Below are 57,671 nucleotides of genomic sequence, written 5' to 3' on the forward strand. Positions count from 1 at the left end.
GTTAATGTTGCTGGGCTTTCAAAATAACTATTCATTCTAGACGATTCATCTTTATCGCCTTTCCATACAGTAAAAGAAATATTATATTTTCCATCAGCTAGTTTTGTAGCAGCCTTTGCATCTTGTAAACCTAGTGTTGCGATAAATGTAAATAAAACAGCAAATACGGCAATAATCATTTTAAATTGTTTAAACATATATTCATCACCCTTCAAAAGATTTATTTACTCAATTTCACTTTACGAATTAAGAAAGCACCTGAAATAAGAATTAACACTGCAAACAATCCAATACGTGCTTCATCGCCTGTTTTTGGGTTATCTGTTTTTTCAGCTTTTCCATTTTCATTTTTTGTTTCTTTATTCACTTCTTTAGCTGTTTCCTTACTCTCTACTTTTGTTTTCTCTTCTTTTACTTGTGTATCTGTTTTCGCTTGATCATTATTTTTTGTTGTAGCAGCTACGCCATTATCGCCACCTACAGCTTTTACATTTGCATCAAAAGCAAAACGAATTGTGTAGTGGTGGTCATAGTTTGCACTTGGTACAACAACATGAATTTTTACAGCTGCCGGTTTGGATAAATCATCTACTTTAAACTCTACTGTTCTTTTATCTGCCGATTCATCTTTATTAACAACTTTCGCATCAACAAAATTTCCGTTCTCTGGTGCTTTAAATTCTGTAATCCAAGCACTATGATTCATCGGAACTTGTACTCTCATCTCACCGTTTTTCACTATTAATTTTGCCGGCTTTTCAAAATAGTCATTTGCCATTGAAGCTGAATCATTTTCCGCTTTTTGAATTACGTAATTAATATCGTAAGTACCATCAGCTAGTTTTGCTGAAGCATTCCCGTATGGCATTACAAGAAAAGCTAGCATACATACGAACGTTATAATAAAAGCGGGTAATACAGAAACCTTTTTCATTTTTTTTGTTTCCTCCTTGGTTATCTTTCATTTCACTTTTTCCGAAAATGATAATTATTCTCAATTCATAAGAAAAAAATAATCTCTTCTACCTATTATTTAATTAGCATTCTTTTATGTAATATAAGCATTATTGATTATCATTCTCATTTAATATTAAAAATAATATCTCACCCTATTCCTTATACGAAGGCATAGAAACTGAGAAAAAATTATAAAACGTATTTATTGATTATCATTCTCAATGTAAGTCAAAAAAAATAAACTTTCTCTTCTCCTCTTCTTTCACCTCTTCCCATAACAACACTATAGTTATAGAAACCCCGTTTCCCTCACTTCCCTTCCAATATTTCCACAACTAAGTCAATCTTAGCCTACTCATAAATTTTTTGTCAACTATATTACGTATAAAATTTTTAATATCTAAATTTCTCTATATGCGGCTTTTTTTACAAAAAAAGAGACTTTCTATTATAGAAAGCCTCTTTTCTCTATTTTTCTACAGCAATTTCCTGCTTTTGAAACTTAGAAACTATATAACCAAATCCTATACCGATTATACCTGGAACTAACCAACCAATTCCTACACTATATAATGGAATCTTATCTAAAATAGGTGCTAGCGCTGCAATTTGAAGGTTTGCATTGTGTAACCCATCAAAGAAACTTATTGCAAATGCTCCTACAATCCCGCCCACATACATCGCTAATGGAAGACGAACGTAGTTTTCAACAAGTGATAATACGATAAGTACGATTCCAATTGGATAAATTGCGATTAAGATTGGTAATGCTAATGCATTTAACTGAGTTAACCCAAGGTTTGCTACCATAAATGCTAATACACAGAAAATGAAAACGACTTTTTGATAAGAAAGCTTTGGTAATAAGGAAGAGAAGTAATCACCACAAGCTGCAACAATACCTACAGAAGTTGTTAAACATGCTGCTGTAATTGCGATCCCTAGTAATAAAGTTCCGTAGCTACCAAATAAATGATTCACGACATTTGTTAAAATAATTCCTCCGTTTGCGCCCATTCCAAGTGACACACTAGAAGCTCCAAGATAAGCAAGTGCTAAATACACAAGTAGTAGACCAAGCGCTGCAATAAATCCTGCAAAGATTGTTACTTTTGCAATACTGTTTTTATTTGTAATGCCTTTTTCTTTTAACGCATGAATTACAACATTTCCGAATACCAGTGCCGCAAGTCCATCTAAAGTTAAATATCCATCAATAAATCCTTTAAAGAGAGGAGCACTATACGCTTCTGTCGGTGCACCAAATTCTCCAATTGGTGTAATAAGTGCTTTACCTACGATAATTGCAATAACAGCTAATAATATTGGAGTTAGCACTTTACCAATACGACCCACTAATTTCGAAGGATTTAAAGCTAAATAGAAAGTGACTGCAAAGAAAATAAGTGTAAAGATAACAAGTGGATATGACTGACCAGCTATCTCACTTGGTAAAAACGGTGCAATACTCATCTCATAAGCTACTGTTCCTGTACGCGGCACACTTACGAATACGCCTAAACATAAATAAATTGCAGTGATAAAAACAAGTGCGAATATAGGATGTACACGTCCTGCTAGCTCATTAATATCTCCCTTTAAAGCTATAACAATTACTCCTAATAAAGGTAGTCCAACGCCTGTTACGATAAAACCAAACAACGCAATCCATACGTCTGTTCCAGCGCCTTGTCCTAATGCTGGTGGAAAAATCATATTACCCGCACCAAAAAACAGTGCAAATAACATTAAACTTATTGCAAACATCTCTGAAAACTTTAAAGATGATTTCATTTCTACTAACCTCCTAAAATAATAAATTAACAAAATATTCTGAATTAAAATCCGTCATATATCCTCTTTCAAGCATACTTCCCCGTAAAAGAACGCAAAAAACACCCGTCCCTAATAAAGGGACGAGTGTTGAAATCGTGGTTCCACCCTTATTCTAATAAAATGAATTTATAACGAAATAAGCTCATTTTATAGCTCGTGTAAATTGATAACGGTTTTATCCGCCAAGAATTACAATGCATCATGTATGCAGTTCACTCTTGAAGTTTAGAGGTGGTAAGCTTGTCTTTTCGTATTAGGAAGCTCACAGCCTAAGGCTTCCCTCTCTGAGAATCGTAAAATACAACTCATGTCCTCATCATTACTTTTATAAAATATCTTGTCGAAACTTGTTGTTTTTTATTATATGGGCTATTTTTTAAAAAATCAATAGTTTTATTTTTTCTGACAAAAAAATATAGGGAGAAAATTTTTCCTCCCTATAACTGCCCTATTAAAATTTCTAACTCTTCAGCTGTAACGCTCCGCCACTTTCCAACTTCAAGCTCATTTAGCTCTATATTCATAATGCGTACTCGCTTTAGCTTTATTACAGTAAATCCGAAAGCACGACTCATTCTACGAATTTGCCTGTTCATTCCTTGCGTTAAAACGATACGAAATGTTGATTGATCGACTCTTGTCACTTTGCACGGCTTCGTCATTCCATCTTTAATCTTTACACCGCGGGACATCTCATCAATAAACCAGTCCGTAAAAGGTTTATCGACTGTGACAACATATTCTTTCTCGTGCTCATGATCACCGTGTAAAATTTGATTCGCAATGCCGCCGTCATTCGTTAATAAAATAAGTCCTTCTGATGCTTTATCTAATCGCCCAACTGGAAAGATTCGCTCTGGGTAATTGATATAATCAATAATATTATCTTCAATATGATCGGCTGCTGTACAAGTAATTCCGACTGGTTTATGAAATGCGATATACACTTTTTCTTTCTCTTCTTTTACAATAACTTGCCCATCAATCGTTACCCTATCACCATCGCTTACGAGTGCACCGTGCGTACATATTTCGCCGTTAATAGCCACGCGTCCAGCTTTAATAAGGCGATCTGTTTCACGTCTGGAGCATGATTTTGCTTCGCTTATGTATTGGTTGATTTTCATGTTCTATTCCTTTTCACATATATTAAAAGCGTCAATCTATGGCAATATCATTTTGCCACGATTGACGCTTTTTCACCTCGCAAAAACAACTAAATAAATAACCCCAATCACCAAAAATATTCCACAACAAGCTAACAATACTTTTGCAAGTTTGTCCATAAACATATAATGGTTTCCCCTTTGTTTCGTTGTTTTCTATTTTAATTCGACAACTGTTACGCCTAGGCCTCCCTCGCCCATGTCACCGTAACGGAAGGTTTTTACACCGCGATGCTTCTTCAAGTAATCTTGTACACCTTGGCGAAGTGCTCCTGTCCCTTTACCGTGAATAATTGATACGCGAGGATAGCTTGCAAGCTGGGCATCGTCTAAGTATTTCTCAACGCGCGCCATTGCATTTTCAAATCGTTCACCACGAAGGTCAAGTTCTAATGAAACATGATAGTCTCTACCTTTTACCGTTGCAACTGCTTTTTTCTCTGTTTGCTTCGGTGTGTTAATGTATTCCATATTAGATTCTTTCACTTTCATCTTCAGAATACCGATTTGTACGCTCCACTCTGTATCGCTTACTTTTTCAAGTAGTTGACCTTTTTGACCGAACGTTAATACTTTCACTTCATCACCTGCACGTAACTGTTGTTTCGGTGCAGTGTTTTTCACATTTACTTTTTGTTTCTTAACAAGCTCTGGCGCTGCGCCTTCTAGACGACTCTTCGCTTCAATTAGCTCGTGGTCTTTCACATTTGCAAGCTGTGCTTTACGCAATTGACGAAGTTCTTGAATAATGCCTTCTGCTTCTTTCTTTGCAGCTTCGACTTTTTCTTCTCCTTCTTTTTGCGCTTTTAATAATCGTTCGTCGCGATCTTCGTTAAATTCAATAATTTGACGTTGTAATTCACGATGCAGTTTTTCAGATTGTTTGCGAAGCGCTTCTGCTTCGTTCCAGTCACGCTCTGCGTTCTTCTGGCTTTCTTCTAACTTCGCAATCATATTTTCAATTTTATTCGTATCTGTACTAATGTGATTGCGTGCTTGCTCAATAACGCGATCAGATAATCCAAGACGTTTCGAAATTTCAAAGGCATTACTACGTCCTGGTACACCGATTAATAATTTATAAGTTGGACTTAATGTATTTACATCAAACTCAACACTCGCATTAATAACTTGCTCACGGTTATATCCGTATGCTTTTAATTCTGGATAATGCGTCGTTGCAACAACGCGAGCACCGCGATTACATACTTCATCTAAAATTGAAATGGCAAGTGCAGCCCCTTCTTGCGGGTCTGTTCCAGCACCTAATTCATCGAATAAAACTAAGCTTTCAAAATCAGCTTTTTCTAAAATATCAACGATGTTCACCATATGTGAGGAGAACGTACTTAAACTCTGTTCAATCGATTGCTCATCACCGATATCAGCAAAGATATTTTTGAATACACAAATCTCTGACTCATCCATTACTGGAATGTGAAGGCCAGATTGCGCCATTAACACACAAATACCAACTGTTTTCAGCGTAACTGTTTTACCACCTGTATTCGGTCCTGTAATAACAATTGTCGTGAAATCTTTACCTAACATAATGTTATTTGGCACGATTATTTCTGGATCGATAAGCGGATGGCGAGCTTGTCTTAAGTCCATGTAACGCTCGTTATTTACAATCGGCTTTGTCGCTTTAATTCGCTTCGCATAAAAAGCTTTCGCAAAGATGAAATCAAGATTTGCAACTACTTCTACGTTTGATAAAACGATATCCGCTTCTACTGCCACTTCTTCTGTTAACATTAATAAGATGCGTTCGATTTCTTGTTTTTCTTTCACACGTGCTTCTTGCAGTGCATTATTTAATTCTACAATGACTTGTGGCTCAATAAATAACGTTTGTCCAGAAGCCGATTGATCGTGAACAATACCACCATATACGCCGCGATATTCTTGTTTTACTGGGATTACGTAACGTTCGTTACGAATCGTTACAATCGAATCAGACAGCATCTTTTGCGCGTTTGAAGAGCGCGTCATATTTTCTAACTTTTCACGAATACGACTTTCCGCAGTACGAATTTGAGTACGAATACCACGCAGTTTATCACTTGCGCTATCGACTACTTCACCGCCGTCACCGATGCAATTTGTAATTTTCTTTTCTAAATCATATAAAGATACAATTTGAGCGACGTGAGTTTCTAAAATCGGAAGCTCGACACCGTTATCAGCCATATCTTCAATGAAGCGTTTCATATTACGACTACCATACATCGTATTTGCAATATCAAGTAATTCATTTGGACTTAACATACTCCCAATTTTTGCACGCTTCACATTTGAGCGAATATCCGTAATACCACCTAATGGTGCACTACCTTTTAAACGAATAACTTTCGCTGCTTCATCCGTTGTATCTTGCATTTCTACAATTTCTTCAAAATCAGTGCTCGGCACTAAATGCTTCACTTTGTCACGACCAAGTGAAGATGCTGTATGTTCAAGTAATTGTTCTTTTACTTTATTGTATTCTAATACACGCAACGTTCTTTCTAACATGTTGCAGGTCCCCCTTGTATTACTTATTACGTTTAATATAGTCTAATAAACGTTCAATATCCCACGTGTTAATCACGTTATCTTTTTGAATCCAACCTTTACGTGCTGCTGCTACACCTGTTTCCATATCTTCTAACATTTCAAGCGTATGAGCATCCGTATTAATCGCTACTTTCACACCAGCATCTTGTGCTTGTTTTAATAATTTCGCGCTTAAATCTAGACGGTTCGGATTCGCATTTAATTCTAAAACTGTATTTGTCTCTTTTGCTAGTTCAATTAATAAATCTGTATCTACATCATAACCCTCACGACGCCCGAGAAGACGTCCTGTAGGATGGGCAATCATTGTGACATGTTTATTCTCAAGTGCAGTACGTAGACGCTTCATAATCGTTTCACGGTCTTGTGAGAAGCTAGAGTGAATCGCTCCAATGACATAATCTAATTCTGCTAATACTTCATCATCAAAATCAAGCGAGGCATCTGGTAAAATGTCCATTTCAATTCCGCGTAAAATTGTAATGTCTGGATACTTTTCATTCATACGTTCAATTTCTTTCGCTTGCTCACGAAGACGCTCTTTCGTTAAACCGTTCGCCACTTTTAAGTATTGCGAGTGATCAGTAATCGCCATAAACTTATATCCACGAGCACGGCACGCTTGTACCATTTCTTCAATAGAAAAAGCACCGTCACTCCAAGTTGTATGCATATGTAAATCACCTTGTATATCGGAAAACTGAATTAAGTTCGGATACTCTTTAATTAATTCAATTTCTTTTCCATCTTCACGCACTTCTGGCGGAATAAATGGCAAACCGAAATGAGCAAAGAAGTCTTCTTCAGTCTCAAATGTTTTCACTTCACCTGTTTCCAAGTTCTCTACACCGTACTCACTAATTTTCTCGCCTTTATCTTTTGCGATTTGACGCATTTTTACGTTATGATCTTTTGATCCTGTGAAATGGTGAAGAGTTGTAATAAACTCTTCTGGTTTTACTAAACGGAAATCAATTGAAATATCATATTCATATTGAAGACGGACAGAAACTTTTGTATCTCCACTTGCTATTACTTCAATCATATTATCAAATTGTAGTAAATGCTCACGTACCGCTGCTGGTTCTGTTGTTGCAATGATAAAATCTAAATCTTTCACTGTTTCACGAACACGGCGCAAACTACCAGCGCGAGAGAAACGAATTACTTCAGCAATATTCGACAATTTCTCCTCTATTTCCCCGGCAATAGGCAATACCATCGCAATTGGTAAACGCTCTGGACGAGAGCCTACTTGATCGATTGCTTCTAATATTTTCTCTTCTGTCTTCTTACCGAAACCTGCTAAAGCTTGTACTTTATTTTCCTCACAAACAGCTTTTAGCGATTCCATATCAACAACACCAAGTTCTTTGTATAACTTAGCTACCTTCTTACCACCAAGACCTGGTAGTTTTAATAACGGCAATAAGCTACTTGGTACTTCTTTTTCAAGTTCTTGTAATACTTCAGATGTTCCCGATTCTATATATTCTTGAATAACTGCTGCTGTTCCTTTTCCGATGCCCGGAATCTTCGTGAAATCTTCAATCTCAGAAAGACTACGATCATCACTTTCTAATGCTGCTGCCGCTTTACGAAATGCAGATATTTTAAATGGATTCGCGCCCTTTAATTCCATAAAAAGCCCGATTGTCTCTAATAATTTGATAACTTGTTTTTTATTTACTTTCATCATTGCCCCGCCTTTCTTTCATAGAAAAAAACTTCTCTTTCCGAAAAAAGAGAAGTTATACTCTGCTACCTGTCTGCCATAGCTCCTTCACCTTTTCAGATAGAATCGGTGTATCGTCTACAATTATTTTGCTAATTGATGATTTTTGTAATGGTGTTTGTACTTGTTCAATCGGAAGAATGTTTCCAATGATAATTAAGACAAACAAAATAATATATACTTCTAAAAATCCGAGGATTGCCCCCGCAAACGCATTTACTTGCTTTAAAACCGGTATTTCTGCAAACATATTTAACAAATTACCAAGTAATGAAAGTGCAATTTTAGTAATAATAAACAATATGATAAACGCAAGCGCTTGATAAAATACTGTCTCAATATTATTTGCATCAATCCATTCTGGAACAGATACGTTTTTATCAAATGGATACGGAATAAATTTCGCAAGTGCTGGCGCTAAATCTTTACAGTACCAGTATGCAACAAGGTATGCGATAATAAAGCTTGTTAACTTTACAAGTTGCAGAATAAACCCTCTGCGTAAGCCGAGGAAAAATCCCATAACAAGCAGTAAAATGATAATAATATCAATCATGTTATTCCATTCCTTTTTTTGTCATACTTTCTTTCAATTTCTCATGTTCTTCTTTTAATTTTATGTAATCGTGTATGACGTTTACCGCCGTCAATACCGCTAGTCTACTCGTGTCAAGCGAAGGATTCTTGGCATTGAGTTCGCGCATTTTATCATCCACAATCGCTGCTACCATGCGGATATGACTTGTACTTTCATCGCCAACAACTGAATATTGCTGACCATAGATTTCTACATTAATTCGACTTTTCTTTCCCTTTTGTTGTGACAACTCACCGGCCTCCAATCACGTACAGAATCCTAAAGTTTATCATACCATGAACCTTCATAATATGGAAACAGAAAGAACAATCCGATATGATAAAAATAACAATATAAAAAAAGGGGCGACCATTATGTCAAATTCTATCGTAATTCAAACAAATTCTACAGTAATTGAAGACATGAAACAACAATATAAACATTCGCTTAGCCCGAAAACTCCGCAAGGCGGGATCTTCATGGCAAAGGTACCATCTTGCACGATTACAGCGTATAAATCTGGAAAAGTAATGTTCCAAGGAGGCCGCGCTGAAGCAGAAGCTTCTCGTTGGCAAACTGTCTCTCAAACACCGAAAACAGCTGTAAAAAAATCTGTCGATTCACACCGTTATGCACCGCCTGCTTCCATCGGTACAATGTCTATCGTAGGGTCAGATGAAGTGGGTACTGGTGATTTCTTCGGGCCGATGACAGTCGTTGCTGTATATGTGGATGCGAAGCAAATTCCACTACTAAAAGAACTTGGTGTAAAAGACTCTAAAAACTTAAATGACGAACAAATTACTGCCATTGCGAAACAACTTCTTCACGTTGTTCCTTACAGCTCTCTCGTTCTTCATAACGAAAAATATAACGAGCTATTTGATAAAGGAAACAACCAAGGTAAGTTAAAAGCTTTACTACACAATAAAGCTATTACAAACTTATTAGCTAAAATGGCACCTACAAAACCTGAAGGCGTCTTAATCGATCAATTCACACAACCTGATACATACTATAAATATTTAGCAAAACAAAAACAGGTACAACGTGAAAATGTTTACTTCGCAACGAAAGGCGAAAGCGTCCATTTAGCAGTAGCCGCCGCCTCCATTTTAGCTCGTTACTCATTCGTAAAACAATTTAACGAACTAAGCAAAAAAGCTGGTATGCCCCTTCCAAAAGGTGCAGGTAAACAAGTTGATATCGCCGCCGCTAAATTAATTCAAAAGCTTGGTAAAGAACGATTACCTGAGTTTGTGAAACTGCATTTCGCTAATACGGAGAAGGCGCTTCGCTTATTAAGATAGTATCGACAAAAACAGGAGCCTACAAACTCCTGTTTTTTGTTTCATGTGTTCTCGATTCAATGTAATTGCATTTACTATTTTCCTCTTCTAACTATATCGCTAAATTAACTCATTTTTAGTAATTCCCCTATAAAAAAGGAGAGCCGCCAAGACTCTCCCTTTTTTATATTAGCTTCGTTTCTGCTTCTTATTTGATGAAGATACTTTATGAGAACCCGTTTCATGTGTTGTTGTCCCTTGTCCTTCCACTTCTGGAGAACCTAGGATTGATCTTGAATGGTCTTTTTTCACTTTTTTACTCATTGCACTCACCCCCAAGGTTACTTTTTACTTAAGGGTAAAAAACTATTCAACATAATAATCTGAACATATACTCGCTACTCTTTTACTCTCGTGTTTGGTTTTCGCTTATGTCCCATAGCCGCTTTGCTGCATCCTTATCCAAGGCAGCTTCAGACATTTCCCCTACTTGTTTATCGGCATAGTAATAACCACTCTGATTAGTAAATCCAGTTGATTCTGCTAGCCATACTAAAGTTTCAGCACCTTTCTCCGGCGTACGGGAGAAAGGTTTCATTGCTGCCATAGTTAAGCGAGCAGCTAGACCATTATCCTGGTTAAAATTTGTATTCACTAGCCCCGGGTCAAAGCTATAAGCACTAACACCCGTTCCCTCCAATCGCTGTGCCAATTCAGAGGTGAATAAAATGTTAGCTAGTTTTGTTTGTGCATAACGCATTGTAGGACCGCCCATGAACTTCTTAATACCGCGATACAGTTGTTCTGCATCTAGATCATCGAAATCAATTCCCTTTTTAGCCATTTTATGACCGTGAGATGCAGTGGTAATGACGCGAGCAGGAGCACTTTCTTTTAAACGCTCCAACAACAAATCTGTAAGTAAGAATGGACCTAAATGGTTTACCGCCCAGGTCATCTCCAAACCGTCCTCTGTAATTTGTCTTGTTTGAAATAAAGCACCCGCATTATTTACTAATATATCAATTCTCGGACATCTTTCTAAAATATCGGTAGCTACCTGGCGTATAGATTGTTGGGAAGACATATCAGCGAAAAATATATCTACCACTGCATTCCCATCCGTTATATTTTCAAGTTGAGTCATAACATCATTCGCTTTTGCTTCATTACGTGCAATGATTCCTAGCTTAGCACCGCTTTTTGCAAACATCTTAGCTGCCGCTAATCCAATACCACTTGTTGCACCAGTGATTACTATATACTTGTCACGCAATGTCCACTTTGTATGACTTGGAATTTCCCCCATTGTATAAAAACCCCTTCCCTATATAAATGTCGCATTCGTTTTACTTATATATGAAGTGGGAATTGAACTATGAACAACATCTTTTCTAGTCGTGAAATACTTTATAAAGTTCAGGTTGCAATTACAACCTTTCTCAATAAAAAAAGCGAGAGCAGTTGCTCTCGCTTTTTTTATATCTTAAAACTCAGAAGAACCTGGAGTTCTTGGGAATGGAATTACGTCACGGATGTTAGCCATGCCAGTGATGTACATTAGGAAGCGCTCGAAACCTAGACCGAATCCAGCGTGTTTTGTACCGCCGTATTTTCTAAGTTCTAAGTACCACCAGTAGTCCTCTTCGTTCATACCTAATTCTTTAATTCTGTCTACTAAAACGTCCATTCTTTCTTCACGTTGACTTCCGCCGATTAATTCGCCGATGCCAGGAACTAGAAGGTCAGTAGCAGCTACTGTTTTACCGTCTTCATTCAAACGCATGTAGAATGCTTTAATGTCTTTCGGATAGTCAGTTACGAATACAGGGCGTTTGAAGATTTCTTCTGATAAGTATCTTTCGTGCTCTGTTTGTAAGTCAATTCCCCATTCTACTGGGTATTTGAAGTCAGCACCTGATTCTTGAAGTACTTTAATTGCTTCTGTATAAGTGATGCGACCGAAGTCTGAGTTAATTACGTTGTTCATGCGCTCAAGAACTGTTTTATCAACGAAGCTGTTGAAGAATTCCATTTCTTCTGGTGCATGCTCTAATACGTATTTCATTGCATATTTCAGCATATCTTCTGTAAGGTTCATTACATCCCCTAGTTCCGCGAATGCAATCTCAGGCTCAACCATCCAGAACTCAGCAGCGTGGCGAGTTGTGTTTGAGTTTTCTGCACGGAATGTAGGTCCGAATGTGTATACATCACGGAATGCTAATGCATAAGCTTCAGCGTTCAGCTGTCCACTTACTGTTAAGTTTGTTTCTTTACCGAAGAAGTCTTTTGACTCATCAACTTTTCCGTCTTCACCTTTTGGTAGGTTATTTAAATCTTGCGTTGTTACGCGGAACATTTCGCCAGCACCTTCTGTATCACTACCAGTGATGATAGGTGTATGAACATGTACGAATCCACGCTCTTGGAAGAATTGGTGAATCGCAAATGCTGCGATAGAACGTACGCGGAACGTTGCAGAGAATGCATTTGTTCTTGGACGTAAGTGAGCGATTGTACGTAAGTATTCAAATGTATGACGTTTCTTTTGAAGTGGGTAATCAGAATCTGATAAGCCCTCGATATCAATTTTTTCTGCTTTAATTTCAAATGGTTGCTTCGCTCCAGGCGTTGCAATTACTTTACCTTCTACTTTAACTGAAGAGCTAAGTGGAAGTTTTGCAATTTCTTTGAAGTTCTCTAATTCTGTATCGAAAACGATTTGAACGCTTTTGAAGAAGCTACCGTCGTTTAATTCGATGAAACCAAATGCTTTTGAATCACGTAAGTTACGAATCCACCCTGATACTTGTACTGTTTGATCTGCATACTTTTCTGTATCTCTATACAGACTTTTTACTAATGTGTTTTCCATAGTGAAATTCTCCTTTGCTCATATATTTAAATACAAAAAAACCTTTCATCCATAAAGGGACGAAAGGTTAAACTTCGCGGTACCACCCAATTTGTCATAAAGACCAACTTTAACTCGTATGTAATACATACTTCCCGGTTTGTAACAGGCCGGATTCCCGTCTAAGTCTACTCTTGAATACAAGATTCAATTTCGGTTAGCAACTCCAAGGTGTTCTTCACATATACCGCCTCATCAGGCTCTCACCGTCCCTGACTCGCTTTGGATTATAGTATATACTACTTTTCCTTATCATCGTCTTTCATTTTGTTAAACTAAAATTAATGTACTACATTCGAGAGAAAGATGCAAGGTGTCGGAAAATATATGAGCGATTTTTGTAATATATCGACTTACCGACAGTGTCCGACAACTAACCCAATAAAAAAATTGCCGGAATATATCCGGCAATTTTCTAATTACTTACGTAACTCCGCACCGAATTTCTCTTCTACCGTTGTTAGTACACGGTTATGTGCTTCTGTTACTTCTTCGTCTGTTAATGTACGTTCTGCATCGAAGTAAGTCATAGAGAATGCAAGTGATTTCTTGCCTTCTTCCATTTTTTCACCTTCGTATAAGTCGAATAGTGTTACGTCTTTCAGAAGTTCTCCGCCAGCTTCAGCAATGACTTGCTTCATTTCACCAGCTTTTGTTTCTTTTGTTACTACAACAGCCATGTCACGTGTCATAGATGGGAAACGTGGAATTGCTGCGTAGTAAGTTTCTTCAGCGTCTGCACCGAATACTTTTACAAGAGATAATTCAAATACGAATGTATTTTTCACATCTAATTGTTTTTCTGCTTCTGGGTGCAATTGACCGATGAAACCAATTACTTCGCCATCTAATACGATGTCAGCTGTACGGCCTGGGTGCATACCTTCACGTTTTGCTGGTGCATATGTGATTTGGTTTGCAACGCCAAGTACGTCGAATAGTCCTTCTAGTACACCTTTCACAACGAAGAAGTCTACTACTTTCTTCTCACCTTGCCATGCATGGTGAAGAGCAAGACCTGTCATAACACCTGCAAGATGTTGTTCTTCTTTCGGAAGTTCTCCTTCTTCTGTCGGTAAGAAGATAGAACCTACTTCGTATAAAGCAACGCTGTCGTTTTTACGAGCGACATTGTATGAAACTGCTTCTAGTAATTGCGGTACTAAGCTTAAACGAAGTTGGCTACGTTCTTCACTCATTGGAAGTGCAAGACCTACAGGCGCCTTTTCATTTGGCTCAACCATATATTGTTTCGCTTTATCAGCGCTTGTTAATGAATATGTGATTGCTTCATATAAACCAGCACCCTCTAAGAAGCGGCGTACTTTACGACGTTTCGTTTGTGCTGATGTTAATTTACCACGAGTCATCGTTCCAGAAGGTAATGTAACTGGAATGTGGTCATAACCATATAGACGGCCCACTTCTTCTACTAAGTCTTCTGAAATTGTAATATCAGGACGACGTGCTGGTACATTCACGTGGAATGTTCCTTCTACTTCTGTGAATGGGAATTTCAAGTTTGTGAACATTGTACCCATTTCACTCGCAGAAATATTTGTACCTAATACACGGTTTACTTTTTCAGCAGTAACAGATACTGTACGCTCTTGTACTTGTAAGTTGTCAGCTTCTACTACACCTTCAAGTGCTTCACCGCCAGCATATTTCGCCATTAAAGCAGCTGCGTGTTGAATTGCTTCAAATGTACGTGTTGGGTCGATTCCTTTTTCGAAACGTGCACTTGATTCACTACGAAGACCTAAGTCTTTTGATGTACGACGTACTGTTTGACCTGCAAAGTATGCAGACTCAATTAGAACGTTTACTGTCTCATTTGTAACTTCAGAATCCGCCCCGCCCATTACACCAGCAACAGCTAAAGCTTTCGTGCCGTTTGTAATTACAAGGTGGTGGCTTTGTAATGTACGCTCTTGATCATCTAACGTTTCAATTTTTTCGCCTTCTTTTGCAAGACGAACAACGATTTCTTTTGAACCTAATTTATCGTAATCGAATGCATGTAACGGTTGACCGTATTCCATTAAAATGTAGTTTGTAATATCAACTACGTTGCTAATTGGACGAATGCCAGCTGCCATAAGACGAGTTTGCATCCACATTGGTGATGGACCAATCTTTACGTTTTTAACCATTTTTGCAATGTATAATGGGTTTTCTTCTTTCGCTTCTACACTTACAGAAATATAATCAGAAGTTTTTTCTGCTGTTTCTTGTAAGTCGATAGCTGGAAGTTTTACTTCGCGGCCATAAATAGCAGCTACTTCGTAAGCAACACCTAACATGTTTAAGCAATCTGCACGGTTTGGTGTTAAGCCAAGCTCAAGTACTTCATCGTGTAAGTTTAAAATTTCAAGTGCATCTGCACCAACTTCAGCGTCACTTGGGAAGATGAAGATACCATCTGCGTATTCTTTTGAAACTAACTTTCCATCAATACCAAGCTCTTGAAGAGCACAAACCATACCGTGAGAAGCTTCACCGCGTAGTTTTGCTTTTTTGATTTTGAAGTTACCAGGAAGTACAGCTCCAACTTTTGCAACTGGTACTTTTAAACCTTTTGCAATGTTAGCAGCTCCACAAATAATTTGAACTGGCTCTTCTTCACCGATATCGATTAAGCATTTGCTTAATTTATCAGCTTCTGGGTGTTTTTCACATTCTAATACGTGACCAACTACAACACCTTTTACACCTTTATTTAATACTTCAACGCCTTCTACTTCAATACCACTTTTCGTGATTTTGTCTGCTAGTTCTTGTGCTGTTACATCTTTAATATCTACATACTCTTGTAACCAACGATATGATACGAACATACTTATCCTCTCCTTCCCTTACGCTCGTTTGAATTGTTGTAAGAAACGTACATCATTTGTATAGAAATGACGAATGTCATCTACTCCGTATTTCAACATTGCGATACGCTCTGCGCCCATACCGAATGCGAAACCTTGATATTCTTTTGAATCATAACCAGCCATTTCAAGTACGTTCGGGTGAACCATACCTGCGCCTAGAATTTCAATCCAGCCAGTTCCTTTACAAGTGCCGCAACCTTTGCCATGACACATCATACAAGAAATATCCATCTCTACAGATGGCTCTGTGAATGGGAAGAAACTTGGACGAAGACGGATTTCACGATCTTCACCGAACATCTTTTTCACGAATACTTGCAGTGTACCTTTTAAGTCACTCATACGAATGTTTTTATCAATTACAAGACCTTCAATTTGCATGAACTGATGTGAATGCGTCGCATCGTCGTCATCACGGCGATACACTTTACCAGGACAAATAATTTTAATTGGGCCTTTTTCTTTATTATTTTCCATCGTACGTGCTTGCACAGAAGATGTATGTGTACGTAGTAACGTTTCTTCTGTGATGTAGAATGTATCTTGCATATCACGCGCTGGGTGATCTTTCGGTAAGTTTAGTGCTTCGAAGTTGTAGTAGTCTTTTTCTACTTCTGTTCCTTCAGCTACTTCATAACCCATACCGATGAATACATCTTCAATTTGCTCAACAACAGCCGTTAACGGATGGTGACAACCTGTTTCAACAGGACGACCTGGCAATGTAACATCAATTGTTTCAGTAGCTAATTTCGCTTCAATTACTGCTTTTTCTAAGTTACTAATTTTGTCGTCTAGACGCGTTTGAATCGCTTCACGTACTTCATTTACTAATGCTCCCATACGTGGACGCTCTTCTGCTGATAATTTTCCCATGCCGCGTAATACTTCTGTAATTGGACCTTTTTTTCCTAAATACGCTACGCGTACGTCGTTTAAGCCTTTCAGCTCTTTCGCTTCTTCAATAAGCTCTAACGCTTTTTGCTTTAGCTCTTTTAAACGTGCTTCCATTTTGGAACCCTCCTAATTTTAAAAATAAAAAAACCTCGCTCCCAAAAAGGGACGAGGTAAATTCGCGGTACCACCCTAAATTGACAGAACATGTCTGCCCACTCATTAGTTATAACGATCAATTCTGACCGGAACGCCTTTACATATACATGGTCCTGGCGTCAACTCCAGAGGTGAATTCACTTTCGTCTACCATAAGAATGCTTTCAGTCTACGACATTCTCTCCCTATATGGCGATTTTGTAAGCTACTCTTCTCTATCAACGTTTTTCGTTATTTAACTTTTAATATAATGTACTTCAACTTATTATAAGAAGTTTTTTATTTGTTCGCAACCGGGCTTTGCAAATAATACGTTAAAATCCCTGCTGCAACCGCAACATTTAATGATTCTGCCCCGCCGTAAATCGGAATATACAAGTTTTGATCCGTTTTTGCAAGAATTTCTTGGCGTACGCCATTTCCTTCATTTCCTACAATTAATGCAAAACTGCCAGCCGGCGTTACTTCACCATACGGAACTCCATTTTCAAGAGCTGTTCCATATACAGGAACGTTATTTTCTTTTAACTTGTCTACCCATTCTTCTAAGTTCCCTTTTACAATTGGTAAGTGGAAAATAGAGCCTTGTGTAGAGCGGAGTACTTTACTATTGTAAACATCAACACAACCTTCTCCAAGCACAACGGCGTGAATACCAGCTGCATCAGCTGTACGAATAATTGTTCCTAAATTACCTGGGTCTTGCAGGCCATCTAATAAAAGGAATTTCCCATCAGTAAGAGCTACTTCTTTCTCATGCTTCTCACAAACAGCAAATACACCTTGCGTCGTTTCTGTTTCACGAAGTATTTTTACAATCGCCTCAGGTACGATGTACATTTCCACATCATTAACTGTCCAATCTTTCGGAAGGTCTGTCTGATCTGAAACGATAAGTTCTGTTACAATTCCTGTCTTCAAAGCTTCCTCGACTAAGTGGAATCCTTCTACAAAAAATAAACCTTTTTTATCGCGTTCTTTTTTCGTTTGCAGCTTTTTCCACTGCTTTACACGCGGATTTTGTACTGAATCAATGTTTTTCATAATATGTATTTCCCTCTCTTCTTGTCTTATCATTATAGCCTATTTTTCATACATATTTACATAAAAAAGAACAAAAACTAACGTCAGTTTCAATTCTGAAGAAGAGGTGAAAGCAATGAGTTTTAATTTACGCGGTGCCGTATTAGCGAATGTATCTGGAAATTCACAAGATCAATTACAAGAAACAATCGTCGATGCAATTCAAAGCGGTGAAGAAAAAATGCTTCCAGGTCTTGGCGTTTTATTTGAAGTCATTTGGAAAAACGCTGATGAAAATGAAAAGCACGAAATGTTAGAAACACTAGAGCAAGGATTAAAAAAATAAGCAATTTGAAAATCACCTTTGCATAAGCTAAGGTGATTTTTTTGCAGAAAAATTTTTTCTTCTCCTAAACATTTCTACTTTACTAACGAACTATGATGGAGTACAATGTTCAAAATACATTTAAACCGATCGATTTTTCTTCATATACACCATAAGATAAAAGGAGTGAATGTTTTATGCACCGTATTACGCTTGAACAAATTTTTAAACACCACATTACACAAAAATACGTAAACCGTTCTGGAATGGTCCACGCGATCGCTGTCGCTTACCATGCGTTTCACCTAGCCAAAAAGCATCACGCCTCAGTCGATGCTGCCACAAAAGCTGGCTTCCTTCATGATATCGGACATCATACGTGGTACACAGGCGGCGAATGGGATTATGACTTATATAAAAAGAATGATATCCATGCAATTAAAGGCGCTGAAAGAGCACATAAATTACTTATTAGATTAGGAGAACATCCAAAACTAGCAAAAGAAATTTCTATTGCAATTCTTCTTCATACAGATTCTTTCTTAGTGGAACAAGAAATTGAAAGAACATCTCTTCAAAATATTATTAAATGGGCAGACGAAGCAGATGAAGAACCGGGCGGAGCGCATCATTATCGAACAATTTCTTATGAAAAAGCACTTAAAGCAATTCAGCAATTAGATCGATTGGTAGAGCGTGAATTGCAAATAGAGCAAGCAAAATTGAATAACAAGACAGAACATAGTTATCAATGAGAAAGAGGCATCACTACAGGGTGATACCTCTTTTATTATTTTATGGAAAATACACCTTTATATGTAATATTTAAATATTACGCCTGAAAACAAAATCCATTATTCCAGCTATGTTATTTCATATTATCAATAATATGTTAGCATTCTTAGGATAAAGAGAGGTATCATGATGATACCTCTCTTTACTCTTTTTATAACAACTTCTTTATACTAATTTTAATTTCTTTAATTGTCTTATTAGCGAGGATAAATGGATTACAAGCACAATGTAAAAGTATACACAACATAGGATTTATTATTTTTATTGCGGGACTACTGGGGGTTATTTTCTGGGTTCTCATGTCTGCAGGTGATTCATTCTATATCTAATTGAATCCTTGTATAAGAAAACAAAAAAGCAGGGAAATTAATTCCCTGCTTTTCTATTTGGTTTATTGCCTGATTGTAAGAAGAACGATAACACCCAAGCGATACCTGCAAGTATCGTTGCGATTAAGAAGGCATCGTTAATACCGTTAATTGCAGATAGTTTTGAAATTTGTCCATATAATAGTTGTGTGCTCATCGCGTCTCCTGCTTGAGCTGATCCAGCTAAGGCCGCTAAGCTTTGACCCATGCCGTGTACTTTATCAACTAAAATTGGGTTTGATGTTGTTAACATGTTGCCGTAATCTGCTACGTGGGCAGTTGTTTGTTGCGTCATAAGTGTAATTAAAATCGCTGTTCCAATTGAACCAGCTACTTGTCTTGACGTATTTTGCGTTGCTGTACCGTGAGAAATTAATTTCATCGGCAGCGCGTTCATACCAGCTGTCATAATTGGCATCATAATGAATGACATACCAATTGAACGTATAATATAATCCGTCATAATAACGCTATACGGCGTATCCATCGATAATTTTGTAAATTCATATGTCGCATACGTCGTAATTGCCAATCCAATTATCGCTAATGGACGAATACCATATTTATCGAATAATTTACCCGCTACTGGTCCCATGATCCCCATAATTAATGATCCTGGAAGAAGTAGTAAACCAGATTCAATTGGCGTAAAGCCACGAATGTTTTGCAGATATACTGGAAGCAATAACATACCTCCGAATAATGCCATCGTAACGATTGCATTAATTACTAAAGTAAAAGTAAATACTGGATATTTAAATACTTGTAAATCAAGCATTTTATTGTCCGTTGTTAACTCTCTCCAAATAAATAACGCTAAACCAATTACACCGATAACAAGTGAAATAATGACTTCTGCACTAGTCCAACTATTATTTCCAGCTTCACTAAATCCGTACAATAAGCTTCCTAGTCCAATACTTGAACTAACCACACCGAATATATCTAATTTCGTTTTAGACACCGGCTGAGCTAGTGTAAAGAATTTTAAAGATAGGAACGTAATAATTAAACCAATAATAAACATCGCATAGAACATTAAGTTCCAGCTATAGTTTTCAATCACCCAACCTGTTACAGTTGGTCCGATAGCTGGTGCTAAAATCATCGCTACACCTAGTAATCCCATCGCCGCTCCGCGTTTATGAGGCGGGAATAACGTCATGAAGATATTCATACCAACCGGCATTAAAATACCCGCACCAACTGCTTGAATTACGCGACCTGTCATCATCATTGTAAAGTTTCCTGAAGTAGCACAAATGATAGATCCTACCGTGAAGAATAACATTGCTGCTACGAATAATTTACGATACGTAAATCGTGAAACTAAAAAGGCACTAATCGGTACTAAAATACCATTTACAAGCATGAAGCCTGTAATTAACCATTGTGCTGTTGAAGTTGATACATTAAATTCATTCATTAACGGAGGTAATGCAACATTAATGATTGTTTGGTTTAAAATAGAAACGAACATGCCTAGAATTAATACAGCTACAACTGCTTTTACGTTCACATTCTCTACAGGCATAGACATTTGTTTTTTCGGCACTTCTTTTTCTTGTTTTACTTCTTCTTGCTTTCCTGTTTCTAACTCAACTACATTAGAAATTTCCGATTCTTGCTTTCGTTCAATTTCTTTCTCTTCTGTTTCAACTTTACTTACTTCTATTTTACTTACGGCTGGGACTTGTTCTTCTCCCATTTTCGTTTTTTTCTTTCGTAAAAGACGATTTACAAGGAAGAAGACGATTATACAAAATAGTGCATATCCTGCAATTACAATTGAGGACATCTCATCTCCCCCTTACTTATGAATACGAACTGTCACATTCATGCCAGGAACAATATTTACTGATTTGCTATGATCTAAAGAAATTTTAACTGGTACTACTTGTGTTACTTTCGTATAGTTCGCTGTTGCGTTGCTTGATGGCAACATAGAGAATGTATTCGCTGTTGTTAAGCCAACTTGTTCTACTTTTCCTGTTAACGTTGTATCTGGGTATGCATCTACATACACATCTACATCTTGACCTTTTTGAACATCATCAACATCTGTTTCTTCAATGTTTGCTGTTACCCATAAATTGTTCATATCAAATGCATAAGCAATCGGGCTACCCGCTCCAACGAAAGCATTTGTTGTCGCGTTTGATTGTACAACTGTTGCATTTTGTGGAATTGTTACATCTACTGTTTGTTCTCCATTAGCTGCCGCTACAGTAACAGTACCTAATTTATCGTTCTCATTATAATTTTTTCCTACTTCAGCTTTCCAGTCAGTTAGTTTACCTGCTACTGGTGAAGCAACCGGAATTACCTTTCCATCAATCTTTGCATTGTCTGTTTTTAAGTAATTTTCCGTTTGATTGTAATAGTAATAACCGCCAATACCGCCGCCAACTAGTACAATTAATGTGATAATGTTGATAATTACCATTCTTCGAAACTGATTCATTGCATTCCTCTCCTTATATCGCATATAATTTTTTTCTAAACTATTTATGTCCTTATTGTTTAGATTGTTTAATTGTTAATTATATTAACCTTTTAACAAAAAAATCACACCATCTGCAGCGTAAATCGAAATTTATCTACCTGCGAGCGGTGCTGATTTCTGAAGGACTATCGTTTATAATTATAAATAATTATTTTGAATCTACAACCGACAATTCACGTATGAAATGTCGTTTAAACAACAATATAATACCAATATGTTGTTTAAGTATAGAAAATTAAACGAGGGGAAATAAAAATGTCTATTAAAAATACAAATGATCCACGTGTAAAACGGACGAGACAACTCATACAGGATGCTTTTGTCGCTTTAGTAGGCGAAAAAGGCTTTGAAAATGTAACTGTGCAACATATCGCAGAACGCGCTCCTGTAAACCGCGCTACATTTTATAGCCATTACCACGATAAATATGACTTACTAGACAAAAGCATTGAAGAAATGTTAGAAAAGCTAACTGAAGTAATTAAACCGAGAAATAGAAATAAAGAAGATTTCCAACTAACATTTGATTCGCCACATCCAAGTTTTTTGGCCTTGTTCGAACATATTGCAGAAAACACTAACTTCTATAACGTCATGCTTGGTGATAAAGCTGCTGGAAACTATACGTATAAGATGATGAAAGCAATTCAAACGCATTTAACATTAAGCCTCTCTATTTCACAACCTAACGATGAAAAACTAATGGTTCCACGCGATATTCTCATTAGTTATGTTACTGGTGCCCACCTAGGAATGATTATGTCATGGCTAAAAAGAGGGATGATATATACCCCGCATTTTATGGCGATGCAATTAACTCGTTTAATTATTTTAGGGGCTCATACTGCTGCAGGATTAGAAAGGCCTTTTTAAAACATAAAAAAGCGAAGGAGAAGCTCCTTCGCTTTTTCTATTAATTAAATGTAATGTTATGTACAGCCTCTTTATCAAGACGTTTAATAACTTCTACAATTAACTTCACTGCATTTTCATAATCATCACGATGTAACATTGCCGCATGAGAATGGATATAGCGCGTTGCAATTGTAATTGCCATAGAAGGAATACCATTTACAGCAATGTGAATCGCACCCGCATCCGTTCCTCCGCCTGCTACTGAATCATATTGATACGGGATTTGTAATTCATCAGCAACATCAACTACGAAATCACGTAAACCTGTATGTCCAATAACAGAAGCATCATATAAAATGATTTGTGGTCCATCGCCCATTTTACTTTGTGCTTCTTTTGACGTTACACCCGGTGTATCTCCAGCGATACCAACATCTACTGCGAACGCGATATCTGGTTTAATATAATTCGCAGATGTTTTTGCGCCACGAAGACCAACTTCTTCTTGTACAGTTCCAACGCCATATACAACGTTTGGATGCTTTTCATCTTTTAATTGTTTTAATACGTCAATTGCAATTGCACAACCGATTCGGTTATCCCATGCTTTTGCAAGTAACATTTTTTCATTCTTCATCACTTGGAATTCAAAGTAAGGTACAACTTGATCTCCTGGTCGTACGCCCCACTCCATCGCTTCTTCTTGGCTAGAAGCACCGATATCGATGAACATGTCTTTAATTTCAACTGGCTTTTTACGAGCTTCTGGAGGTAAAATGTGCGGTGGTTTTGAACCAATTACACCTGTTACATCTCCTTTACGCGTTACAATCGTCACGCGTTGCGCAAGCATAACTTGTGACCACCAGCCACCAACCGTTTGGAAGCGAAGGAAACCTTTGTCATCGATTTGTGTAATCATAAATCCAACTTCATCTAAATGACCTGCAACCATAATTTTCGGGCCGTTTTCTTCCCCTACTTTTTTCGCAACTAAACTCCCTAAATTATCAGTAGAAAGTTCGTCCGCAAACGGCTCAATATATTTCTTCATTACTTCACGTGGTTCACGCTCATTACCAGCAATACCACGTGCATCTGTTAATTCTTTTAGCATTGTCAATGTCGCGTCTAATTTTGTCATTGCCAACACCCTCCTTTTTCTTCAGTCAATTCATTATACAATAATTAAATTGAAATATTCAAAAATTAAATTAGTATCCTTGTGTTTGACGCTGATGATTTACTTCATTTTTATCTAAATATGCTTTTTCAATCTCTTCTTGTTCAAATTCAAGTGCTTGTCCAAGTCGAAGATAGCTCGTAAATAATTCAATATAGTTTGTAATAGATGGTTGATCTGTAAAACGAATTACTTTCGCATATGTGTCTAAGAAAATTTCCACTTGTGTTTTATTCGTCTGTGCACATTTATAGAATAGGAAGTTTTTATCAATACCTAAATCAATTCCGATTGATAAAATAAAATGCAAACCATCTACGTATTCTTCTAATATTACTTCACGTTCTGATGCTGGTTTGTTGCTCCAATATTTAAAACAACGTGTTTCATTTGCAAGTTCTCCAATTTCTACAAGAAGAGCTAACATTTTTTCTTTTAACAATTTTTTCGGTTGTAAGTCATGTTCTTTTGCAATACGGTCATCTAATTCTTTTTGTAATTTAAATAGTTGTAGTAAGTCCATTCTATTGTCCTCCTCCAACATCGCATTTTACGCAACAATGTTGTTTCATCTCAAAGTTCATTATTATGTTTCAGTTCTTATGAATAAGTCAGCTATCTAACTCTTTATAAAATAGCTTGTCCTTAATTTACAAATACGTTTCAGTCATCGCTCTTAAATTGTTCATCTGATGAAAGTTCCATATCATCTTTCCATTATAGCAGTGTCGTTTCAGCTAGGAAAGATACTCTTCTTTCCAAACGAGCAGAATTGAAAAAAGCCAGGAGTATTCTCCTGACTTTATATGTATATTCTTCTATACTGCTATAACTTTTATATTGATTTTGTCATATTGATAACAACATAGCCGTTAATCTTTAGAATTTCTTTCACTTCTAACTTCTATTTGAATACAAATAAAAAACCTTAGAAGAAAATTCTTCTAAGGTTTCAACTAATTAATTAGTTAATGTTGTTTTTTGCAACTGTTGCTAATTCAGCGAAAGCTTTTTCGTCATGAACAGCTAAGTCAGCAAGCATCTTACGGTTAACTTCGATGCCAGCATTTTTAAGACCGTGCATTAAGCGGCTGTAAGAAAGACCATTCATACGAGCTGCTGCGTTGATACGTGTAATCCATAATTTACGGAAGTCACGTTTCTTTTGACGGCGGTCACGGAATGCATACATTAGAGATTTCATAACCTGTTGGTTAGCAACCTTGAATAATGTATTTTTTGAACCGTAGTAACCTTTTGCTAATTTAATTACTTTTTTACGACGTTGACGAGTAACTGTACCACCTTTTACTCTTGGCATAATATTACCTCCTAATTGTTCTATATATCAGCCGAACTTATTTTAAGTTGTCAAGCATTTGACGAATGCGTTTGAAGTCACCAGCGCTTACTACACCAGCTTTACGTAGTTTACGTTTAGCTTTTGTAGATTTGTTAGCGAATAAATGGCTTGTGTAAGCGTGAGAACGTTTCAGTTTACCTGATCCAGTCTTTTTGAAACGCTTTGCAGCGCCGCGATGAGTTTTTTGTTTAGGCATAGGTATTTCCTCCTCTATCTATTACTTATCGTTTTTCGGTGCTAAAACTAAGAACATACTGCGTCCTTCCATTTTAGGCTTAGATTCAACTGTGCTAACTTCAGCACAAGCTTCTGAGAAGCGATCTAAAACACGTTGACCGATTTCTTTATGAGTAATGGCACGTCCTTTAAAGCGAATTGATGCTTTAACCTTGTCGCCTTTCTCTAAAAACTTGATAGCATTACGAAGTTTTGTGTTAAAGTCGTGTTCATCAATTGTTGGACTTAAACGAACTTCTTTCATGCTAATTACTTTTTGATTTTTGCGCTGCTCTTTTTCTTTCTTCTGTTGCTCAAAGCGGAATTTACCGTAGTCCATAATGCGGCATACTGGCGGTTTCGCATTTGGAGCAACTAATACTAAATCAAGATTAAGATTTGCAGCTAAGTCTAAAGCGTCATTACGAGACTTGATTCCAAGTTGATCGCCATTTGCGCCAACTAAACGTACTTCACGTGCACGAATTTGCTCGTTAATCATCATATCCTTGCTAATAGTAAGCCACCTCCAAGGTTTTCTCAGAACATATTTTGTAGTCATAGAACCCGAACAAAAAAAGTGCGGGCATACGACACCCACACTTGTAAAATCTTAAGTAAGAAATACATTTACCTGTTAACTGCGAATGCGTCCATCAGGTGAGAAGCGGGTGCTTCTACTTGTTCCACAAAACAATATTCTATTATCCTTGATGAGTTTATCATAGGACATGACGTCTGTCAAGAAGACGCGATGTGTTTTACTAACAACAAGAAATATTGTAACAAACAACTAACATACTTGCAATACTTTTTTATGATAAGTGTTACATGGTTATTTTTTCTAATTTTTCTCAAGTATATTACATAAAAAAGCCGCGGTATACCGCGGCTTTTTCTTATCGTTTTCCTTCTACTTTAATCATGTCAACAAAAGCATCTAATGCGATTGTTTCTGATTTTTGTTCACCATATTTACGTACGTTTACGCCGTTTTCAGTTACTTCATTGTCACCTACTACAAGCATGTACGGAATTTTTTGCATTTGTGCTTCACGGATTTTGTAACCGATCTTCTCTTCACGAGTGTCTAATTCAACACGGATACCAGCACGACGCAATTCGTCTTGTACTTTCTTCGCATAGTCTAAATGTACTTGCGGAGAAACTGGAATTACTTGTACTTGAACTGGAGCTAACCATGTTGGGAATGCACCTTTGTATTCTTCAATTAAGAAGGCTACAAAACGTTCCATAGTTGATACAACACCACGGTGAATTACAACTGGACGATGTTGTTTACCGTCTTCACCAACGTATGATAATTCAAAGCGTTCTGGAAGCAAGAAGTCTAATTGTACAGTTGAAAGTGTTTCGTCTTTTCCAAGAGCAGTACGAACTTGAACGTCAAGTTTTGGACCGTAGAATGCCGCTTCACCTTCAGCTTCATAGTAATCAAGACCCATTTCATCCATAGCTTCTTTTAACATACCTTGTGCTTTTTCCCACATCTCATCATCCGCATAATACTTTTTAGTATCTGCTGGGTCGCGGTAAGATAGACGGAATGAGTAGTTCTCTAAACCGAAATCTTTGTACACTTCTAGAGTTAAGTTTACAACACGTTTTAACTCTTCTTTAATTTGATCTGGACGAACGAAAATATGCGCATCGTTTAAAGTCATTCCGCGTACACGTTGTAATCCAGATAACGCACCTGACATTTCATAACGGTGCATTGTTCCAAGTTCCGCAATACGGATTGGTAATTCACGGTAGCTGTGAATATCATTTTTATAAACCATCATATGATGAGGACAGTTCATTGGACGAAGAACTAATTCTTCGTTATCCATTTCCATTGATGGGAACATGCCATCACGGTAGTGGTTCCAGTGACCAGAAGTTTCATAAAGCTCTCTGCTTCCTAGTACTGGAGTATATACGTGATCATAGCCTAAGCTTGCTTCTTTATCAACGATATAACGCTCGATAATACGACGAATTGTTGCACCCTTTGGTAACCAAAGTGGTAAACCTTGTCCTACTTTTTGGCTATTAGTAAATAGTTTTAATTCTTTACCTAATTTACGGTGATCGCGCTCTTTCGCTTCTTCAAGCATACGTAAGTGCTCATCTAATTCCGCTTTTTTAACGAATGCAGTACCGTAAATACGTTGTAGCATTTTATTATTGCTATCGCCGCGCCAGTAAGCACCTGCAACGCTTAATAATTTAAACACTTTAATTTTCCCTGTAGATGGAAGGTGAACACCACGACAAAGGTCGAAGAATTCGCCTTGCTCATAGATTGAAATAACTGCATCTTCTGGAAGATCGTTAATTAAATCTAATTTTAACTCATCGCCGATTTCTTCAAAGCGACGAATTGCTTCTGCACGTGGTACTTCATGACGAACGATTTCTAAGTTCTCGTTCACGATTTTTTGCATTTCTTTTTCGATTTTCTTGAAGTCTTCAACTGTAATTGCTTCTTCCATATCAATATCGTAGTAGAAGCCATTTTCAATTACTGGACCAATGCCGAGCTCAACCTTAACATCTTTATATAAACGTTTTAACGCTTGTGCTAAAAGGTGGGCTGTTGAATGGCGTAAAATATATAGGCCATCTTCAGAATCTAATGTAATGATAGAAACTGCACCATCTTCTTCGATTGGTGTAACAAGATCGATCATCTCATCGTTTAATTTTCCAGCTACAGCTTTTTTCTTTAAGCCTGGGCTAATAGAAGCTGCGATTTCTTCAGTTGTTACGCCTTTTGGAAACTCCTTCACAGCTCCATCAGGGAAAGTAATTTTAACTACATCTGCCATCACTGGTCACTCCTCTTTTTCTCAAAATAAAAAACACTCATCCCGTAAAAAGGGACGAGTGTTGAATTCGTGGTTCCACCCTTGTTCCAATTAACATAATTGTTAATTGCTCAAGTTCAACATAACGGTGTTGTCCGTTAGCAATTACTAGAAAAACCGTTCACTGCTAAAGTTTAGAGGTGGTAAGTAATAATCCCGTACTAGGAAGCTCACACCCTAAGGCTTCCCTCTCTGAAAATCGTAGAAAACTACTCATGTCCTCATCATGACATTTCAATATATTTCATTTATGTAGGTAATTATATGCTCAAAAACTTAGAAAATCAAGGGCGTTACCTTTATTTTTTAAATTTTTCACATTGCGCTCAAAATCATGTAATCCATGTAATTGGACCCGTTCTTGGAACACATTTCGCAAAGTAATAATCATATTATGGTCTTGTTCTTTCGTATATAAATAAATCTTTTTAGGCGAAATAGAAAGAAGCGGCGCAATTACTTTCGTATCAATATATACATCATTTTGCTTTAATAATTCCTCATCTATATATTGGACCAACTTCTCCTGTTTTAAACGTCTACCTTTATCATCATAAAAGATAAAGCTTTCATCAAAAATAAGATGCACGCAAGACAAACGTGATTTACGGCTACTTACTTGTTGCCGAAGCGTCTCAATGAACATTTGGTATTCTTGCTCCATCTTATATTCATCAATTGCCACTTCCGCAAGTTTAGCCACCATTTCCCTATATGTACGAAGACGAAAACGGATATATGATGAAAACGAGAATGAGAGCGGATCACAAAGCCAATTATTTAAAGAAGACTTAATATATGACTCAAATGCGTTACGCGTTAAATCCTGAGCTACACCTTTTCTTCTTCCCTTTAAAATCTCATGTGCCATGTGCAATATTTGATGACACTCTTCTTGTTCTTCATAAAAAAACTTTTCTTTTAAAATCGTATAAATCCACTCATTTTGTTTCACATTCACAATGAAATACACCATTACTGGCAATAAGATTTTTTCAATATAATTCGATTCACGTACTGGTATGTGAATCACCACTTTTTGTTCCTGTAAATACACACTCGTTTCCTTATATAACACTTCCGCTCTTTTCAGCAATTGTCTATATACGTGCATAGCATCATTTTTTTCTTCGAAGCAAATTTCAATCACTTTTGTCCCCCCTTTTATCCCCGCTCTAAAGGACTGTATCTATACGTTACAAATCCTATAAGAGTCCGTCCCGCGTGAATTTCACTCTTAGTAGAATCACATTTCCTATCGTTAGAAAATCCACTCAATATGGCTTGCTAATTTTATATATATTAAGGGAGGGAGAAAAAAATGATACAAGCTACTATGAATTTTTATTGTATACTTTACTTATCAATAAAAGGGGGTATCTGAATGTTTGAATATAAATTCGTAAAAGTCGAATTACATTGGGGGTTCACTCGCTCAAAACCAGCTGAAGACTACCAAGAAATTATTCAAGAACATGCTAGAGATGGCTGGAGGTTCGTACAGATTGTTGCCCCTACGTTTGGCAGTTCTGGACAACCTGAATATTTCGACCTCATATTTGAAAAGAAAATATCACTATAATACAAAAGAGCAAGCTTCTCAGCTTGCTCTTTTACTTATGACGACGGTTTTTCCCACCAATCGGAATTGGTTTCGCTAAATATTTAATTCGTTCCATAATACGTGCTGCCTTCATTTCTTCAGCCTCGCCACGCTGCGTATACGTTAAATGGTGTTCCAGTTGTTTAAAATCAAAATTAGACGTAAAGAACGTCGGTAAGTTTTCTAACATACGGAATTGTAAGATTGCACCGAGTACATCGTCACGGACAAAGCTTGACATCGCTTCTGCCCCGATATCATCTAACATTAAAACTTGTACGCGTTTAACCGCATCAATCTTCTCACCAATCGAATTATCTTGAATTGAACTTTTAATTTCACGTAAAAATTCCGGGAAGTATACGAGCATCGAACTTATTTTCTTTCGAGCAAGCTCGTTCGCTATTGCTCCTAACAAATACGTTTTTCCTACACCAAATTTACCGTACAAATATAAACCTTGTGCTTTTTTACCTGGTTCATATGTACTTAAAAATTCATTCGCTGCACCAATCGCATCGATACGTGCATTTAAATCAGAAGGATCTAAGTTTTCCATAGTTGCCTGTAAAATATCCGTTGGCATATATACACTTTGAACAAGTTTTTCATATTTCTTTCTCTCGTCATGCGCTACTTTTCTAACGCAGCGATCGTATTGAATATCAATCATCTTCCCTTGAATAACAAGCTTTGGCTCGTACCCTTGTAGCATATTTTTACATGAGCCTAAATCCGGACAATCCACGCAACCTACACTTTGTCCAATATATTCATATAACTTCACAAGACTGCGCTCAATCATAGAAGTCGTTACTTCACCCTTATGTTCATCTATAAATTCTTTCACACGCGGATGCGCCATTACTTCTGCCTTTAATACTTCATATCTATTTTTAAAGTTTTCATTTTCCATTAATTTTGCAAATGAATTTTGAATATGCTCCATTTTCTCACCTCAAAGAGCGTTCATTCTCTTCTATTAATCACGCTTATATTTTTTTAACACTTCTTCTAGTCGTTTTCGTTCATCTTCTAGCGTACTTGCATCTTTTTCTACACTTACATCTTTCTTCACTGTTTCTTTCTCTTGTTCTTTCGGCTCTTCTTCCTTAAGCCAATCTGGCACCATTTCTTTCCGCACCGTTTTCTTCGCCGTACGGCCTTTTTTCTTCGTCTCAGCCCACTCTTGATATTGACGGTTCTCTTCTTTCGCTAACGCCATCGCGTCCGCTACTGTACCGACCTTTTTACGTGCCCAATGCCCAGCAATCTTCTCGACATACGTTTTCGCAAGTTTCATATCTGAGCGTAGCATAACGTAATAAATAAGTACATTCACAACTCCTGGTGTCAATTTTTGATTAATCATGACATCTTCAACGATCTGCAAGTCCGCTTTCGTTGCCTCTGCACCACCAGAAATCTCTTTCAATAGTTGTTTTGGTGAGATTTCCTCTAGCTGCTTTATTAACATCTCCTCTTGGGATGAAGGCTCTTTCTCTTTCATCGTACGTGCAACATGAGGCTGTACTCTTTCACTTAATACCGGTAATGCTTGACCATTTTCAAATTGATACCAATCGCGCGCTCCTTTTCTAAGCCTTTCCATATCAATTGTTTGCATCTCTGTCACTGCACCAAGAACGATATTTTGCATCGATAACACATCTACACCATACACGTAAGCAAGTGTTATAACGCAGTCTCTCACTTGATCTGTAATCGCCTTTTTAGGAACAAGAGCGGACAATCCATCTACAAATAAAGAGAAATCAAAGAAATCATTCCAAACTTTCGGAGCGTCTCCCTTCTCGTTACTTGGCATAGTTGTCGTTTTTGGAATACGAAGGTCTTCTTGCGCATGCTCAAGTTGTCCTGGATTAAACGAACCAAACACATCATTGAAAGAACGCGTAACATTTTCATAAGAAGCAAAATCAAATTCTTCTTCTAAGAAATATTGCTTTACTTGATTATATTTTGTCCTGCTCAATCGATTGTATAAAAAGATACTTAAAACAATATCATCAAAAAACTGCTTCGGAGATAAAGGTGGTTGCAACTCATATATGAACATTCGAATATCTTTTTCTTTCTTAATATATACCTTCAAAAGCCCAATTGCCTCTAACTTTACTCGTTCCTCATATACTTCAGGAAGTTGCATTTGCATAGTCACCATAAGGGAATGATGCGTATTCTCTTTTCCAAATACACGATCTTGCTCAAGCTCTCCCCATAGTGTCATGTATAAGCTAAAAGCTCTACTACCTATTAACGGCTGATACAACATCGTTAACACTTTTCGGTCGTAATTGTGCAGTAGTCCTTTCGCACTTACTTTATAACGATCAATCGGCAATAGCTCCATCCATGACTGTTTTTCCATTCTTGCTTTTCCTTTCTCTCATCCAATCTATCCTCTACTTCATTCTTTCTATCTTCATTATATAAATTCTTAGTGAAAAAGAGCTATTAGCTTGCGCTTCTAGCTCTCTTATCCTATTACTTACGGTATGTAAAGAGAATAAAATACAACTTCTACTCTCTTTCTTTTTGCAGTATATCTTTTAATTCTTCAATAAATACATTTAAATCTTTAAATTGACGATATACAGAAGCAAAACGTACGTAAGCAACATCATCAATATCGCGAAGTTCTTCCATAACAATTTCACCAATCATATCACTTTTCACTTCTGATATACCTAAATTACGCAGTTCACGTTCCACGCTTTGTGTTACTTCTTCTAATTGTCTTAAAGATACTGGTCTTTTTTCACACGCTTTAATTAAACCGCGTAAAATCTTTTCTTTATTAAACTCTTCTCGTGTGCCTTCTTTTTTTACAACGATAAGAGGTGACTCTTCTACCCTTTCAAAGGTCGTAAAGCGACTTAAGCAGCTTTCACACTCTCTCCTTCTTCGAATAGAGCGCCCCTCGTCTACCGGACGCGAATCTAACACTCTTGTACCATTATGAGAACAGGATGGACAACGCAATTCATTCACTCCTTTACACTATACTCTTTATTTTTCTCTACTCACTTCACCTAAAATATATATACAATATTATATAACTCATTCTAACTCTCTTACCACTTTAAGTTCCAGCGCATCACTTTATCATCTCATCCTTAAAAATAAGATGGTATATAGGGCACTACCTCATTTGCAAGAGTCCAATTTATTCAACTAACGAGTACGTTATATTTTCCCTTTTTTATAAACTAAAAAAGAGGTGCATTATACACCTCTTTACATTTTAAATCAATTATGTTCTTTTTTAAAGAGCTTTTGTTTCTCTCTGCTTAATTTCGAAGCTACCAGTGCCTCGAGGAAGCTCGATGCTCTCACGCGTTTTCGCGTTTAAACCTTCTGCAATATATTCTGCAGCAACATTTGGATCAATACGATCCCCACAAGTATAAACATCAATACTTGCGTAACCGTGCTCCGGAAAGCTATGAATTGTTAAATGTGATTCTGAGATAATTACTACTCCACTTACACCTTGTGGTGCAAATTTATGGAAAGCAACCTCACGCACTTCAGCACCAGCTCTTAGTGCTGCATCCACAAATAATTGTTCAATATACGGCATGTCATTAAGCTTGTCGAAATCGCAATCCCAAAGTTCAGCGATCACGTGACGACCCATCGTATCCATAGTATCCATTCTACAGTTCCCCCTTGTAAATTTATTCTAACTGTTCGAATTGAAAACTAATTTGCAATTTGGCTTGCTCCACTACCACGGGGGAAAGTTAGTCCAGAGAGGTCCTAACCCTTTAAGTAGTGACTACGTACCTCAGCTCTTAAGTTTACGAGTGTTAGTATACTTTGTTTATTTTCATTTTGCAACAACAGTTTTTTCGATTTTCTGTCATATTTTCCTCTTTACTTTTCCCTAAAAAAAATAAACGATTCACAAATGCAGTAATCACAACGTTTCGTGGTATGTCCACTTTTTAAAATATACTTATATAATTTTTTTCCTTTTCAGAAAAAATTAAAAAAAGAGGGCAAATATCGCCTTGCCCTCTCCTCCCTTATTCACTTAAATGTGTTGCACATTTTCTTGTTTCGCTAACTCTTCAACAACTAACGTTACAAGATCTACAACACGACGAGAGTAGCCCCACTCGTTATCATACCAAGCAAGTACTTTCACTTTACGATCACCCATTACCATTGTAGATAAACCATCGATAATAGCTGAGTGTGTATTTGTATTAAAGTCGATAGATACTAAAGGCTCTTCGCTGAATTCTACAATACCTTTTAACGCACCGTTTGCAACAGTTTTGAATGCATCGTTAATAGCTTCAACTGTCACATCGCGTTTTACATCTACTACTAAATCAACAAGAGACACGTTTGGTGTTGGTACACGAAGTGCCATACCATGAAGTTTTCCGTTTAAATGTGGAAGAACTTTTGCTAGCGCTTTCGCAGCACCTGTCGTTGTCGGAATGATTGATTGTCCGCAAGCACGTGCTCTTCTTAAATCTTTATGTGGGTTATCAATATTTTTTTGGTCATTTGTATAAGCGTGAACTGTCGTCATTAAACCGTTTTCAATTCCAAACTGCTCATCTAACACCTTCACAACAGGCGCTAAACAATTTGTTGTACAAGATGCATTTGAAATAACAGTATGTTTTGTAATATCTAATTGGTCTTCGTTCACACCAACTACAATTGTTACATCTTCATTTTTACCAGGCGCTGTTAAAATAACTTTTTTCGCTCCAGCTTCAACGTGAAGAATTGCTTTTTCTTTCGAATTAAATTTACCAGTTGCTTCAATTACAACTTCAACACCTAAATCTGTCCAAGGCAATTCCTTTGGATCGCGGTTGTTTAAAAGGCGAATCATTTTTCCATCAACTAATAAGTGATCTTCAAATGCTTCTACTGTTCCGTCAAACTTGCCATGAACTGTATCATATTTAATTAAGTGTGCTAACGTTTCAGATGGATAGCTTGCATTGATTGCTACAATTTCGAATGCGCTTTCTTTTATTGCTTGACGAAATACCATTCTCCCAATACGTCCAAATCCATTAATTGCCACACGAGTCATAATATGTTATCCCCCTTGAATGCGTTATACTATTTATCTCCAATCCCAATAATAGTATAACACAAAAAGGGGATATGTCACTAAGCATTTTCATTAATTTCACAATTTTTTAGTCAATAATGTTCCACTTTTTTAAAATTACCTGCAATTGTGTTTTCGTTCCCATAATTGTGCCATCATTATTTATCACTTCATCTGCATTTTTCACTTTTTCTTCTAACGGCATTTGAGATTGAATACGAGCTGTTGCTTCTTCTTCTAAAAAGTTATTTCGTTTCATTAAACGTTCTAATTGCGTATGCGGCTTAACCGCTACAACTAAAATGCGGTCAACGAGACTTGTTAATTTGCTTTCAAATAAGAGAGGAATATCTAACACAACCGCTTGCATACCTTCTTTTATGTACATTTCCTTTTGCCTATTCATTTCCTCACGCACTGCAGGATGAACAATTTTATTTAACTGCAATCGTTTTTCTTCATTATAGAAAACGACACTTCCTAGTTTTGGACGATCTAGTTCTCCATCCTCTTGTAACACTTCCGTTCCAAATACTTCTACTATTTTGTTATATGCTGGTTTTCCTCGCTCTACAACTTCTCTTGCGATAATATCTGCATCAATAACTGGTATGCTCAGTTCACGAAACATTTGAGACACTGTACTTTTTCCGCTTGCAATGCCTCCCGTTAATCCAATTACTACTGTCATAATAATCCTCCTCATAATAAAAGGCGCGAAACTAATGTTCCACGCCCATACTTACATTTTCCAAATTCCAATAATGATGAGTAATACTCCAGGCAGGAATGTAAATTTTTGTAACCACTTCATATTTGATAAAACCGTTCCAAGTTTCATTCCAATAAATAAAAACAAAGAACTCATAACTGCAACTAATATCGCCATCATAGCGGGTGCATACCCTAATAAAGATGCACCAATTCCGGCACCAAATGAATCTACAGAAAGAGCTATACCAAGAAGTAATGCTTCTCCTGCAGAAATGGTGCCTGATTTATCAAAATCTGCAACAGTCGGTTTCCGTAAAATTTGAATCACTAGGCCTAGCGAGGCAATCTCTAATTTCCAGACCTTCTCCTCTTGCTTCGGTTCTTCTTTTCTCTCACTTCGAAAAAATTGATATAATACCCAAATCCCTATTCCAATAAGAACAAGCCCACCGATACGCGTTGCGATAACAGGTGAAAATACTTTCGCGATCATATGTCCAATTCCCATTGAAACAAGCATAACAGCCGCTGAACACATTCCGATAATTATAATTGATCTTAGTGGAATTCTTACGCTTCTTAAACCATATGTTAGCCCTACACTACAGCTATCTAAGCTTAATGTAAAAGCTAATAAAATAAGAGATAAATAAAGGTACATCGGTAAGCTCCTCCCTTATACATAGCTCTGCTGTATGTATATGACAAATGCCTATCCGATGTTATCTCTTTTCTATATTCTAGGCTGACAAATTGGGCAGTAATGCGTTCCTCGCCCGCCAACAACTGTTTTTTCTAATATCGTACCACAAGTTACGCACGGCTCTCCTTTTTTCCCATATACATTTAGGAGTTCTTGGAACGAACCAATTTGCCCTTGTGAGTTGATATACGTCCGAATTGTACTTCCGCCACGCTTTACTGCTTCGCCTAGCGTTGTAACGGTAGCCTCATAAATTCGCTCAATTTCTTCTACTGTTAAAGACGAAGCTTCTCGTTCTGGATGGATTTGAGAACGGAATAAAACTTCATCTACATATATATTTCCAAGCCCTACTAAAAGACGCTGGTCCAGTAGCACAACTTTTATTTTACGATTTGTCTTTTGTAATCTTTCTTGTAAATACTGCGGTGTCATTTCAGCATCAAATGGCTCCGGACCTAAGTCAGCAAGAGGCATTTGGTTCATTTCTTCACCTTTCTTAAAGAGATGCATCGTACCAAACTTTCTCACATCTTTATAATGTAATTCCGTTCCATCTGTAAATAAGAAACGGACGTGCGTATGTTTATCAATCGGCTCATCCTCTTGATGTAATAAAAACTTACCTTCCATACGCAAATGTGAAACAATGACATAATTCGTTACATATAAAAGCAAAAACTTTCCTCTTCGCTTTATATTTTCAATCTTCTCGCCTTTTAGCATTTCTTTAAAGATTTCTGCATCATCCGGTCGTTTCACTATTTTTGGATAAGTAACAATAACATCTTCAATCGTTTTTCCTGTTACAAGATTTTCAAGTGTCCGTCTGACGTTTTCAACCTCTGGTAATTCAGGCATTTCATCACTTCCTTATTTTGCGTCGTACCAAGTTGGACCGTAAGAATAATCAACTTTCAGCGGAACTGCAAGTTCAATCGCATGTTCCATTACTTCAGGTACAAGCTGCTCTAATTTTTCGATTTCTTCTTTTGGTGCTTCAAATATTAATTCATCGTGTACTTGCAGAAGAAGACGCGCTTGTAATCCTTCTTCTTCTAAACGATCTGCCATAATAATCATCGCTTTTTTAATAATATCTGCTGCAGTACCTTGAATTGGTGTATTCATCGCTGTACGCTCAGCGAAGCTACGCAAGTTAAAATTACGACTCGTAATTTCTGGAATATAACGGCGACGATTTAATAATGTAGCTACATATCCTTTTTGTTTCGCATCTTTTACGATGTCCTCCATGTATTCTTGTACACCAGGGAAACTTTCTAAATACTTTTCAATAAATTCCGCTGCTGCTTTTCTTGTAATTCCTAAGTTTTGTGAAAGACCATAATCACTAATACCATACACAATTCCGAAGTTAACAGCTTTCGCTTGTCGTCTCATATTTGAAGTTACTTCATCTTTTTCAACGCCAAATACATCCATAGCTGTTTTCGTATGAATATCCATGTCATGTTGGAACGCTTCAACTAGCCCTTTATCATTTGCAATATGAGCTAATACACGCAGTTCGATTTGTGAATAATCAGCCGCATACATAATCCATCCTTCTTCTGATGGAACAAATGCCTGACGAATCTTTCTTCCTTCTTCTAATCGAATCGGGATATTTTGCAAGTTCGGATCCGTTGAACTTAATCGACCTGTTTGCGTTAACACTTGATTAAAGCGAGTATGAATTTTAGATGAATCTTCATGTACAACTTTCAGTAAACCTTCAATGTAAGTTGAATTTAGTTTCCCTAATTGACGATAATGTAAAATATTTGGAATAATTTCATGGTGATTCATAAGCTTATCTAGTACATCAGCTGACGTAGAATAACCTGTTTTCGTCTTTTTAATAACCGGTAAGTTTAAGTTCTCAAACAGAATAACACCAAGCTGCTTCGGTGAATTAATATTAAACTCTGTTCCCGCAAGCTTATAGATTTCCTGTTCCATTTCCTTTAATCTACCCGCAAGTTCTTCTCCCATATTACGAAGACGCTCTGTATCAACTTTTACACCCTTTACTTCCATATCAGCTAATACACGTGCAAGCGGCAATTCTAACTCTGTAAACAGTTCATATTGCTCATTCTTCTTTAACTCTTCAACGAATGTTTGCTTTACATCATATAATACATGCACTTTACGAGCCACATGCTCCGCGACTACCTTTAACTCTGGAACAGCACGTTTCGCACCTTTTCCGTAAACTTCTTCATCTGATTTCACAGCATGCGTTTCTTTCATTTTCGCTACAGTACGGAAATCTTTATCTGTATCAGCCGGGTCAAGTAAATAAGCAGCGATTAATAGATCAAAGTCAATCCCTTGCATATCTATCCCATTCCATTTCAGTGCAACGATTGCACGCTTCGCATCAAATGTATGCTTTCTCATCTCTCCATCTGCAAGCCACTCTTTAAAAGCATCTGACTTAAGAGCAATGTCTGTCTGAATAAAGTAACATCCATTTTCATTTTGAATACCGAAACCTTGAATGTCTGCTTTATGATAGTTATCTTCTTGTACTTCAACGATAAGCGCACTATCTTGCTGAAGCATTTCTTCTGTAACTTCTTCCACAATATCAAATGTAATATCATCTAATTCAGCTGGAGCTGTTTCTTCTGGCGTAACGCCTAATTTATTTAAAAGAGATGTAAATCCTAAACTCTCGAACATTGGAATGACATCACTTGCTTCATATCCTTTATACGCCATATCATCCACATGAACTGTAATCGGCGCATCTGTAATAATAGTTGCAAGATCCTTACTCATAAGAGCTTGTTCTTTATTTTCTTCCAGTTTTTCTTTTAATTTCTTCCCACTTACTTGATCTAGATTTTCATACACTTCTTCAACCGTTCCAAACTGTGTTAACAATTTAATCGCCGTTTTTTCACCAACTCCTGGTACACCCGGAATATTATCTGATTGGTCTCCCATTAAACCTTTCATATCGATAATTTGCTTTGGTGATAAGCTGTATTTTTCAAATAAAGCTTCTTTCGTATATTCATCCACTTCTGTAATCCCTTTTCGCGGAATACATACAAGCGTGTTATCAGAAACAAGTTGAAGTAAATCTTTATCTCCTGAAATAACTTTTACACTCGCCCCTTGCTCACTCGCTTCTTTCGCTAACGTTCCCATGATGTCATCCGCTTCATAATTTTCTAATTCATAACGCGGTACATTGAACGCATCCAGCATCTCACGAATAAACGGGAACTGCTCTGATAATTCAGGTGGAGTCTTTTGACGTCCTCCTTTATACTCACTATACGTTTTATGACGGAACGTTGTTTTGCCTGCATCAAACGCCACTAACATATGAGTTGGCTTTTCTTCCTCTAATATTCTCATTAACATCATTGTAAAACCGTAAATTGCGTTCGTATGTATACCTTTGTCGTTATTTAAAAGCGGTAGTGCAAAGAAAGCACGATACGCGATATTATTACCATCTACTAATACGACCTTTTTTTCCAAAATTGAAACCTCCCCATACAAATTTGAAATGATTTTTTTCACAGAAAAAAACCGTTCCTTTCCTCTCTCTATATTAACATGACTAATAGAGAGAAGAAAAATAACGGCTATTTTCTTTCATATATAAAACAGACTTATATTGGCATAAAGGGAAGTGACGAGAACAGCTTAACTATTCTCGTCCAAAATTACTCCTTGGATGAAGGGGTTTTCATGTATTATATTAACAGAGCTTTATTAATATTTAATTAAGCCATTGTTAATATATTGTAAACATCCTTCATCCTATTTTTCAGTTGCTGATTTCGGTAAAACAACTGTAAACGTTGTCCCTTCTCCAACTTCACTATCTACTGTAATCGTACCTTGATGCGCCTCAACTAAATGCTTTACGATCGACAATCCAAGGCCGGTACCACCAGTATTTCTACTTCTTGCTTTATCCACCCGGTAGAAACGTTCAAAAATACGCGGAATTTCCTCTTTACTAATACCAATTCCAGTATCCGATACTTTTATATAAGCATTATATTTATCTTCCGCTAACTCTACTGAAACAACGCCTCCAGCCGGTGTATATACGATTGCGTTATTAATTAAATTAATAAAGATTTGTTTCAAACGACTTGGATCTCCAATAACAGAGGCACGTTTTAATACATTAACTTGTAAAGAGATTTCTTTTTCTCCTGCTTTATTATCAAGTACCATATGAATATCTTCAAGCAGCTCCTTCATATCAACGGTTCCCATATTTAATTTAAATCCTTGTTGTTCGATCTTCGACAAATCTAATAAATCTTCAATTAATCCTTGCATGCGCTCACTTTCTTTTAAAATAATGTGCAAGAAATGTTCGCAGAATTTTTTATTATCCATCGCTCCGTCTAAGAGTGTTTCTGAAAAACCTTTAATAGAAGTAATCGGTGTCTTTAATTCATGAGAAACATTCGCTAAAAAGTCTTTTCTCATTTGTTCTAATTTCTTTAACTCTGTTATGTCATGGAATACGAGAACAATCCCTTTCCATTCATGGTTTGTCCCGATAATCGGCGCTCCATATACTTCGAAATGCTTTCGTTCAATTCCAAGTGGCAATAACATTTGTTTACGCACTTTCACTTCTGTCATAAAGATTTCTTCTACAAGCTCAATAATTTCTGTATGATGAAACGATTCATAATATAAGCGATCTAAATATTCTTCATCTGTTACGTGGAAAGTTTCCTTATAAGAGCGGTTTACAAGGTTTATATATCCTCGGCTATCAATTAAAATCATTCCGCTTCCCATATTTTCAATTAACGTATGCAGACGATCTTGCTGCATTTCTTGTTCAAGTGTCATCTCTTGTAAATTTCGAGCTAAAATATTAATCGCTTTACTCAGCATTCCAGTTTCATCCGAATGACTTTCGTATGCACGTGCTTTATAATTGCCCTTTGCCAATTCAATTGCAACTTTCGTAACCGATTCAATTGGCCTAATATATTGCCCTGTAATTTTCATACCTAAAAATACAACTACGAGACAAGCAATGACAAATCCGATAATTAATAATCCCCACGTTTTTTGATGTACGTCTCTTAAAGGATCAATTATACTTTTCACCAAAATGTATCCTTGTTTTCCTTCTACATCTTGAACGAACACCGCATGATAAAATTCATTCTTTCGATCCGTTTCTTTCGTAATCACTTTACTTCGTTGTTTTGCCACTTCCGAAGAAAGTTCTTTAATCGTCTCTGGACTAAATGCCAATTCTTGTCCTTTTCTATATTGAACTTTCTTTTTTTCATCCAAAAATACGATAGAAGCTGGTATTTTTTCTTCTAACTTTTCAAATATGTATGGTTTTTTTAAGACATTATCAAAACCTTGCTCTTCTGCTAACGTCGCAACATACTCTGTCTCTTTTACCATTCTCTCTTTAGCATGATCTATATAGTAGTTTTCAAACACAGTTTCTAGTAATAAACCTAGTCCAACTAAAATAAATACAATAAGAGAAACAAATGTAAAAAGAAGCCTGGAACGAAATTTATTCATTCCCTTTTGGCTCCTCTAATTTATATCCTAAACCACGTATCGTTTTAATGTACGTCGGTTTTTTCGTATTTTGTTCAATTTTATCGCGCAAATGGCTAATATGAACATCAACAATTCGTGTATCACCAGCAAAATCGTAATTCCATACAGCACTTAGTAATTGATCACGTGTCAACACGCGACTTTTATTTTTCGCAAGATACACAAGTAGTTCAAATTCTTTTGGTGTTAATTCAAGCTTTCTTCCTTGGAAATAAGCCTCATAAAATTCCGGTAAAATTTTAAGTTCTGCAATTGTGATGCTATCTTCATCTGGCGCTTCTGCAACTTGTTCTTCTTGTTGTAATTTCGTACGACGCAAAATCGCCTTCACACGAGCAACAACTTCTCTTGGACTAAATGGCTTTGTCATATAATCATCCGCCCCAAGTTCAAGGCCTAGCACCTTATCAAACTCATCATCTTTTGCCGTTAACATTAAAATCGGCGTCATAACGCGCTGCAATCGTAATTCTTTACACACTTCCATACCATCCATTTTCGGAAGCATTAAATCTAATATAATTAAATCTGGGCGTTCTGTTGTCGCTTTTTGAAGCGCCATTTCTCCATCCATCGCTGTTATAACTTCAAACCCAGCTTGTTGTAAATTAAATTCGATTAAAGTTAAGATAAATTCCTCATCATCAACTACTAAAATACGATTGTTCATTCTTTTCCTCCAAGTTATAGACTTGAAACCTTCTTCATCCTAGTATTTTCCCCGTTATTCTCATCATACTAGAAAACAAGGTCCCTCTCAATATAATTGTCTATTCATGGAGATCGTTTGTGTAGAATTGAGAAAATAGAAGTAATTACGATTCACCTGCAACTACACAGGATTTTGCCAAACTTTATAGATTGCTCTCTCTTCTTTAAAGCTCACTTCCGTATGAACTATAAAATCTTGATTTTGTGCTAGGAAAAACGAAAGAGCATACGCTATTTTATAATCTGGTGTTTCATATCCATCAAATACTCTCCCGTACATTTCATTCGCAACCCCGTCTACCCACACTTCAGCTTCTCTTACCGTTTCAAAGATCACGTCTTCTCTTTTCCACCTCACCTAAAAAACCACTCCTTTAATTGACTTCAATTACCGATAATTATATTATTAATCTTAATATATAAATTAACAATATAAAGAGGTCTATTATGCGACTAATACTATCCATTCTATCTTTAGCAGTCACATGTATCCTTACTTTTAACGCTCCGAGCTGGGATACGATTAAAACGGGGTGCTCAGAATTTGCTGAAGGGTTCAAAGAAGGGTTCTTCAACTAAAAATAGCGCTAGCATCCTTATTAAAGGTATGCTAGCGCTATTCATATTTTCATCTTTTTAAAAATTATCTAATGCTTTTTCCATAATAGAAACTGATTTAAAAGGTGGCGTTACTGTTAATGAACCTTTCACAACAGTTTCTCCTTTTTCATCATGAGCAGATACAAGCATATCAATTGTATGTTCCTCCTCAGAAACAGCCACAACTTCAAAGTGGATTTGTAACGTTTCATAATGGTGAACATGTTTCACGAATGTAAGGTCCTTTCTCGTAATATGACTTCCTGGACCCGGTAAATATTTCGTAACCGCCGTTGTAATCATTCCCGTTAGCATAATGCTTGGTACAATCGGCTTTTCATACGGAGTTTGGGATGCGTAATCATGCTGAATATATAATGGATTGGCATCATTCGTTAACCCTAAGTACAATAACAAATCTTTATCCTCAATTTTTTCAGTGATAGATAATTTCTCTCCTACTGTAATTTCATCCATTTTACGACCAATTTGAACTTTTTTCTTTAACATGTTACAACCCCCTCCGATTTTTTCACCTTATTATCCTACTAAAAGCGATACCTTATCCGAAATTTACTATGATGAGGGCAATGTATAGTATAAATCTACAGTTTCATTATAGGATATTACAAATGATAGCGTTTTCATATTATTTCAAAAAAACAATTCGGTAAATAGTAGAAAAAGATTCGGAATCCCGAATCTTTTTCACTACTATTCAATTATTAAACAAGAACTTTCATTACATTACGTACAGATTCTACAGAGCGATCTAACGCTTCTTTTTCATCTGCAAGAAGTTCTAATTCAATAATTTTTTCAATTCCGTTACCACCTAGAATTACTGGTACCCCTAAGTAAAGGTCACTATAACCATACTCACCTTCAAGGTACGCAATAGCTGGTAATATACGGCGTTGATCTTTTAAGATTGCTTCTGTCATTTCAACTAAAGAAGCTGCTGGTGCGTAATATGCACTACCGTTTCCTAATAAGCCTACAATCTCACCGCCACCTTTACGTGTACGTTCTACGATTGCTTCTAAACGCTCTTTCGGAATTAACGTTTCTAACGGAATACCGCCTGCATAAGAATAACGCACAAGAGGTACCATGTCGTCACCGTGTCCGCCAAGAACAAATCCTGTAATGTCTTTTACAGAAAGATTTAATTCTTGTGCGATGAATGTACGGAAACGAGCTGTATCTAATACACCCGATTGGCCGATTACACGCTCTTTCGGGAATCCTGCTTCTTTAAATACAGAATATGTCATTGCATCAACTGGATTTGTTAACACAACAATAATTGCATTTGGTGAATGTTTTGCAATGTCGCGCGTAATACTTTTCATAATTTTAGAGTTTGTTGCTACTAAGTCATCACGGCTCATACCAGGCTTACGTGCAATACCTGCTGTAATAACGACAACGTCAGAATCAGCAGTATCTGCGTAATCAGATGTTCCAATAATGTTAGCATCAAAACCTTGTACTGGGCTCGCTTCTAACATATCTAACGCTTTCCCTTTTGTTGGATTTTCCAGTTGTGGAATGTCCACTAATACAACATCTGCAAGTTCTTTTTGTGCTAATAAGAATGCCGTTGTTGCTCCTGTAAATCCTGCACCGATGACTGAAACCTTCTTGCGTTTGATTGTCATAATTTACCCCCCGCTTTAATTATGCGTTTTTGATTATCGCTACATCCATGTTTTTAATAAGTTCATTAGCGAACTCAGAACATTTCACTTCTGTTGCACCTTCCATTAAGCGTGCGAAATCATAAGTTACTACTTTTGAAGCAATTGTTTTCTCAACAGAAGCAGTTACTAATTTCGCAGCTTCGTTCCATCCTAAGTGTTCTAATAATAATACACCTGAAAGAAGAACAGAAGATGGATTTACTTTATCTAAACCTGCATATTTTGGAGCTGTACCGTGTGTAGCTTCAAAGATAGCATGTCCAGTCACATAGTTAATGTTTGCACCAGGTGCAATACCAATTCCACCTACTTGTGCAGCAAGTGCATCAGAGATATAGTCACCATTTAAGTTCATTGTTGCAACAACATCGAACTCACGTGGACGAGTTAAAATTTGTTGTAAGAAGATGTCTGCAATAGAATCTTTTACGATGATTTTTCCAGCCACTTCAGCGTCTGCCATCGCTTTATTCGCTGCATCTTTACCATCTTTTTCAACAATGCGATCATATTCAGCCCAAGTAAATACTTTGTCGCCGAATTCTTGTTCCGCTACTTCGTAACCCCAGTTTTTGAAAGCACCTTCTGTAAATTTCATAATGTTTCCTTTATGAACTAATGTAACAGAAGAGCGTTTTTCGTTAATTGCATATTGAATTGCAGCACGAACAAGACGCTTTGTCCCTTCTTCTGAAATTGGCTTAATACCAATACCAGATGTTTCTGGGAAGCGGATTTTATTAACACCCATTGCTTCTTTTAAGAAAGCAAGAACTTTTTCTGCTTCTGGAGATCCTTGCGCATATTCAATTCCAGCATAAATGTCTTCTGTATTTTCACGGAAAATAACCATATCAGTATCTTCCGGACGTTTTACAGGTGAAGGAACACCTTCAAAATAACGAACTGGACGTAGACATACATATAAATCTAATTCTTGACGAAGTGCTACGTTTAGAGAACGAATACCACCGCCAACTGGAGTTGTAAGTGGACCTTTAATCGCGATTAAATATTCACGAATTAAGTTTAAAGTTTCTTCTGGTAACCACTCGCCTGTTTGGTTGAATGCTTTTTCCCCTGCAAGCACTTCTTTCCAAACGATTTTCTTCTCACCATCATAAGCTTTTTCAACTGCTGCTTCTAGTACGCGAGATGCAGCTGCCCAAATATCAGGACCAATTCCATCTCCCTCGATAAATGGAATAATCGGATTGTTTGGTACATTCATAACACCATTAGTTACAGTAATTTTTTCACCTGTCGTCAATGTGATAACCCCCATGTTTGAAATTTCATATGTATGAAACTGAGGGAATAACCCCTCAGTTCAAACCGTTAGTCAAATTAAAATATTCTAATCATTACATCTTTCCGAAAAAATCAGACTTTTGAAAGCGTATTTTCACTATCAAAATAGTGTTATTCGCTTATCGTTGTGCAATTGGAACATACACTTGATGCGTTGGTCCATTATAATCAGCACGCGGACGAATTAAACGGTTGTTTTCATATTGTTCTAGAATATGAGCTAACCAGCCTGACATACGGCTAATTGCAAAAATAGGTGTAAATAAGTCATGGTCAATTCCTAAACAATGGTATACAGAAGCTGAATAGAAATCAACATTTGGTGGAAGACCTTTTTCTTTTGTTACAATGTCTTCAATTTTGATAGACATATTATACCATTTCTCTTCTCCTAAAAGCACGCATAATCTCTTAGACATTTCACGTAAGTGTTTTGCACGTGGATCACCCTGCTCATACACACGGTGGCCAAAGCCCATGATTTTCACTTTATTTTGAAGAGCATTATGAATATATGACTCTACATTTTCTTCTTCACCAATCTCAGTTAACATCTTCATTACATTTTCATTTGCCCCACCGTGAAGAGGACCTTTTAATGCACCGATTGCTGCTGTAATACCAGAATATACATCTGAAAGTGTAGCTACGCAAACACGTGCAGTAAATGTAGAAGCGTTTAACTCATGATCTGCATGAAGTACAAGCGCCTTATCAAAAGCTTCAATTTCAACTTCATTTGGCTCGCGATCATTTAACATGTACAAGAAGTTTGCAGCTAATGATAAATCCTTTCTTGGCTCAACAATATCTAAACCTTTACGGATTCTCGCGTAAGCAGCAACTAAAGTTCCTACTTGCGCCTGTAATTTAACCGCTTTCAAATAATTGGACTTTTCGTCCATAATTTCAGCGCTCTCATCGTATAATGATAGCATGGAAATTGCAGTTCGTAAAACAGACATCGGATGTGCAATTTTTAAATCTACTTGTTTCAAATATGTTAAAATCTCACCTGGAACTTTATAGTATTCTGATACAATTTCATTAAATTCTGCTAGTTCTTTTTCATTAGGAAGCTTGCGGTGCCATAATAAGTACACTACTTCTTCAAACGTAGCATTCTCAGCTAAATCATCAATATTATACCCAACATAAGTTAATGTATCATCAATAATAGAGCTCACAGATGATGTTGTTGCTACTACCCCTTCTAAACCTCGAATAACAGTCATGACATTCTCTCCTTTTCCTGAAAATTCTCCCAACCTTGCTCCTTATATCTATTTGCTCCCCTTATGAATTATGAACGCCCGTTCACTCTTTAGGCAAGCAAAATGCACGATCATGCAAATTTGTTGCGATGTTCCCCTCTTATTGTCCATTGTTTACATGGAAAGCATGAGCGTGAATGTCTCCCCGAATCCTCACGCTCAAAACAACAAGTTAGTGAGGAAAATACATTCCGAAGAGTTTTATGATAAAAACAACATAAAACAATATCATTATAAAATTGTTTTATGTTGTTTTTATTTTATCTGGTGTAAAGTCTCTGCTGTTATGTAACTTTTCAAAGTTTCTAATCCTATTATAAACAATTATCTGACTTTTGTGAACAGAAAGAATTCAAAAATTTTATATTACTATAAAATTCCTTATTTAAACATTTGTATAATACTCATAACCGCATAGGCAATTCCAGCCCCAATTAACGGACCAACAGCAACCCCATTAAATAGCGCAACCGCTATAATTGTCCCAAAAACAAGCGCAGTTGTAATGTGGGGATCCGTTGTCAACAATTGTACGCCGCCTTTCGCTAACAAAGCGACCGCTACACCTGAAGCTAAAGCAATCCACGCATAATAAGATTTTGCCGCTTCTCCAAGTTGTTTAAAACCTATTTCCCCCGTCGCAATCGGTACGAGCACCGCTATTGTAATGACCGTTACACCTAGGTTAATTCCTTTCGTTTGTAAATAAGGAAAGACCTTATCTCCTAAAAACGTAAACTTCAATAAAAATAACACACCAATAGCCACAGTAAGCGATTGGTTTTTCGCAATAAGTCCTATAATAAGTAGTATGAATAAAAATAACGTTGACTGACTAATCATGTTTGCACTTCCTTTCTGAAAATAATGAACTCATTTCCAAACAAAAATACCTTTAAACCTATCGTTATACATGATATATCGATGCCTATTCAACATGAATCACTTCATTTTTTATGTATTTTAAAATGATAAATTGAGACTTTCACCATAAAAATTTAAGCGTGTATACATTTTAAAAAACAGACGTCTCTTCTTTCTTTTCTAATTAGAAACAGGTAAAATAAAAAGAAGAGAAAATGAAGTTTTTACCATATAGTAGAAGCATCAACACCAAGCTTTCACAGTCACTCACATACTGAAAAAGCAGGAAAAATCCATCATTCCACTATAACATAAAGTGAAACTTTAATCAGTGGGGCACACTCGTTATAAGTTGAACGAATTAGGATAATCCAAATTGGAATGGGAGGTATACATCTTTGAACCGAAACTTACTATATATGATATTGCGACTCATATTTGTCATTGTAGCAACGGTAGCTGGGTTCTATGTATTACTATACATGTCAGGGCTTATCTATCCTTTTATTATCGCTTTTGCATTTGCTTATTTGATTAATCCTGTCGTCAATTTCCTTAATCAAAAACTACAATTTCCTCGCGCACTAGCAGTACTCGTTAGCTTAATTCTCGTATTTGGAGCTATCGTTGGACTTGTTACATATCTTGTGACTGAAGCAATATCTGCCACAACATACTTACTACAACTTGTTACAGTAAAGTTTCCAGATATCGTTACATTCGCTCAGCAATTTGCACTTAATCATATTATGCCTCTCTACGATGATTTAATCTCTAAATTTAATCATCTTGGAGAACCACAGCGCTATACAATTACACAAAACATTCAAAACTTAGGAACAGAAGCGACAACACAAATGAAAGAACTTTTAACCGCCATTATAAGCGGGTTAACGAATTTCATTAGTGCACTGCCAACAACTTTAACTGTCCTTGTATTCATTTTATTAGCCACTTTCTTCATTAGTTACGATTGGCACCGTCTTGCTCAGAAAGCAAGAAAATTGCTACCGAATCGTGTACATGGCTATGGAAAAACTATTTTTGTCGACTTAAGAAAAGCTTTGTTTGGTTTTGTGAAAGCACAACTTACACTCGTATCTATGACAACTGTCATTGTACTAATCGGGCTTTTAATATTACGCGTACCATACGCCATTACTATCGCGATTATTACAGGGGTTGTAGATTTACTACCATATTTAGGAACAGGCGCAGTCTTTGTTCCATGGGTTATATACGTATTTTTCACTGGCGATACCGCATTCGCCATTGGTCTTCTCATTTTATACATCGTCGTGATTGTCCAAAGACAAATTATGGAGCCGAAAGTACTTTCATCTAACATCGGTCTCGATCCATTAGCAACACTCGTCGCTCTATTTGTCGGCTTTAAACTTTTTGGCTTTTTAGGATTAATCATCGGCCCAGTCACCTTAGTACTACTTAATACATTACACAAAGCTAATGTCTTCCATGACTTGTGGAAATATATTAAAGGTTCACCTTCAAAATAATAGTTTCTAATTCATACACAACAAAAAACTTACATGTAATCAGTGGGAAATTCCCACTGATTATTCCTTTTACCTATTTTTCACACTACTCACACGCAACAAGAGCATTACCCAGAAACAGGATAATCCTCTTGTTTTTTTGCATAAAAAAACACATATTCTAGCTAAAAATACATTTTTATTCTATTTTATCTATAATTATTACTTACATTTATTACTTTTTATGTAAATGAATAAATATACAAAATGGCATAAAATAAGGCTTCAACTAACAATCACCACCTTTTATATGAATTCTTTACACCAATCGCTCCTTTATATACAAAAGCAAAACTTTAATTTGGCTGCATTTCGCACCATCTTATTCATCCAAATTAATAGCACTAAAAAATCACACGTTTAATCGAAGCACAACAAGAGTTCAAACGAAAATTATATAGCAAATATAATAAGCGGACGTTTTGTTCATCCCCCCCACATCAAACACTTACGAGCATCCCAGCTTTGAGATAGAAATTCCCCCCCACAAATAGCGCGGTAAAACAAAGCTTCAATCAGCAAGTTCCTCTCCTTTTACAAGACAAAAAATAGCACTTAGATTTCTACAATCTAAGTGCTATTTCTGAATAATAATAGTAGAATTCTTTCTAAATTTCCATTCCATCCACTTCATAACAAGCGGCTTCAATAAAGCTCTCGTAATAGGGATCACGCAGATAAACCCTAGCATATCTGTCACATACCCAGGAAGCACTAAGAGAATACCTCCTACAAATACAAAAATACCATCTAGTACCGCCTCACCTGGCATTTCCCCTCTATTCAACTTAGATTGAATCTCTCCAAGCACTTTAAACCCTTGTCTTTTCGCCAAATACACACCTACAACACCTGTAAATACAATCATAGCGAACGTAGACCATAAACCTATTACATGACTTGATCCAATTAAGACCGTAATCTCAATCGCCGGTATTAAAATAAACAAGAATAGTAACCACTTCATAGTTCTACACCTCTCTCACATCTCACTTTTAACGCCCTCACAATGCCTATATACATCATATGAAATATAGATACCCTTTCATATTAAAACCCATAACAAACAGCTTTTAAAAGCAATTCTAGGCGCTTTAAGCTAATTTTATCTCGTTTTTGTGTAAAAAAAAGAGAAGGACTCCGATCCTTCTCTCCGTATTACTTATAGCACTTCCGCATGTCCATTATAAACAATTCCGCGTGCTGCATCAACTGTTACTTCTTGGCCATTTTTTAAAGTTGCTGTTACGCCGTTTACACCAACGATAACAGGAATACCGATTGATACACCTACAACAGCTGCATGGCTTGTTAAGCCACCTTCTTCTACAACTAAAGCTGCAGCTTTTTCGATTGCAGGAATCATATCTTTATCAGTGCTTGTTGTAACAAGGATATCACCTTCGTTTACGTTCGCTACAGCTTCAGCAGCTGTTTTTGCTACAACTACTTTACCTTTTGCAGCTTTACGACCGATTCCTTGTCCTTTAGCAATTTCTTCACCAACAACGTGGATTTTCATTAAGTTTGTTGTACCAGTTTCAGCAACTGGAACACCAGCAGTAATCACTACAGTATCTCCAAGTCCGATTAGGCCTGCATCCATACCTGTTTGAATTGCTGTATCTAACATTTCGTCAGTTGAAGCTGCGCGCTTCTCAGCCATAAATGCTTGTACACCCCAAACAAGTGCAAGACGACGTCCTACTTGCTCGTCAGATGTTACAGCTACGATTGGAGATTTTGGACGGTATTTAGAGATCATTTTCGCAGTATATCCACTTTCTGTTGGAGCTACGATTGCAGCTACATCAAGAGCAAGTGCTGTATGTGCAACAGATTGGCTAATTGCATCTGTAATTGTTGGAGTGAACTCTTTAATACGTTTTTTGAACATATCTTCATATTGTAATGATTTTTCAACACGTACCGCAATGTTAGCCATCATTGTTACTGCTTCTACTGGGTATTGTCCAGCAGCTGTTTCACCTGAAAGCATGATTGCATCTGTACCATCGAAGATTGCGTTAGCTACGTCACTTGCTTCCGCACGAGTTGGACGTGGGTTACGTTGCATAGAATCTAACATTTGTGTTGCAGTAATAACTGGTTTACCTAACACGTTACATTTTTTAATTAGACGTTTTTGTACTAACGGTACTTCTTCTGGTGGAATTTCTACACCCATGTCACCACGAGCTACCATTAAACCGTCAGAAACTTCTAAGATTGAATCGATGTTGTCGATACCTTCTTGGTTTTCGATTTTTGGTACGATTTGGATGTATTGAGCGTTATGCTCTTCTAATAATTCACGGATTTCTAATACGTCAGACGCTTTACGTACGAATGAAGCTGCAATGAAATCAACTTTTTGCTCGATACCGAAGATGATATCTTTTACGTCTTTTTCAGTGATACCAGGAAGCTTAATGCTTACGTTTGGTACGTTAACACCTTTTTTATTTTTTACAGTTCCGCTGTTAAGAACTTTTGTACGGATGTTTCCATCAGCTTTTTCGATTACTTCTAGTTCGATAAGACCGTCATCGATTAGAATACGAGAACCTGGGTCTACATCGTCATAAAGACCAGCATAAGATACAGAGAACTTCTCTGCAGTACCTAATACTTGCTCAGTAGAAAGAACTACTTCTGCACCTGTTACAAGCTCAGCTTGTCCGTCTACGAAGTCGTGAGTACGGATTTCTGGACCTTTTGTATCAAGTAAGATACCAACTGTTTTACCAGTTTTCTTTGAAGCTTCACGAATGTTTTTAATACGAGCTCCGTGCTCTTCATGGCTACCATGAGAGAAGTTTAAACGAGCAACGTTCATACCTGCTTCGATTAATTGCTCTAATTTTTCAATACTTTCACTAGCAGGACCTATAGTACATACAATTTTAGTTTTACGCATATTGCACCTCCGAAAATTATGAAACCGTTCCCAAATATCTGACATTACGCCGATTAGATGGATAATTCTTTAGATAATTGATACATGTCTTTATCGATTGTATGCTTTTGAGCTAACGCTTCGATAATGTCATGATCAACAAGTTTGTTATCTTGAATACCTACACAACGTCCGCCTTTACCAGCAATTAATAATTCAACTGCTCTTGCGCCAAGACGACTTGCTAATACACGGTCTTGTGCACTTGGTGATCCACCACGTTGTACGTGACCTAATACAGTTACACGAGTATCAAAGTTTGTTGCTTCTTCAATGTGCTTACCGATGTCAATTGCACTTCCAACACCTTCAGCTACAACGATAATACTGTGTTTTTTACCACGTTCACTACCACGCTTCAGACGAGCGATAACATCATCCATGTCATACTCTTCTTCTGGAATTAAGATCGTTTCCGCACCATCAGCTAAACCAGCCCATAATGCGATATCACCAGCGTGACGTCCCATTACTTCGATAACATATGTACGTTCATGAGATGTAGCTGTGTCACGAATTTTATCAATTGCATCAATAACAGTGTTTAAAGCTGTATCGAAACCAATTGTGAAGTCTGTTCCAGGGATATCATTGTCGATTGTACCTGGTACACCAACACATGGGAATCCTTGTTCAGTTAATTTTTTAGCGCCTTGGTAAGAACCATCTCCACCAATAACAACAAGTCCTTCGATACCGTGTTTCTTTAATTGCTCGATACCTTTTAGTCGTACTTCTGGATCTTTAAACTCAGGACATCTTGCTGTATATAATTTTGTACCACCGCGGTGGATAATATCGCCAACAGAACCAAGTTCTAATTTTTCAATGTGACCAGAAATTAATCCAGCGTATCCATGGTAAATACCATATACTTCAATATCATGGAAAATCGCTTTACGAACAACTGCACGAATGGCAGCATTCATACCAGGTGAATCTCCACCACTTGTTAATACACCAATACGTTTCATTTGTACTCACCTCATAAAGATTATTTGCCTTATAATAAAATAACACGAAAAAATATAAAAATACAATGGAGAAGATGTGTCTTTTCATAATAAAAACGTGCATTCGCGAAGTGGAACGCACGCTTTTCTTATTTTATCCAAATGGAAGCGTTTGAAAACGAAACTTGCCCAATTTTCATATATTTTTCATAACGTTTTTCGATTAATTCATCTTTCGAAATTCCGTTTAATTGTTCAAAAGTTTTTCGAATCATTAAGTCTATATTTTCTGACTGTTTCAAAATATTACGGTGAGCTCCGCCTCTTGCTTCTGGAATAATTTCGTCAATTACACCTAATTCTTTCAAATCTGCTGCTGTAATTTTCATTGCCTCTGCAGCTTCCTTTGCTTTTCCTGCATCTTTCCAAAGAATTGCCGCTGCACCCTCTGGTGTAATAACAGAATAAGTGGAATTTTCTAGCATATGAATGTAATCTCCAACTCCAAGGCCTAGCGCACCACCACTACCACCTTCGCCGATAACGATACAAATAACAGGTACCGTTAAACCTGCCATTTCAAATAAATTGCGGGCGATAGCTTCACTTTGACCACGTTCTTCAGCAGCTTTACCAGGATAAGCTCCTTTCGTATCAATAAAACAAATAATAGGACGATTGAACTTTTCCGCCTGCTTCATTAAACGTAATGCTTTTCGATATCCTTCTGGATGAGGCATTCCAAAGTTACGGCGAATATTTTCTTTCGTATCTTTTCCGCGCTGATGCCCAATTACAGTTACAGGCATCCCTTTATATTTCGCAATGCCGCCGACAATCGCTGCATCATCGCCAAATAGACGATCTCCATGACATTCGAAAAAATCAGTAAATAAGTGCTCAATATAATCGAGCGTTGTCGGTCGTTCAGCATGACGAGCAATTTGAACACGGTCCCATACTTTCAGATTGCCGTATATATCTTCCTCTAAATTTTCTAGCTTTTCTTCCAAAATACGAATCTCCTCACTGAAGTCCATCTGGCTGTTTTTCGTATAGTCTTTCAGTTCACGAATCTTATTTCTTAGCTCAACAACCGGTTTTTCAAATTCTAGCTCTGCCATACAGCCATTTCCCCTCCTTGATGAACTTCTAAAATCTTGCGAAGTGATTCTCTCATATCATCACGATGCACCACCGCATCTAATTGACCATGATCTAGTAAGAATTCTGCCGTTTGGAAATCTTCTGGTAGTTTCTCACGCACCGTTTGTTCAATTACACGTCTACCAGCAAATCCGATAAGTGCACCTGGTTCTGCAAGATTATAATCACCAAGTGAAGCGAAACTCGCTGAAACCCCGCCCGTCGTTGGGTGAGTCATAACAGAAATAAATAATCCTCCTGCATTACTATGCTTTTTCAAAGCTACGCTTGTTTTTGCCATTTGCATTAAACTTAATATACCTTCTTGCATACGGGCACCACCCGAAGCAGTAAAGATAATAAATGGAACTTGTAAGTCGTACGCCTTTTCAACCGCACGGGCGATTTTTTCTCCTACTACAGAGCCCATGCTCCCCATTCGAAAACGAGAATCCATTACTGCAACAACAACAAGCATGTCATCAATTGTTCCTTCACCAGTTACAACCGCTTCGTTCAATTCAGTCTTCTTACGATCGCTCTCTAGTTTCTCTTCATAACCTGGAAACTCGAGTGGATTTAACGAAACCATTTCTTTGTCATACTCACGGAATGACCCTTCGTCCAATATACTATCAAGACGTTCCCATGCATTCATAGGATGATGATATCCACAATTCACACATACTTTTAAATTTTTTAGAAGTTCTTTCGTATACATGATTTTTTTACATTCCGGACATTTTGTCATAACGCCATCTGGTACATCTTTTCGTACTTGTTCTGAAGGTATTGCAGCGTACTTTTTCTTTTTCACGAATAAATCTCTTAGCACAATTTGACCCCCTTCGTTGAGAGCTAAGGTTAGCGTAAGAAGAAAATGGGGCTAACACCAAAGTTTGATGTTAGCCTTATCTTCTCAATCTGTCTAATAACCTCACTCTTTACGTTTAACTTTAACCGCTACGCGGTAGAATGTTTGTCATAACGTGTCATGGTCATTTCGACAAATTTTATACATTACGAGTGAAACTGTATATTCTCTACTAATTCATCGTAAATTTTTAGTGCATCATTTTCTTGTTTTTCTTCCAAAGTAGCATAAAGCTTTCTATACATATCGATAGAATCTCTTGAAACTTTACAAGAAAGAGTTGCTACGTAATCATTTACGATCATCCAAATGCGATATAGTAAATAATTATCGACTTGTTCAATAAGTGTTTTAAAGAACGTTTGATGAAGCGTTGGGACTGAGCTTTCATTTCCTTCAAGTACTTGGTGTAATCTACTTAGTACTTTAGAAAACGTTTCTTTCGGTAAATTACATACAATTCGAATCATATCTTTCTCAAGTAATCGTTTCGTTTGTAATAAATCACGAATTGTTTTCTCATCTTGCAATAAGAACGGAGCAATTAATTGTACAAGACCGTTATCATAAAAGTTTCGAATAAACGTCCCTTCACCACGTCTCGTTTCAATCAATCCTACCAGTTCTAAAGCACGCAATGCTTCTCTTACAGAGGAACGTCCTACGTTTAAGCGTGAACTTAACTCACGCTCAGACGGCAAACGATCCCCCGCCACCAAACCATCCTCTTCCATAATGGAACGGATTTTTTTTACAATTTCGAGATATACTTTTGTATTTGATGATGTCAATGGAAATTCCTCGCTTATTCTTTACCAATCAGCGCTAATTGTTTTGTTTTTTCAGCGATCTCATTTGGATCTACTTGACGGCGAGCTACTCCTGTCTCCATTGCTGCTTTTGCAACGTAAGCCGCTACTTGAGGCGCTACACGCGCGTCAAATGGTGCCGGAATGATATAGTCTGCATTTAACTCATCTTCTGCTACAAGCTCAGCAATAGCCTGTACAGCTGCCATCTTCATTTCTTCGTTAATTTGTGTCGCATGTACGTCAAGTGCACCGCGGAAAATACCAGGGAACGCCAGTACATTATTTACTTGGTTCGGGAAGTCAGAACGACCTGTTCCAACAACAGCTGCGCCGCTGCTTTTGCCAATTCTGGCATAATTTCTGGAACTGGATTCGCCATTGCAAAAATAATCGCATCGTCATTCATTGTACGAACCATCTCTTCTGTTAATGCACCTTCTGCAGATACACCAATGAATACGTCCGCACCTTGTACAACATCAGCTAAAGAACCTTCTATACGATTCTTATTTGTATATTTTGCAACTTCATCCTTCACCGGATTCATACCTGTAGGACGACCATCATAGATTGCGCCTTTACGGTCACACATAATAATGTCGCGTACACCATAGCGATATAAAAGTTTAATAATTGCAATACCTGCTGCACCTGCGCCATTTGCGACAACTTTAATGTCAGACATTTTCTTTC

The 57,671-nt window shown here is 37.0% G+C and carries 52 protein-coding genes, 3 pseudogenes and 5 other annotated features (2 of these 60 running past the window's edge); of the genes and pseudogenes, 8 read left to right on the top strand and 47 right to left on the bottom strand.

Annotated features, from left to right (window positions below; genetic code table 11):
* From ACUL40_RS15000 to zapA, 8 genes are all read right to left on the bottom strand, one after another.
* A protein-coding gene (locus tag ACUL40_RS15000) for an NEAT domain-containing protein (protein WP_445422981.1) crosses the window boundary here: on the bottom strand, positions 1 to 197 show its 5' portion. Its footprint begins 262 nt before the window's first position; 197 of the gene's 459 nt are visible here — the first part of the coding sequence; its start codon is at positions 195 to 197; its stop codon lies off the left edge, out of view.
* Positions 198 to 220: 23 nt separating this feature from the next.
* Positions 221 to 934, bottom strand: coding sequence for a heme uptake protein IsdC (gene isdC / locus ACUL40_RS15005; protein ID WP_000757944.1), 714 nt, complete (start codon positions 932 to 934; stop codon positions 221 to 223).
* Between the two features lie 491 nt (positions 935 to 1,425).
* The gene (brnQ6, locus tag ACUL40_RS15010; protein ID WP_000842635.1) at positions 1,426 to 2,751 is read right to left on the bottom strand and encodes a branched-chain amino acid transport system II carrier protein BrnQ6; all 1,326 of its coding nucleotides are present in this window, start codon (positions 2,749 to 2,751) and stop codon (positions 1,426 to 1,428) included.
* 115 nt (positions 2,752 to 2,866) lie between these two features.
* Positions 2,867 to 3,122: a binding site (T-box leader), on the bottom strand.
* A gap of 108 nt (positions 3,123 to 3,230) precedes the next feature.
* Positions 3,231 to 3,920 carry a 23S rRNA pseudouridine(2604) synthase RluF gene (locus ACUL40_RS15015; protein ID WP_000700729.1) on the bottom strand — a complete coding sequence of 230 codons (690 nt, stop codon included), beginning with the start codon at positions 3,918 to 3,920 and terminating at the stop codon, positions 3,231 to 3,233.
* Between the two features lie 195 nt (positions 3,921 to 4,115).
* On the bottom strand, positions 4,116 to 6,476 hold the full coding sequence (locus ACUL40_RS15020) for an endonuclease MutS2 (RefSeq protein ID WP_000893715.1): 2,361 nt from the start codon (positions 6,474 to 6,476) through the stop codon (positions 4,116 to 4,118).
* 19 nt (positions 6,477 to 6,495) lie between these two features.
* The gene (gene polX / locus ACUL40_RS15025; RefSeq protein ID WP_000867532.1) at positions 6,496 to 8,214 is read right to left on the bottom strand and encodes a DNA polymerase/3'-5' exonuclease PolX; all 1,719 of its coding nucleotides are present in this window, start codon (positions 8,212 to 8,214) and stop codon (positions 6,496 to 6,498) included.
* A 55-nt stretch (positions 8,215 to 8,269) separates the two neighbouring features.
* The gene (locus tag ACUL40_RS15030; RefSeq protein WP_000565409.1) at positions 8,270 to 8,809 is read right to left on the bottom strand and encodes a CvpA family protein; all 540 of its coding nucleotides are present in this window, start codon (positions 8,807 to 8,809) and stop codon (positions 8,270 to 8,272) included.
* A gap of 1 nt (position 8,810) precedes the next feature.
* On the bottom strand, positions 8,811 to 9,080 hold the full coding sequence (zapA, locus tag ACUL40_RS15035; protein ID WP_000082701.1) for a cell division protein ZapA: 270 nt from the start codon (positions 9,078 to 9,080) through the stop codon (positions 8,811 to 8,813).
* A gap of 124 nt (positions 9,081 to 9,204) precedes the next feature.
* Here zapA and rnhC point away from each other — a divergent pair, with 124 nt between their 5' ends.
* Complete coding sequence (gene rnhC / locus ACUL40_RS15040; protein ID WP_000071593.1) at positions 9,205 to 10,140, top strand: ribonuclease HIII; 936 nt, start codon at positions 9,205 to 9,207, stop codon at positions 10,138 to 10,140.
* A 168-nt stretch (positions 10,141 to 10,308) separates the two neighbouring features.
* Here the strand turns inward: rnhC and ACUL40_RS15045 are convergent, their stop codons facing one another.
* The 6 genes from ACUL40_RS15045 to ACUL40_RS15070 form a co-directional block, all read right to left on the bottom strand.
* The gene (locus tag ACUL40_RS15045) at positions 10,309 to 10,443 is read right to left on the bottom strand and encodes a YuzL family protein (RefSeq protein WP_000039591.1); all 135 of its coding nucleotides are present in this window, start codon (positions 10,441 to 10,443) and stop codon (positions 10,309 to 10,311) included.
* Between the two features lie 82 nt (positions 10,444 to 10,525).
* Positions 10,526 to 11,428: an SDR family oxidoreductase gene (locus tag ACUL40_RS15050; RefSeq protein WP_000503910.1), complete on the bottom strand. Its 903-nt coding sequence runs from the start codon at positions 11,426 to 11,428 to the stop codon at positions 10,526 to 10,528.
* Between the two features lie 177 nt (positions 11,429 to 11,605).
* Positions 11,606 to 12,997 carry an asparagine--tRNA ligase gene (asnS, locus tag ACUL40_RS15055; protein ID WP_000432177.1) on the bottom strand — a complete coding sequence of 464 codons (1,392 nt, stop codon included), beginning with the start codon at positions 12,995 to 12,997 and terminating at the stop codon, positions 11,606 to 11,608.
* 52 nt (positions 12,998 to 13,049) lie between these two features.
* Positions 13,050 to 13,301 (bottom strand) — a binding site (T-box leader).
* 154 nt (positions 13,302 to 13,455) lie between these two features.
* Positions 13,456 to 15,876, bottom strand: a complete 2,421-nt coding sequence (gene pheT / locus ACUL40_RS15060) for a phenylalanine--tRNA ligase subunit beta (RefSeq protein ID WP_000498186.1) — start codon at positions 15,874 to 15,876, stop codon at positions 13,456 to 13,458.
* An 18-nt stretch (positions 15,877 to 15,894) separates the two neighbouring features.
* Positions 15,895 to 16,929, bottom strand: a complete 1,035-nt coding sequence (gene pheS, locus ACUL40_RS15065) for a phenylalanine--tRNA ligase subunit alpha (RefSeq protein ID WP_000388219.1) — start codon at positions 16,927 to 16,929, stop codon at positions 15,895 to 15,897.
* Positions 16,930 to 16,973: 44 nt separating this feature from the next.
* Positions 16,974 to 17,202 (bottom strand) — a binding site (T-box leader).
* Positions 17,203 to 17,250: 48 nt separating this feature from the next.
* Entirely contained in the window at positions 17,251 to 18,048 is a 798-nt protein-coding gene (locus ACUL40_RS15070) for a TrmH family RNA methyltransferase (RefSeq protein ID WP_002026395.1), read from the bottom strand.
* Positions 18,049 to 18,130: 82 nt separating this feature from the next.
* Between ACUL40_RS15070 and sspI the strand changes: the two genes are divergently transcribed.
* The 4 genes and pseudogenes from sspI to ACUL40_RS15090 all read left to right on the top strand — a co-directional run.
* Positions 18,131 to 18,340: a small acid-soluble spore protein SspI gene (sspI, locus tag ACUL40_RS15075; protein ID WP_000009509.1), complete on the top strand. Its 210-nt coding sequence runs from the start codon at positions 18,131 to 18,133 to the stop codon at positions 18,338 to 18,340.
* A 176-nt stretch (positions 18,341 to 18,516) separates the two neighbouring features.
* Entirely contained in the window at positions 18,517 to 19,074 is a 558-nt protein-coding gene (locus tag ACUL40_RS15080; protein ID WP_000554786.1) for an HD domain-containing protein, read from the top strand.
* Between the two features lie 74 nt (positions 19,075 to 19,148).
* Positions 19,149 to 19,229, top strand: a pseudogene (locus ACUL40_RS15085) (CPBP family intramembrane glutamic endopeptidase); the annotation flags it as partial.
* Between the two features lie 58 nt (positions 19,230 to 19,287).
* Positions 19,288 to 19,443: pseudogene (locus tag ACUL40_RS15090) on the top strand (DNA-binding protein); the annotation flags it as partial.
* A gap of 37 nt (positions 19,444 to 19,480) precedes the next feature.
* Here the strand turns inward: ACUL40_RS15090 and ACUL40_RS15095 are convergent.
* Together ACUL40_RS15095 and ACUL40_RS15100 are read right to left on the bottom strand one after the other, a co-directional pair.
* Positions 19,481 to 21,280: a DHA2 family efflux MFS transporter permease subunit gene (locus ACUL40_RS15095; protein WP_000095295.1), complete on the bottom strand. Its 1,800-nt coding sequence runs from the start codon at positions 21,278 to 21,280 to the stop codon at positions 19,481 to 19,483.
* Between the two features lie 12 nt (positions 21,281 to 21,292).
* Positions 21,293 to 21,946, bottom strand: coding sequence for an HlyD family secretion protein (locus ACUL40_RS15100; RefSeq protein ID WP_001071419.1), 654 nt, complete (start codon positions 21,944 to 21,946; stop codon positions 21,293 to 21,295).
* A 297-nt stretch (positions 21,947 to 22,243) separates the two neighbouring features.
* Between ACUL40_RS15100 and ACUL40_RS15105 the strand changes: the two genes are divergently transcribed.
* The gene (locus ACUL40_RS15105; protein ID WP_000023672.1) at positions 22,244 to 22,861 is read left to right on the top strand and encodes a TetR/AcrR family transcriptional regulator; all 618 of its coding nucleotides are present in this window, start codon (positions 22,244 to 22,246) and stop codon (positions 22,859 to 22,861) included.
* 40 nt (positions 22,862 to 22,901) lie between these two features.
* Here the strand turns inward: ACUL40_RS15105 and ACUL40_RS15110 are convergent, their stop codons facing one another.
* The 7 genes from ACUL40_RS15110 to ytxC form a co-directional block, all read right to left on the bottom strand.
* The gene (locus tag ACUL40_RS15110) at positions 22,902 to 23,987 is read right to left on the bottom strand and encodes a M42 family metallopeptidase (protein WP_000163555.1); all 1,086 of its coding nucleotides are present in this window, start codon (positions 23,985 to 23,987) and stop codon (positions 22,902 to 22,904) included.
* Positions 23,988 to 24,057: 70 nt separating this feature from the next.
* The gene (locus ACUL40_RS15115) at positions 24,058 to 24,549 is read right to left on the bottom strand and encodes a dUTP diphosphatase (protein ID WP_000365050.1); all 492 of its coding nucleotides are present in this window, start codon (positions 24,547 to 24,549) and stop codon (positions 24,058 to 24,060) included.
* A 441-nt stretch (positions 24,550 to 24,990) separates the two neighbouring features.
* Positions 24,991 to 25,347: a 50S ribosomal protein L20 gene (rplT, locus tag ACUL40_RS15120; protein ID WP_001138362.1), complete on the bottom strand. Its 357-nt coding sequence runs from the start codon at positions 25,345 to 25,347 to the stop codon at positions 24,991 to 24,993.
* A 37-nt stretch (positions 25,348 to 25,384) separates the two neighbouring features.
* Positions 25,385 to 25,585 carry a 50S ribosomal protein L35 gene (rpmI, locus tag ACUL40_RS15125; protein ID WP_001125945.1) on the bottom strand — a complete coding sequence of 67 codons (201 nt, stop codon included), beginning with the start codon at positions 25,583 to 25,585 and terminating at the stop codon, positions 25,385 to 25,387.
* Between the two features lie 21 nt (positions 25,586 to 25,606).
* Entirely contained in the window at positions 25,607 to 26,110 is a 504-nt protein-coding gene (gene infC, locus ACUL40_RS15130) for a translation initiation factor IF-3 (RefSeq protein WP_000973215.1), read from the bottom strand.
* 63 nt (positions 26,111 to 26,173) lie between these two features.
* Positions 26,174 to 26,294: a sequence feature (ribosomal protein L20 leader region), on the bottom strand.
* 210 nt (positions 26,295 to 26,504) lie between these two features.
* On the bottom strand, positions 26,505 to 28,442 hold the full coding sequence (gene thrS / locus ACUL40_RS15135; RefSeq protein ID WP_000786083.1) for a threonine--tRNA ligase: 1,938 nt from the start codon (positions 28,440 to 28,442) through the stop codon (positions 26,505 to 26,507).
* 47 nt (positions 28,443 to 28,489) lie between these two features.
* Positions 28,490 to 28,718, bottom strand: a binding site (T-box leader).
* A 31-nt stretch (positions 28,719 to 28,749) separates the two neighbouring features.
* Complete coding sequence (ytxC, locus tag ACUL40_RS15140; RefSeq protein ID WP_000569629.1) at positions 28,750 to 29,631, bottom strand: putative sporulation protein YtxC; 882 nt, start codon at positions 29,629 to 29,631, stop codon at positions 28,750 to 28,752.
* 234 nt (positions 29,632 to 29,865) lie between these two features.
* Between ytxC and ACUL40_RS15145 the strand changes: the two genes are divergently transcribed.
* The gene (locus tag ACUL40_RS15145) at positions 29,866 to 30,063 is read left to right on the top strand and encodes a DUF4177 domain-containing protein (protein ID WP_000464456.1); all 198 of its coding nucleotides are present in this window, start codon (positions 29,866 to 29,868) and stop codon (positions 30,061 to 30,063) included.
* Positions 30,064 to 30,094: 31 nt separating this feature from the next.
* Here ACUL40_RS15145 and dnaI read toward each other — a convergent pair whose 3' ends face one another.
* The 17 genes from dnaI to ACUL40_RS15230 all read right to left on the bottom strand — a co-directional run bounded on the left by dnaI (position 30,095) and on the right by ACUL40_RS15230 (position 48,657).
* Positions 30,095 to 31,033 carry a primosomal protein DnaI gene (gene dnaI, locus ACUL40_RS15150; RefSeq protein ID WP_000400104.1) on the bottom strand — a complete coding sequence of 313 codons (939 nt, stop codon included), beginning with the start codon at positions 31,031 to 31,033 and terminating at the stop codon, positions 30,095 to 30,097.
* Between the two features lie 33 nt (positions 31,034 to 31,066).
* A complete protein-coding gene (locus ACUL40_RS15155) occupies positions 31,067 to 32,476 on the bottom strand; it encodes a replication initiation and membrane attachment family protein (protein WP_065381896.1) in 1,410 nt (469 codons plus the stop codon).
* Between the two features lie 152 nt (positions 32,477 to 32,628).
* A complete protein-coding gene (gene nrdR / locus ACUL40_RS15160) occupies positions 32,629 to 33,090 on the bottom strand; it encodes a transcriptional regulator NrdR (protein WP_001203687.1) in 462 nt (153 codons plus the stop codon).
* 283 nt (positions 33,091 to 33,373) lie between these two features.
* Positions 33,374 to 33,757, bottom strand: a complete 384-nt coding sequence (speD, locus tag ACUL40_RS15165; RefSeq protein ID WP_002003660.1) for an adenosylmethionine decarboxylase — start codon at positions 33,755 to 33,757, stop codon at positions 33,374 to 33,376.
* A gap of 390 nt (positions 33,758 to 34,147) precedes the next feature.
* A complete protein-coding gene (locus ACUL40_RS15170; protein WP_000198974.1) occupies positions 34,148 to 35,176 on the bottom strand; it encodes a glyceraldehyde-3-phosphate dehydrogenase in 1,029 nt (342 codons plus the stop codon).
* Positions 35,177 to 35,285: 109 nt separating this feature from the next.
* Positions 35,286 to 35,888, bottom strand: coding sequence for a dephospho-CoA kinase (coaE, locus tag ACUL40_RS15175; RefSeq protein WP_000219314.1), 603 nt, complete (start codon positions 35,886 to 35,888; stop codon positions 35,286 to 35,288).
* 51 nt (positions 35,889 to 35,939) lie between these two features.
* Positions 35,940 to 36,572: a sporulation membrane protein YtaF gene (gene ytaF, locus ACUL40_RS15180; protein WP_000281747.1), complete on the bottom strand. Its 633-nt coding sequence runs from the start codon at positions 36,570 to 36,572 to the stop codon at positions 35,940 to 35,942.
* 72 nt (positions 36,573 to 36,644) lie between these two features.
* Positions 36,645 to 37,475, bottom strand: coding sequence for a DNA-formamidopyrimidine glycosylase (gene mutM / locus ACUL40_RS15185; RefSeq protein WP_001114478.1), 831 nt, complete (start codon positions 37,473 to 37,475; stop codon positions 36,645 to 36,647).
* A 12-nt stretch (positions 37,476 to 37,487) separates the two neighbouring features.
* Positions 37,488 to 40,121: a DNA polymerase I gene (gene polA, locus ACUL40_RS15190; protein WP_000412825.1), complete on the bottom strand. Its 2,634-nt coding sequence runs from the start codon at positions 40,119 to 40,121 to the stop codon at positions 37,488 to 37,490.
* A gap of 285 nt (positions 40,122 to 40,406) precedes the next feature.
* Positions 40,407 to 42,170, bottom strand: coding sequence for a sensory box histidine kinase PhoR (phoR, locus tag ACUL40_RS15195; protein ID WP_142408093.1), 1,764 nt, complete (start codon positions 42,168 to 42,170; stop codon positions 40,407 to 40,409).
* Complete coding sequence (gene phoP, locus ACUL40_RS15200; RefSeq protein ID WP_001065220.1) at positions 42,163 to 42,882, bottom strand: two-component system response regulator PhoP; 720 nt, start codon at positions 42,880 to 42,882, stop codon at positions 42,163 to 42,165. The genes phoR and phoP overlap by 8 nt, the downstream gene beginning before the upstream one ends.
* Before the next feature lie 162 nt (positions 42,883 to 43,044).
* Positions 43,045 to 43,281, bottom strand: a complete 237-nt coding sequence (locus ACUL40_RS15205; protein WP_016125934.1) for a hypothetical protein — start codon at positions 43,279 to 43,281, stop codon at positions 43,045 to 43,047.
* A gap of 278 nt (positions 43,282 to 43,559) precedes the next feature.
* The gene (locus ACUL40_RS15210) at positions 43,560 to 44,033 is read right to left on the bottom strand and encodes a MaoC family dehydratase (RefSeq protein ID WP_000914180.1); all 474 of its coding nucleotides are present in this window, start codon (positions 44,031 to 44,033) and stop codon (positions 43,560 to 43,562) included.
* 215 nt (positions 44,034 to 44,248) lie between these two features.
* Positions 44,249 to 45,187 (bottom strand): malate dehydrogenase, encoded by a 939-nt coding sequence (gene mdh, locus ACUL40_RS15215; RefSeq protein ID WP_000153230.1) that lies wholly within the window; start codon positions 45,185 to 45,187, stop codon positions 44,249 to 44,251.
* 19 nt (positions 45,188 to 45,206) lie between these two features.
* A complete protein-coding gene (gene icd / locus ACUL40_RS15220) occupies positions 45,207 to 46,499 on the bottom strand; it encodes an NADP-dependent isocitrate dehydrogenase (RefSeq protein ID WP_000206898.1) in 1,293 nt (430 codons plus the stop codon).
* 160 nt (positions 46,500 to 46,659) lie between these two features.
* Positions 46,660 to 47,808, bottom strand: a complete 1,149-nt coding sequence (gene citZ / locus ACUL40_RS15225; protein WP_000503652.1) for a citrate synthase — start codon at positions 47,806 to 47,808, stop codon at positions 46,660 to 46,662.
* A gap of 387 nt (positions 47,809 to 48,195) precedes the next feature.
* On the bottom strand, positions 48,196 to 48,657 hold the full coding sequence (locus ACUL40_RS15230) for a DUF441 domain-containing protein (RefSeq protein WP_000625507.1): 462 nt from the start codon (positions 48,655 to 48,657) through the stop codon (positions 48,196 to 48,198).
* A 419-nt stretch (positions 48,658 to 49,076) separates the two neighbouring features.
* Here ACUL40_RS15230 and ytvI point away from each other — a divergent pair, with 419 nt between their 5' ends.
* Entirely contained in the window at positions 49,077 to 50,195 is a 1,119-nt protein-coding gene (gene ytvI, locus ACUL40_RS15235) for a sporulation integral membrane protein YtvI (RefSeq protein WP_001081388.1), read from the top strand.
* A 616-nt stretch (positions 50,196 to 50,811) separates the two neighbouring features.
* On the opposite strand, the gene ACUL40_RS15240 is transcribed toward ytvI, so the two are convergent.
* From ACUL40_RS15240 to ACUL40_RS15270, 7 genes and pseudogenes are all read right to left on the bottom strand, one after another.
* The gene (locus tag ACUL40_RS15240) at positions 50,812 to 51,201 is read right to left on the bottom strand and encodes an FxsA family protein (protein WP_000871628.1); all 390 of its coding nucleotides are present in this window, start codon (positions 51,199 to 51,201) and stop codon (positions 50,812 to 50,814) included.
* Between the two features lie 195 nt (positions 51,202 to 51,396).
* A complete protein-coding gene (gene pyk, locus ACUL40_RS15245) occupies positions 51,397 to 53,154 on the bottom strand; it encodes a pyruvate kinase (protein WP_001232673.1) in 1,758 nt (585 codons plus the stop codon).
* 53 nt (positions 53,155 to 53,207) lie between these two features.
* Positions 53,208 to 54,167 (bottom strand): 6-phosphofructokinase, encoded by a 960-nt coding sequence (gene pfkA / locus ACUL40_RS15250; protein WP_000821157.1) that lies wholly within the window; start codon positions 54,165 to 54,167, stop codon positions 53,208 to 53,210.
* A 128-nt stretch (positions 54,168 to 54,295) separates the two neighbouring features.
* A complete protein-coding gene (gene accA / locus ACUL40_RS15255) occupies positions 54,296 to 55,270 on the bottom strand; it encodes an acetyl-CoA carboxylase carboxyl transferase subunit alpha (RefSeq protein ID WP_000818804.1) in 975 nt (324 codons plus the stop codon).
* Entirely contained in the window at positions 55,258 to 56,127 is an 870-nt protein-coding gene (gene accD, locus ACUL40_RS15260) for an acetyl-CoA carboxylase, carboxyltransferase subunit beta (RefSeq protein WP_000942856.1), read from the bottom strand. Before accD ends, accA begins: the two co-directional genes overlap by 13 nt.
* 185 nt (positions 56,128 to 56,312) lie before the next feature.
* The gene (locus ACUL40_RS15265) at positions 56,313 to 56,957 is read right to left on the bottom strand and encodes a FadR/GntR family transcriptional regulator (RefSeq protein ID WP_000204448.1); all 645 of its coding nucleotides are present in this window, start codon (positions 56,955 to 56,957) and stop codon (positions 56,313 to 56,315) included.
* Between the two features lie 14 nt (positions 56,958 to 56,971).
* A pseudogene (locus tag ACUL40_RS15270) lies at positions 56,972 to 57,671 on the bottom strand (NAD(P)-dependent malic enzyme); it runs 508 nt beyond the window's last position.

The sequence above is a fragment of the Bacillus sp. KNSH39 genome (genome assembly GCF_052656585.1).

Bases quoted from the DNA above. Each gene is read 5' to 3' on its own strand.
- isdC (WP_000757944.1), bottom strand. From the start codon at position 934: ATGAAAAAGGTTTCTGTATTACCCGCTTTTATTATAACGTTCGTATGT.
- brnQ6 (WP_000842635.1), bottom strand. From the start codon at position 2,751: ATGAAATCATCTTTAAAGTTTTCAGAGATGTTTGCAATAAGTTTAATG.
- ACUL40_RS15015 (WP_000700729.1), bottom strand. From the start codon at position 3,920: ATGAAAATCAACCAATACATAAGCGAAGCAAAATCATGCTCCAGACGT.
- ACUL40_RS15020 (WP_000893715.1), bottom strand. From the start codon at position 6,476: ATGTTAGAAAGAACGTTGCGTGTATTAGAATACAATAAAGTAAAAGAA.
- polX (WP_000867532.1), bottom strand. From the start codon at position 8,214: ATGAAAGTAAATAAAAAACAAGTTATCAAATTATTAGAGACAATCGGG.
- ACUL40_RS15030 (WP_000565409.1), bottom strand. From the start codon at position 8,809: ATGATTGATATTATTATCATTTTACTGCTTGTTATGGGATTTTTCCTC.
- rnhC (WP_000071593.1), top strand. From the start codon at position 9,205: ATGTCAAATTCTATCGTAATTCAAACAAATTCTACAGTAATTGAAGAC.
- ACUL40_RS15045 (WP_000039591.1), bottom strand. From the start codon at position 10,443: ATGAGTAAAAAAGTGAAAAAAGACCATTCAAGATCAATCCTAGGTTCT.
- ACUL40_RS15050 (WP_000503910.1), bottom strand. From the start codon at position 11,428: ATGGGGGAAATTCCAAGTCATACAAAGTGGACATTGCGTGACAAGTAT.
- asnS (WP_000432177.1), bottom strand. From the start codon at position 12,997: ATGGAAAACACATTAGTAAAAAGTCTGTATAGAGATACAGAAAAGTAT.
- pheT (WP_000498186.1), bottom strand. From the start codon at position 15,876: ATGTTCGTATCATATCGTTGGTTACAAGAGTATGTAGATATTAAAGAT.
- pheS (WP_000388219.1), bottom strand. From the start codon at position 16,929: ATGGAAGCACGTTTAAAAGAGCTAAAGCAAAAAGCGTTAGAGCTTATT.
- ACUL40_RS15070 (WP_002026395.1), bottom strand. From the start codon at position 18,048: ATGATAAGACAAGAAGAGAGGGAAATACATATTATGAAAAACATTGAT.
- sspI (WP_000009509.1), top strand. From the start codon at position 18,131: ATGAGTTTTAATTTACGCGGTGCCGTATTAGCGAATGTATCTGGAAAT.
- ACUL40_RS15080 (WP_000554786.1), top strand. From the start codon at position 18,517: ATGCACCGTATTACGCTTGAACAAATTTTTAAACACCACATTACACAA.
- ACUL40_RS15095 (WP_000095295.1), bottom strand. From the start codon at position 21,280: ATGTCCTCAATTGTAATTGCAGGATATGCACTATTTTGTATAATCGTC.
- ACUL40_RS15100 (WP_001071419.1), bottom strand. From the start codon at position 21,946: ATGAATCAGTTTCGAAGAATGGTAATTATCAACATTATCACATTAATT.
- ACUL40_RS15105 (WP_000023672.1), top strand. From the start codon at position 22,244: ATGTCTATTAAAAATACAAATGATCCACGTGTAAAACGGACGAGACAA.
- ACUL40_RS15110 (WP_000163555.1), bottom strand. From the start codon at position 23,987: ATGACAAAATTAGACGCGACATTGACAATGCTAAAAGAATTAACAGAT.
- ACUL40_RS15115 (WP_000365050.1), bottom strand. From the start codon at position 24,549: ATGGACTTACTACAACTATTTAAATTACAAAAAGAATTAGATGACCGT.
- rplT (WP_001138362.1), bottom strand. From the start codon at position 25,347: ATGCCAAGAGTAAAAGGTGGTACAGTTACTCGTCAACGTCGTAAAAAA.
- rpmI (WP_001125945.1), bottom strand. From the start codon at position 25,585: ATGCCTAAACAAAAAACTCATCGCGGCGCTGCAAAGCGTTTCAAAAAG.
- infC (WP_000973215.1), bottom strand. From the start codon at position 26,110: ATGATGATTAACGAGCAAATTCGTGCACGTGAAGTACGTTTAGTTGGC.
- thrS (WP_000786083.1), bottom strand. From the start codon at position 28,442: ATGGCAGATGTAGTTAAAATTACTTTCCCTGATGGAGCTGTGAAGGAG.
- ACUL40_RS15145 (WP_000464456.1), top strand. From the start codon at position 29,866: ATGTTTGAATATAAATTCGTAAAAGTCGAATTACATTGGGGGTTCACT.
- dnaI (WP_000400104.1), bottom strand. From the start codon at position 31,033: ATGGAGCATATTCAAAATTCATTTGCAAAATTAATGGAAAATGAAAAC.
- ACUL40_RS15155 (WP_065381896.1), bottom strand. From the start codon at position 32,476: ATGGAAAAACAGTCATGGATGGAGCTATTGCCGATTGATCGTTATAAA.
- speD (WP_002003660.1), bottom strand. From the start codon at position 33,757: ATGGATACGATGGGTCGTCACGTGATCGCTGAACTTTGGGATTGCGAT.
- ACUL40_RS15170 (WP_000198974.1), bottom strand. From the start codon at position 35,176: ATGACTCGTGTGGCAATTAATGGATTTGGACGTATTGGGAGAATGGTA.
- coaE (WP_000219314.1), bottom strand. From the start codon at position 35,888: ATGACAGTAGTAATTGGATTAACGGGAGGCATTGCAAGCGGAAAAAGT.
- ytaF (WP_000281747.1), bottom strand. From the start codon at position 36,572: ATGTACCTTTATTTATCTCTTATTTTATTAGCTTTTACATTAAGCTTA.
- mutM (WP_001114478.1), bottom strand. From the start codon at position 37,475: ATGCCTGAATTACCAGAGGTTGAAAACGTCAGACGGACACTTGAAAAT.
- phoR (WP_142408093.1), bottom strand. From the start codon at position 42,170: ATGAATAAATTTCGTTCCAGGCTTCTTTTTACATTTGTTTCTCTTATT.
- phoP (WP_001065220.1), bottom strand. From the start codon at position 42,882: ATGAACAATCGTATTTTAGTAGTTGATGATGAGGAATTTATCTTAACT.
- ACUL40_RS15210 (WP_000914180.1), bottom strand. From the start codon at position 44,033: ATGTTAAAGAAAAAAGTTCAAATTGGTCGTAAAATGGATGAAATTACA.
- mdh (WP_000153230.1), bottom strand. From the start codon at position 45,187: ATGACAATCAAACGCAAGAAGGTTTCAGTCATCGGTGCAGGATTTACA.
- ACUL40_RS15230 (WP_000625507.1), bottom strand. From the start codon at position 48,657: ATGATTAGTCAGTCAACGTTATTTTTATTCATACTACTTATTATAGGA.
- ACUL40_RS15240 (WP_000871628.1), bottom strand. From the start codon at position 51,201: ATGAAGTGGTTACTATTCTTGTTTATTTTAATACCGGCGATTGAGATT.
- pyk (WP_001232673.1), bottom strand. From the start codon at position 53,154: ATGCGTAAAACTAAAATTGTATGTACTATAGGTCCTGCTAGTGAAAGT.
- pfkA (WP_000821157.1), bottom strand. From the start codon at position 54,167: ATGAAACGTATTGGTGTATTAACAAGTGGTGGAGATTCACCTGGTATG.
- accA (WP_000818804.1), bottom strand. From the start codon at position 55,270: ATGGCAGAGCTAGAATTTGAAAAACCGGTTGTTGAGCTAAGAAATAAG.